Genomic DNA, 51273 nt, shown 5'->3' with positions numbered 1-51273 from the left:
CAGTATCCCCGTCCCCATCTCCGCTGTCCCCATCCCCCGCCGTCTCGGTCCCAGTCTCCATTCCGGTCTCCGAGTCCCCGTCGCCGGTCGTCGGCGGCGGCTCCTTGCACTCCTGCGTGATGCAGCGGCAGATGCCCTGCTGGCAGGTGAGCCCGGCGTCGCACTGGTCACCCGCCGCGCACTCACACTCGAGGTCACCGAGGATGCAGCCGTAGTCCTCGGCCGCGCTGTCGTTGTAGGTCTCGAGCGAGACCTCCGGGCCGCCGTTACAGGCGAGCCCGAAGCCCGAGCTGATCACCGCGCCGAAGAGAAGGAGCCGAGCGTAGTCCGCAGAAGCCATCGTGGGATTATATGCCAAGCGCGGCCGCTGGACGGCAGGTCGCTCACTCACCCGGTCGCCTGGGATGAGCTTCGCAGACGCCTGCGTGGCCCCCAAAAGGGGGCGTGGCGCTCGGTGTCTGGGGCCGGCTTGGGCCGGGGAGCGCTCGTGAGTCGCGCCCTCTACTCGTTCTCGACGGCGCCGTTGGTGATCCAGGTCAAGACGTCGGCGAGCTCCGCCTCGCCGAGGGTGCCCTCGCCGGTCAGCGGGTTGTAGGGCATCGGGTTGCCCGTGATCGAGTCGTCGCCGATCAGCTTGAGGTAGAGGTAGCTCTCCTCGGGGACGCCCGGTGTGATCAGCGGCAGCTCGGGGTTTTGGGTCGAGGGCTCGAGCAGGCGGGCGTAGACCTCGTCGCCGACGAGCGTGAGCCCGGCCTCGGGGTTCGCGCCTCCGTGGCACCCACCGCAGTTGAACTCGAGGATCTTCGAGATCCGCGCCGACCAGGTCACGCCCTCGCCGAGGAGGCCGAGCCCGGCCGGGTCTTCGCTGTAGGAGCAGTTGGCGTAGTCGATGCCGCGATCGAGGTCGGCCTCGGTCCCGTCCGCGGGGAAGCCCTCGACGAGGCAAAACAGCGCGAGCATCTCGGGGATCGTGAACGGCGCGTTGGCCAGCGGCATGCGCGAGCCGGGGATCTCCTCGCCGAGCATGGTCCCGCGCAGCCGCGCGATCAGGTAGCTGGTCTCGGGCGAGCCGGGCTCGAGCAGGTGGACGGGGTCGTCCTCGCGCGCGCCGAACACCTCGTTGCGGTTGGCGTCACCCTCGATGATGCCGACCGTGAACAGGTTCTGGACCTGGTCGACCTGGTACTCGCGGACCTCGCCGATCAGGTGCTTGCGCCCGGGCAGCACGTACCACAGCGTGGTGTACTCGGCGAAGGTGAAGTCCTCGACCTTGCCCTCGTTGATGAAGGTGCGCTCGAACTCGCCGGTCGTGTAGACCTCGGTCTGCTCGCCGGGGATCGGATCGGCGAGGTGGATGTGAAAGCCGGGCGAGTCCTCGGGCGGCAGGCCCTCGCCCTCGAAGATGTCGCCGGGGATGCTCTCGATCCAGCCGATCTCGATCTGGCCGCTGTTGAGGCCGCCGCCGGCGATGCGGAAGCGATCGCCGGGTCGCTCGCAGCGATCGTAGACCGACTCGAACTCACCGTACTGGACGTTGCAGTTGGCCCCGAACGCGTTGACGAAGTTCGAGGGCGTGCGCAGATCCGGGAATTCCTTGCTGTTGTGACAGACGCCGCCGTTGGGCGTGCAGGTCCGCCAGATGACCTTTTGATGGAGCTCGATCCCGGTCCGGAAATTCGACTGGGCCTCGAGCACGATCTCGTCGTCGCCGGTGTAGGGGTCGGGGTCGTCGGGCGTCGTGGTCTCGGGCCGCTCGGGCTCGAAATCAATCTCGCCGGGGTCGAAGCTGGTGCTGACAGTGCAGGCGCCGAGCGCCAGGGCGGCGCCGGCCAGGGACAAGGAGGACGGGCGAAACAGGGTCATGGCGGCTCCTTGGTTGCTCGTCAGGCGATGAACAGATCGTCGAAGGGCTCGTCGGCCGGGAAGAAGGGCTCGTGGTCGCAGCCGAGCGCGTCGAACATGGTCTTCATGGTCGAGCGATAGCTCAGGACCTTGCCGGTCGGCGAGAGGTCGCCCGCCGCCGTGCTCCCGATGCTGCGTCCGCCAGCCGCGATCGGGCCGCCGAAGAAGGGCATCGACATCCACCGCGTCGCGTAGTCGCCGCCGTGGTCGCTGCCGCGGGCGGAGTTGAACCGGCCGCCGCGAGTGGTCCGCGAGAACTCGCTGCCGAGGGTCACGATCGTGTGATCCCAGTAGCTGCCGCCCTCGGGGTGCTCCATGGTCTTGAGCGCCCAAAACAGCCCGGACATCAAGCGCGTGAGCTCTTGCAGCCGGCCCGGGAGGCCCTCTTCTTCGCCCGAGTGATAGTCGTAGCCGCCCTGATCGAGGTAGATCGCCGGGCAGCCATAGTGGAACAGGCGCAGGCCGAGGCGGAGGTTGCGAGACGCCCCGCTGTTGCCGAAGACCGCGGCGAGCTCGGCGTTGCTGACCCCGTCGAAGGGCTCGGTCGAGCCGTTCTCGATCTTGAGCGGGTCGCTCGAGAAGATCTCGGCGTAGGCCTTGGTCGCCTCGCGCGACTGAAGGTAGGCGTCGACGGTCGGGTAGTGCGGCAGCTGGACGCGATCGCGGTAGCGCAGATCGTAGTCGTTGGTCATCAGCCGGGCCCACTCGGGCAGCAGGTCGTCGGTGTTGAAGCCGAAGCGATCGAGGTCGTCGCCGCGCATCAGCGGCGGGCGGTAGGCGGCGTACTCACCGATGCCGCGGCCCATGCCCGACTGGCCCATGATGATCGCCGGGAGCAGCGTCACGCCCTCCATCGCGGCGAGGGCGTAGCGCTCGCGGAGGCCGTAGTTGATCATCGTGAACAGCCCCGTCTGGCCGTTGACGTGACCCGTCAGGTAGCGCTCGAGGCCGGTCTGGTGGTTGCCGTCGGCCGAGCCCGAGAGCGGCTCGTGGTCGACGCAGGGGATGACCGCGACCTCGTTGGCGACGTCGGTGAAGCGCTGGACCCCCATGTTCTGGAGCTCCTGCGAGTACCAGCTGCCCTCGCCGCCCGCGGTCTCGAGCAGCTTGCCGACGCCCCACTCGGTCCCGCTTGCGACGCCGTTGGCCGTGCCCCAGGGGCTGAACTCGTCGCTGACGTCCGAGTTGAAGGCGGTCGGGAACCGGAACCCGCCCGACAGCCGGATGCAGATCAGGTGCTTGGCGGTGCCAAAGCCGACCGTGTTCGCGTGGGCCTTGGGGATCCACAGGTGGGGCGCCCCGATCGCGGCGCCAGTCGCCACGCCGCCGAGCCCGACCGTCTTGAGGAAGCCGCGCCGAGTCGTCTTGAACTTCTTGTCTTGCGTAGTCATGAGTTGGGCCTCCTCGGAGCTAGTAAAACAACATCTCCGCCGACGAGAGCAGCGCGAAGCAGGTCGGGCGCGCGAAGCTCTCGGCCGTGCAGGGCTTGGGCGTGCACTGATCGGCGTAGCCCTCGACTTGCGCGATCTCGTACTCGCTCGGCTCGCGCCCGTAGAACAGCCGGGTCTGGCGCGCGACGATCTCTTGGGCGACGTCGGCGGTCAGGGCCGTGCTGGCGTCCATGCCCTCGGGCAGCAGGATCGAGGCGCTCACGCCCCCGCCTTGAAGGGCCGGGTCGCAGACCTCGGCCACGTAGGCCTCTTGGACCGCGGTGTTGAGGATCGAGACGGTCGTGAAGCGCCCGCCGATCTCGTTGGTCGGGCAGCCGCCCAGGGTCTGGGCGAGGCCGCGGTAGTCGGTGACCAGGTCGCGGTCCTCGTTGATGATCCAGCGCGAGTTGTTGATCAGCGCGAAGGTCCAGCCGTTGGCGCCCATGTCTTCGTCGAGGTAGTCCTCGGGGTGCGAGATCCGGTGGTCGCAGGTCGCGAGGTCGGCCCCGGTCGTGCGCTTGATCGAGTCGAGCCAGCCCTCGGGAGCGATCTGCTTGAGCGGCCCGAAGGTCCAGCGAAACTCGCTGTCGTCGTAGCCCTGCGAGCTCTGCAGGTAAGGGATCGAGGTTGCGACCGCGTAGTGGACCGAGCGGATGTCGGCCTCGTTCTCGAGCAGGTAGGTGACGAGCTCGTGGCGCACGGCCTGGACCTCGGTCCCGAGGTCGTAGCCGAGGTACTGCATCAGCACGTCGTCGACCGCGGCCTCCCAGAAGATCGTCTCTTGGGCCATGATCCGACCGGGGAGCTGGACGGCCTCCCACTCGTCGGCGGTCATGTAGCCGCTCCACATGATGCCCTCTTGCTCGCCGCTGTTCTCGCGCCGATCGTCGGGCTCGAGCGTGAGCTTGTTGTGGCCCCACAGGACGCTGGTGCAGGCCCCGGCGTCGGCGTCTTGGCCGTCGCTCCCGAGCACGCAGTTGTAGTTGACGTAGGCGTCGGGCACGGTCCCGAGGTGCGAGTGCTCGCGGTAGCCGTTGGTCCAGACCGCGTAGAGTCGGGCCATGTCGCTGCGCTCGCTCTCGTAGGGCGGGCGGTGGAGGAACAGGCGAAACGCAGCCTCGGCCCGGTCGCCCGCGGTGTCGTAGCGACGAACCAGGACCGGGTGCGAGGCCGTGACGGCCGCGAACAGATCCCAGGGCACGTAGCCTTGGTAGGCCTTGCGGACCAGATCGTCCTGGTCGAAGATACGCTCGACGTTGACGATCCGGTTGTTGTAGAGCATCAGGTCGGCCCAGCGGCGCTGCTGCACGAGCACGAACTCGTCGGTCGCCATCAGGGCCTTGACCGTCTCGCTCCAGTCTTCGTTGTTGCACACGCCGTTGAGCTCGGCCGGGGTCGGGTAGCGACCGACCATGTCGGCGTAGAGCTTGCGGCAGGCCTGACGGCGATCGACCGGCTGGGTGGCCAGGCCGACGCCCCACAGGTTCGTGCAGACCCCGCGGTTGACCGGGTTCGTCAGCGCCAGCGACTCGCAGTAGTCCTGGCAGACGACGTCGCACTCGATCGGAGCCTCGGTTGGCGGGACCGCGTCGTTTGGTGCCGGCGGCTCGTCGTAGCCGCCGGGGAAGTTGCCGTCGGTGATCGGTGCGCCGTTGCCAACCAGCTCACCGGGGCCGCGCTGGGGGCTGGCCGGATCCATGCCCTCGACGTCGACGCAGGCGCTCGAGCCGAAGCCGGCGAGCGCAATCGTGAGGGCCAGGCCGGTCGACGAGAGCCAGCGGGGTGACCGAAAATCTGAGGCTTCGTGCATGAGACTCCTAGTGGGCGGCCGACATCGAGCGGAGACGACGCGTCGGCACGCAACAATGATAGGCGGCGGCCAGCTCTGCGCCCAGCCTCCTGGCGGCCTCAATCGCCCGCTTTTGCCGTGGTCGCCAACCCCCAGCCCGACCCCCGGACATGGCCCCTTCGTCGAATTTCTCCTGCGCACTCCGCCCGGTCGAAGCTTTGGTGATCTCGCTCGCAAGGGGTACAGACTGCGTCCAGAATCACATGCGGGGCGGCTTGGGCTTTGGGGGCAGCGAGCACCGGGGTATCTTCCGGCCCATGAAGCTCGGCCACGTTCAGCGTTTCGTCGCGTCTGCGACCGCGATCGCCGTCCTCGCCCTCCCAGCTGCTGCCAGCGCGGCCCCGGCCAAGGGCAAGAAGGGCAAAGACAAAGACCAGGAGGCCGAGGCCGAGCCCGAGGTCGAGCCCGAGCCCGAGCCCGAGCCCGAGCCCGAGCCCGACGCGAGCTTCGACGCCGACGCCGCCGCCATCGACGACGCCGAAGACACCGCGGGCATGAAGGGCCGCGTCGGCCTCGGGGGCACCCGCTCGCTCTCGGGCGTCAACGCGATCTCGCTGCGCTACTACCCGGTGTCCAAGCTCAGCCTCGGCGCGCTGGTCGGTTTCTCGACCTTTTCGCACAAGGAGGCCGGCGACGACGGCGACTTCAGCGAGACTCGCACGGTCGGCCTGCTCGGCGCGGGCGTCCAGGCGTTCTACTGGCCGGTCCAGGGCAACCGCGCGAAGTACATCTCGGCCGACTTTGGCTTCGGCGGGCGCGGCGTCGTCTACGTCGGCTTCGAGCCCGGCGACGAGAACCCCGACACCCTCGACCGCCCGCTCGAGATCGACATCGAGATCCCGATCACGACCAACGTGTTCATCGGTGACTCGGTCGCGATCACGCCCGAATTCGGCTTCGTCGCCCGGATCATCCCCGGCAACCGCGAGCCCGACGAGCAGGACAACTCCGACACCAACCCCGGCTCCGGCGTCGGCGAGCGGCTCGGGACCACCAACGGGCCCGGGCTCGGCTTCGAGCTCGGCGAGCACGGCGGCGTGTTCTTCGGCCTGTCGATCACCTACTTCTTCGGTGGGGCCGACCAGAAGGCCAAGAAGGCCGCCCGGAAGAAAAAAAACAAGTAGGCCAAACTTTTTCTGCAATGCCTTCGGGACCGGGCCGACACCACGGCGAGGTCCCGAAATCATGTCGTGGTCAGCACCCAATTGTCCCCACTGTCCGTCCCCCTCCCCGCTCACCTTCGAACAGCCCGTCGACTACGGTCCGAGCTCGCATTTTTGCCTCGGCTGGGTCTGTGAGCGGTGCAAGAACAAGGTCCTGCAGCTCAACCCGATGGGCCCGAGCGAGCCGCGGCCCGGGGTCTGCCTGAGCTGCGATCGCGGCGAGCTCGACGACGCTGGCCGCTGCCGTCACTGCGCCCAGCTTCACGCGCAGCTCGTGACCCAGGTCGAGCGCGAGTGTGAGCTGCCCGCGCAGGCCGAGCAGATCCTCGCCCTGCGCGAGCGCGGCCTCTACCGGCTCGCCTTCCACGCCGTGGATCTGCGCCTCGTCGCCAACCCCGACGACCCCGAGGCCCTCGCGCTCAAGGGCAAGCTGCTCGTCGCCGTCGACCGCCCCGAGCCCGCCAAGCCGATCCTGCGCCGCGCGATCGAGCTCGGCGCCGACCCCGAAGCGCAGCTCAACCTCGGCATCGCCCTCGCCAACACCGGCCACCCGCGCGAGGCGATCGAGGTCTACGAGCGCCTGCTGGTCGAACACCCCGACGAAGAGGCCCGCAGCTTCGTGCTGACCAACATCGGCGGGTGCTACACCGCCCTCGGCGAGCGCGACCGGGCCGAGGCCTACCACCGCCGGGCGGTCGCCGCCGACCTCGAGAACCCCGGGCCGCGGTGGAACTTGTTTGCGAACTTGTTCGGCCGCGGCCGCGTCGAGGAGGCGCTCGCGGTGCTCGACGAGGCCGTCGAGTTCCCCTTCTTGGACCCGGACGAGCGGGCCAATGTGTGTCAATTTCGCTCGCAAATGCTGGCCGCGCTCGGGCGGCTCGACGAGGCCCTCGAGTCGATCGACGACAGCCTGCGCTGGGATCCAAACAGCGCCGAGCGGGTGTTTGCGCGGGCATGCACGCTGCGGCAGCTCGGGCGGCTCAACGAGGCGCGGGCGGCGTTGTTGCGGGCGCTGGAGCTCGCGCCAGAGTTCTCGGCCGCGCGGGATCTACTCGTGAAGATCAACCGGGCCAGCGGCGCGGCGTCGAACTGACCTCGGCAGCAAGCCTCGTAATCGTATTTTAAAATACCTCTTCGACAACGAACAAGAACTCGAATACCAGGAATGCCCGGCTAAGGCTCGCACCATGCCGGGCATTTCCGTATGTTCGACCTCATGTTCCTGCCGAAGCTCACCCGCGTCGTCCCTGGCTTCGCGCTCGCCTCGCTCGCGCTCTACGGCTGCGGCAGCGACATCACGGACCTGACGATCGACGACGCGGGCATGGGAGCGAGCGAGGGTGACGGCGACGAGGCCGCCACCGAAGACGCGGGCACCGAGGGCACCGAGGGCACCGAGGGCACCGAGCCCCTCGAGCAGTACCCGGCGACGGGCATCTCGATCACCCAGGTCGAGGCCAACCAGGGCACGGCGATCTTCGTCGGCGAGGAGGGCGAGTGGATCCCGGCACAAGAGCGCTTCGGGCCGCTGGTCAAGAACCGCAACACCCTGATCCGCGTCCACTACGAGCTCGACCCCAGCTTCGTCCCGCGCGAGATCGAGGCCCGGCTGATCCTCGGCTTCCCCGACGGCACGGGCAAGACGCTCAGGCAGGTCCGCGAGGTCTCGAGCGCGAGCGCCCCCAACACCCTCGACGAGATCTTCTTCTTCGGGCTCGTCGCCGAGTCGAACGAGGTCGTGCCGGGCATGACCTACAAGGTCGAGCTCCACGAGCTCGCCGCGGGCGCCGGAGGTGGCGAGCCCGAGGGCATCTGGCAGACCCCACGAGAGCCCGACGCGCTCGGCATCCAGCCCGAGCCGGTCGAGCTCAAGATCGTCTTCGTCCCCTACCACCACCTCTACGACAACATCGACCGCACGACCGACACCTCGGACGCGACGATGACCGCGATCACCGACTACCTCTACGAGCAGAACCCGGTCGAGCAGGTCGACTGGGAGCTGCACGAGCCGGTGCTCTTCGAGCTCCCGATGAACAACCTCGGCCAGCTCCTCGGCCCGCTCGCGGCCCTGCGCGACAACGAGCTCGCGTTCCCGAACGTCTACTATCACGCGCTGTTCCCGGTCCCCAACGGCGGCGTCGCCGGCGTCGCCGGCATCGCCTCGGTCCCCGGGCCCGGCAAGGGCGAGGGCGACTCGCGGGTCTCGGCCACCGCGGTGCCCAACAACGGCGCCAACGCCCGCGGCACCGTGGTCCACGAGGTCGGCCACAACGAGGGCCTCAACCACGTCTACTGCCCCTTCGCCAACGCCGCGAGCCCCGACCCGAGCTACCCCTACGAGAACGGGCTGCTCGGGACCTGGGGCTTCGGCATCGTCAGCCTCCAGCTCTACTCGCCCGACAACCACTACGACTACATGAGCTACTGCGGGCCCTCGTGGGTCTCGCGGTGGAGTTGGAACAAGACCTTCAGCCGCGCACGCACCCTGACCAGCTGGGACTACGAAGACGCCGACAACGGCGGCCTCGACCTCGCGCTCGGGCCCGCGGGCTACGCCGAGAAGGACCTGCTCACGGCCTCGATCAGCAACGACGGGACCGAATTTTGGTGGACCTCGCACGGGACCTTGCCGACCAACGCGGACCCCTACGGCGACGACTACGACCACTACGTCGAGCTCCGCGGCGACGGCGAGGTCCTCGCCCTCCTGCCCTCGGTCGTGCGCTACACCAACGACTACTCGACGGCCTGGCTGATCACCGAGCTGCCCCCAGAGCTCGCCAAGCTCGACGGCGTCGACGAGATCGTCCGCGTCGACGACGACAGCGAGCCCCACATCATCCCGCGGGCCCAAGTCCAGCTAAGCCGCCGCTAGCAGCCCGGGGTGCTAGCGCGGCGACCTCTCAGACAGTCTCCCAGAACCGAGGCCCCGAGCGCACCGAGGTTGTCGGCCCGCAGCCCCGAGTCTCGAAGACGAGAAAGACAGTCTCCCAGAACCGAGGCCCCGAGCGCACCGACGTTGTCGGCCCGCAGCCCCGAGTCTCGAAGACGAGAAAGACAGTCTCCCAGAACCGAGGCCCCGAGCGCACCGACGTTGTCGGCCCGCAGCCCCGAGTCTCGAAGACGAGAAAGACAGTCAGCCGAATGACGCTCGCCAGTCCGGAGCGGGGTCACCCCCTGCCAAGAGCAGAGCGCAAAAAGGCCGCAGGAGGTCCGAGTTCGGGGTATCGCCGTACGAAAAGCACCTTCGACGCCCAGCCAACCGACCTGGAGAAGCGGCACCAAGAGCCTTCTGCACTCCAGATGGAGAGGCGACGCCCCGAACTCGGACCTCCTGCGGCCCTGCGCGGACCCTCAACGGCACGCCCCAGCCTCATCAACAACCCCGAGCCCCCCGCCGAATCCCCCCCACGAAGAACGCAGCTCAACTCTCGAGCTTGTCGACGACCAGCGCCACAAACGCCTGCGCGTCGAGGTCCCCGTAGGCGTACTCGTCCTCGAACCATTCCACGACCGAGTCGGCCTGGCCCTCCTTGACCTGCGCCGTGACCGACGGGTAGCGCTTGCACAGCTCGACCATCCGCCCGATGACACCCTCGGCCGCCGGGTCCGATCGGTAGCGCACCCGCAGCCAGGTGAAGATCAGGTAGACCAAGGTAGGATCGGCCTCCTCGATCAGGTTGAACAACTCGGGGCTCGACAAGGAGCCCAGCTCGATCGACTGGAGGATTCTCAGCGCTGCGGCGCGTTGGTGCTCGAAGGCCACGCCGCACTCTAGCAGGTACTTTGTCCCCGGTAGGCTGGGATGAGCTCCGCCATCGTTTGCGTGAAAACGGGCGCCCTCGACGCGCGCCCTCAGTAGGCCTGAAAATAGATCCGCGAGCGACCCCGGCTGCTCGGCTGCCCGCCCGATGGCGCACATGGCTGGGTCAGGGCCTCACTCACGGCGCCCGAGAAGGCGGGCACCGTGCCAACTCGAGCGGCCTCGAGCGTCCGCGACCTGGCCATCCGAACGAGCACCTCCTTGATCGACTCGCTGGCATCGCGGGTCATGTCGAACTCGTCAAGCTCACCGTAGAGCTTGCGGCTGCGTCGGCTGACCAACCAGGCGATGGAGAAGACGACGACGGCCACACACGCTGCGATCCACGGCACCTTCGCATCCGCTGCAAGGTGGGTGCCGTGATCCGTCGGTCATGCGACGGTCGAAGACGGCCGCGCGACGGTCCGGTCTGTGTGGCGAGCACAGTCGCCACCCGGCGAAGCTAGCAGCCCGGGGTGCTATGCCTCGCGCCGCCTCGCTTGGCCTTTTCCCCGAGGGCTTTGTCGCCAAAACTTGCAGTACGCCCGGTACAGCGGCGTTTTGGCTTCGCGCCCTCGGCAAAAATTCCGGCGCGAGGCGACACGATGCATTGCACCCCGGGCTGCTAGCAGCCCGGGGTGCTAGCAGCCCGGGGTGCTAGCAGCCCGTGGTGATCTTGGGCTGCGCGAGGACCCCTACGGGATGTAGATGACCTCGGCCTTCATCCCGCCCATGTAGCCGTACCCGGCAGAGTTCTGCTCGGCGCCGACGTGCTCCGAGTAGCCGTACTGCACGATGCCGAACGAGCCGGCGCTGGTGATCTCGTGCGGGCCCTCCTCGATCAGCACCGTCGCGACCTCCCAGCCCGCGACCGCGGACCAGCCGGCGACCGCGGCGCCGTCGAGCATCACGTCGGGGGTCCCGGCCTCGCGGATGACCTGAACATAATTTTGGGAGTAGCCGGATCCGGTCACGAACACGTAGCGGTCCAGGAACTGCGCGGTCGGGACCATCTGGATCATCGCTGGCGAGCCGATGTTGTTGGCGTTGTCATGGTGGCCGGTCACGTACTGGACGGGCATGAACACGCCGTCACCCTCGAACAGCAGATCGGTCCCGGTTGGAACGATGAACTCGACCCAGTCGCCGCGCTGGGCCAGGTTGATCGGTGTGCCCGGCTGGGCCGGGGTCACGGTCACGTTCACGTTGTCCTCGCCCGCGAACACCCGCCAGTGGTGCTGCTCGCCGTCGCGGACCGGCGACGCGGGGCCGACGTACTCGCGGCCCCAGTAGTCGAGCGGCAAGTTCTGCTCCATCGCAAAGTCCGAGCCGTAGTCGCAGCTCATGTCGTCGACGTCGTTGCAGCCCGGGACGATCCCGCCGCACCACGGCAGCCGCAGCACGCGAACAGCCGAGACCAGCCAGATCGGCTTGTCGGCCGAGACCACCGTGCCCGACAGATCCTGCTCGCACTTGAGCCGGTCGTGCTTGATCGAGGTGTCGATCCGAATGTTGTCGAAGCGGTTGAGGAGCTGGCTGCCCATCTCGCCTTGCTCGACGAAGGGCAGCGGCAGCGAGTTGCCCGCGGTCTCGACGCTCGGCCGCCAGGTCACGGTTGTCTGGTCGTGGAGCGCGATGACGGTGAAGTAGTTGGGCATCTGCCAGGCCCCGTGGCTGTAGACCACGTAGTCGTTCTGCATCACGTGCTCGGGCAGCAGCAGGGTCGAGGCGTTGGTGTTTTGGGCCTCGTAGGGCGCGTGGAGGTAGGCGACGACGGGCAGATCACTCTCGGCGTGGTAGACGACGCCGCTGCGAAACAGCGAGGTCTCCTGCTCGTCCTGGTAGATCGTGATGGTGGGATCGAGCAAGAACACGTGGGACTCGCCGGGCGGGATCACGACCGGGTTCTCGATCGGCTCGCCGCCGATCTCCTCGACGAGCTCCTCTTTGTTGCTGCCGTAGGGCACATAGTAGAGCGACACGGTCGCTTCGCGATCGAGCTGCGGGTTGCCGACGACGATCGCGTCGGACGGCTCCTCGGTCACGTTGAAGGGCAGCGTGGCCTGGTACATGCTCGTCGTGTAGAACGAGCAGCCCTCGGACGAGGCCGAGTCTTGGAGCTCCTCGCACGGCCCCAAGCAGACAGCGGTCAGGCTGCCCTCTTCGTCCATGAAGTTCGGGTCGCACCGCTCGTAGCCCTCGCAGGGCACCTGCTCCCAGCTCAGCCCGGTCGGCGCGCAGACCTCGAGGGTCTCGGCGTCGAGGCACTGGGTCTCGCCGGGCTTGCAGATGAGCACCGGGCCCTCGTCCCCCGTGTCGCCGTCGCCGTCGCCGTCGCCGGTCGTGTCGCCGTCGCCGCTGCCATTCTCGGACGACGGCGGATCTGTGCAGGCAGACAGGCTCGCGATGAGAAGGAGCGGCGCGACGAGTCGCAGGGGCTTGAAGCTAGTCGAAGTTAGGCGCATGGCAGCGAACCAGCGATAGCACGACCGCGCCGCCCTGCGCAGGGTCTTGTCACCCCCTGCCCCACTTGCGCCAGGACCCCGGGCGCGTGCACGCTCGGGGGTGTCCGTCGCGCCCGTCAGCGTCCGCGCCTTCGTGCGCGAGCTCCTCGCGCGCGTGGCCGAGCACCCGCGCGCCTGGGCGGTGGGCTTGGCGCTGCTGTGCACCTTCGCCTACTTCGTGGGCCCGCCAGCCTGGAACCAAAACTCCCGCCTCGCGCTGACCCGGGCGCTGGTCGAGCACGGCGACGTGACGATCGACGACTGGCATGTCACGACCGGCGACAAGAGCCACCGCGACGGCCACTTCTACAGCGACAAGGCGCCGGGCGTGTCGCTCCTCGCGACCGTGCCCTACGCGGGCTTTTATCTGGTCCGGCGAGCGACCGGCGGCGAGCTCCCGAGCGTGCGGGTCGAGCCCCTCGACCCCGCGATCGAGGCAGCGGGGCTGACCCCGGCACCCGAAGATCGCGAGCCCGGCGACGTGCTCGTCTACAACCCGGCGACGCTGGTCGCGCTGTGGCTGTGCAGGATGTTCGTGGTCACGCTGCCCACGCTGCTTGCTGGCGCGCTGTTTTACCTGGTCATGCTGCGCGAGCTCGGGGGCGAGCGCCGACTCGCAACCTGGGCGACCCTCGCGTGGCTGCTCGCGACCCCGGCCCTCGGCTACGCCTGCGGCTTCTACGGCCACCAGCTCGTCGCGGATCTGCTCTTCGCCAGCTTCGCGCTGGTCGTGCTCAGCGACGTCCACGAGCGGGTCTCCCGGTCGCTCGCGCTGATCGTCGGCGGCCTGCTTGGCTGGGCCGTGCTGTGCGAGTACACGGCGGCGGTCCCGGTCGTGTTGATCGTCGCCTGGGCCAGCTGGCGTCGGGGGCTTGGCTTCGGCGCGTGGATCTGCCTCGGCGGCCTGCCCTGGGCGCTCGTCCTGGCCGGGTACCACAGCTGGGCGTTCGGAGGCCCGTTCGCGACCGGCTACGACTTCGTCTACCTCGACGAGTTCGCGGCTGGCATGGCGGTGAACTACGGCATCGGCGCCCCGAAGCTCGAGGTCCTCGGCCAGCTGCTCTTCGGCAGCTTCCGCGGCCTCTTCTATCTGTCCCCGGTGCTGCTGCTCGCGGCCTGGGGCCTGGCGCTGCGGATCTTCGAGGGCGGCCCTGCGCTCGGAGCCCAAAGCGCGCTATTGCGCAGCCGAGGCGGCCCGCTGCGGACCCCGGATCTCGTCCTCGGCCTCGCGATCATCGCCTGGTACCTGCTCCTCAACAGCGGATATTACATGTGGGACGGCGGGGCGGCCCTCGGCCCCCGCCACGCTGTCCCGATGTTGGCCTTTTTGGCAGTTGGGCTCGGCCCCGCGCTGCGGAGGGTCCCGTGGGCCACGGCCGCCCTCGCCGGGGTCGCCTGCGTTCAGATCACGCTGATCACGGCCGCGGGCCCCGAGGCCCCCGGCCACGGCAACCCAATCTGGGCGTACGCAGTTCCACAGCTGTTTTCGCCCAGTTCGCCGGGCACGGCGACGACCCTCGGCCGCCTCCTGGGTCTCCCCGGTCCGCTCAGCTTGGCGCCCCTGTTTGCGCTGTGGTGGCTGCTGTGGCCGACTGGAGCGGACGAGGGTCCGAATTCGGGCAGCGGCTGATCGGATCTTCGGCCCGTGGCACCCCCGAGAGACCCCCAATCCCGAGTGAGCCCCATGATGACCTTCCGATACGCTTCCCTGATCGCCGCGCCGGCCCTGGCCCTGGCCCTGCCACTCTTGACCCCGAGCACCGTCGACGCCTGCGGAGGCACCTTCTGCGACGCCGGTCCAACCGCGATGCCCGTCGACCAGACCGGCGAGAACATCCTGTTCAAGATCGGCGAGGACAGCGTCGAAGCCCACATCCAGATCCAGATCGACCCCAACACCTCGGCCGAGGCCTTCGCCTGGGTCATCCCGGTCACCTCGCTGCCGGAGTTCGAGGTCGGCTCGCAGATCTTGTTCGACAACATGCTCGCCGGCTCCGTGCCGACCTACGGCCGCAACTTCACGACCGACGACTGCGCCCCCGCCGACGACGACGCCAACAGCACCGCCGCCACCACCTTCAGCGACGAAGACGGCGGCCAAGGCGGCGAGACCGGCGGGGACACGGGCGACCCCGCCGGCCCCGACGTCGTGTTCAGCGGCAGCGTCGGCGCGTTCGAGATCGCCGTGCTCGACGGCGGCACCGTCGAGGGCGTCATGACCTGGCTCGGCGACCACGGCTACCAGCAAGATCCCAACGCCGAGCCGATCCTCGCCAGCTACCTCGAGGAGGAGTACCTGTTCGTCGCCCTCAAGCTCGGCGTCGAGGCCGGCGTCGAGGACGTCCACCCGATCGTCATCCGCTACAACGGCACCGCGCCCTGCGTCCCGCTCCGGCTCACGGCGATCGCCGCGGCCGACGACATGGACATCCGGACCTTCTTCTTGGGTGACGCCCGGGTGGTCCCGATCAACTACCGCCACGTGCTCGTCAACTCGCTCAAGATCGACTGGCTCAACGACGGCGACAACTACAAAGAGGTCATCTCCTTGGCCGTCGACGCCCAGGAGGCCGACGGCAACGCCTTTGTAACGGAGTACGCCGGCCCCAGCGACGTCATCTCGCTCAACAACGTCTACAACCAAAACTGGGATCCAGCCCCCTACGCCGCGCTCGCCGACAGCCCCGTCGGCGCGATCGACCAGCTCGAGAGTCACAACCTCTACTATTGCGACATCGAGTGGGAGGCCGCCTGCTACGGCCTCCACCCGCTGATCGAGCCGATCCTCGCCCAGTACATCCCGGTCCCCGACGGCCTCGACCCCCTCGAATTCTACGACTGCCTCGAGTGCTACGTCGACCAGATCGACCTGCTCGCCTGGGACGCAGAGGCCTTCGCCACGACCCTCGACGAGCGCATCTTCAAGCCCGGCCTGCGCGCGAGCCAGCTCGTCAACGAGAACCCCTACCTGACCCGGATGTACACCACGATCTCGCCGAGCGAGATGAACGCCGACCCGATGTTCCGCAGCAACGCCTCGCTGCCCGACGTCGACAACAACCGTCGAGCTACCCAGCGGACCCTGTGCGACGACAGCCGCATCATCACGCTGCCCGACGGCCGCGAGGTGTTCTTCCCCGCCAACGAGGATCTGGTCTGGCCCAAGTTCCAGGACGAGATGCCCTGGGACGAGGACATCGACCAGGACGGCATGGCTGACGACGCCCCGCTGATCAACCTCGTCGACAACACCCAGAAGATCAACGACCTGCTCGACGAGTACAACAAGAGCAAGGGCTACGGCGATCTCCCCCAGAGCTGCAACGCAGGCTGCACCCTCGGCGACAAGGCCCCCGCGGGCGGCGTGGCCTTTGGCTTCATGACCCTCGGGCTGTTTGGGCTCATTCGCCGTCGGCGCTCGCGCTGAGCCTGCCCCTCGTTGGCCTCGCGCTGCCGCTCGCTACGCCGAGCACGGCGCAGGCCTGCGGCGGGACCTTCTGCGACAAGGGCTCGCGGCGAGCTCGCTACGCCGAGCCCTCGCCGGCTCAGGTCGCAGCCTCGCTGAGCGCTGCAGCCGGGGGCGCGGAGCTGTCCGCTGGGGCGGCAAGCAGCGCTCGAGCTCGCTCGAGCGCGTCGTCGGAGCCAGACAGGGCGACGAGGTCGCCCGCTTGCAAGCGCTCGTGACCGGTGGGGAATGGGACCGAGGCGTCGCCGCGAGAAATCGCGACCACCGTCGCCCCCGTCTTGCAGCGCAGGTTTAGCTCGGCGAGGGTCGAGCCGCAGGCTCCGCTGCTGGCCTCGACGGGCAGCGGCTCGTAGTCGAGACCGCTGAGCGGATCAAAGTGCGGCGCTTGGCCGGTGTCGCCCGCGGCAGGGCCAAGCTGGTCGGCGAGCCGAAACGCCAGCTGCGCCACCTCGGAGGTGTAGCCCGGCTTGACGGCCCGAAACCGGAGACCGACGAGGACGAGAACGACCACGAGCGCAGCGACCACGAGCGCCTGCGCCCACGGCCCGGCGAGCAGGGGCTGCACGATCGCCACGGTCGGGACGCCGACCGAGAGCACAACCGTGAGCAAGGCGACCGCCTCTACCGCCCTCGCCCATGGCCCGTCGTTTGAACCGTCGCCCCGGGCGAGCTCTCGAGCTTGCGAGGCCATACGACGCCCGCTGCGGACCAGGCCGACGAGGAAGGGCGCAGCGAGGAGCACCGCGCCGACGCTCAGGATGATGAGATGGTTGGCGGCGAGTGAACGACCCAGCGCGTGGTGGGTCACGTAGATCAGCAGCAGGACGGTCCAGTCGAGGAGGACCGCGACCACGGAGCGCCGCAGGGGTCGTTCGTCGCTGTCGCCTCGACTTCGTCGCGCGAAGGTCTGGTACGCAGACAGGAAGTCCTGGACGCGGTCCGGAATGAGCCGGTCGAGCCCGTCGACCACCAACTGCGCCCGTCCCAACAAGAAGGGGGTCGTGAACGCCGTCACCGTTGCCACGGTGACGAGCGCGGGCAGGGTCTCCTCGGGCAGGACGCCGCCGCCGATGCCGATGGTCGCGAGGATGAACGAGAGCTCGCCGATCTGACCGAGCGCCAGCCCGGAGAACACAGAGCGCCGCAGCGAGCTGCCCGTCAACATGCTCGCCGACGTGACCGACACGAATTGGGCGGCGATGACCACGGCAGACAGCCCGAGGGCGAGCGGCATGCTCTGCCAGGCCATCGTCGGATCGACGGTCATCCCGATCGAGACGAAGAAGATCGCTGCGAACAGCGAGCGGAGCGACTCGATCGCGTGCTCGACCTGCTCGCCGCGGCCAGACTCCGCCACCGCCATGCCTGCGATGAACGCCCCCAGCGCGACGGAGTAGCCGAACAGCTCTGCCACGCTGGCCAACCCAAACGCGGCGCCGACGACGAGGACGACGAGGACCTCGGAGTCGAAACGGCGGATCGCGAGTCGCACGAGGCGAGGGAGGACGAGCAGGCCCAGCACGAGCATCCCGAGGACAACCACGCCGAGCTCGCCGACCAGTCGACCGATGGACTGCAGGCCCAGCTCTTGCCCTGACGCCAGCGTCGTGACGACCGCCATCAGCACGATGGCCACGAGATCCTGGACCACGAGGATGCCGAAGACGTGCGCCCGGACGTCAGCATCGACGGGCTGCGCGCGCAACACGGCGCTGACCACCATGGTGCTGGAGATCGCCAGCGTCGCCCCAAGCGAGATGCTCGCGGCGGACGACCAGCCCAGCACCGAACCAACCGTGTGGCCGGCCCAGGCCAGCGCGCCAATCTGTACGATCGCGGTGAGCCCGGAGACGGGGAGGATCTCGGCCAGTCGTCGAATGCGGAATTCGAGCCCAACCGCGAACATCACGAGCACGACGCCAACCTCGGCGAGCGCGGCCATGCGCTCGGGGTCGGCGAACAGCGGTATCGGGATGTAGGGGCCGACGATCAGCCCCGCGAGCAGGTAGCCGAGGATGCTCGGCTGGCCGAGACGGCGAGCGATCATCGCGGTCACCGCCGCGACGCCCGTGACCAGGGCGAGATCTATGATTAGGGTTCCTTCGTGTGCTTCCACCTTAGACCTAGAACACCAGGCTCAAGCTCGAATTCTTGGCGCGCTCGACGAAGGTCGCGACCCCGGCAAACTCGAGGTTCGGGTACGGGTACAGGTCGCGGGTCGTGATGCCCATGACCGACATGCTCATCGTGCACGCGGTGAAGCCGACGCCGAGATCCTGCGCGCTGCGCATGAGCTCGGGCAGCCCGAGGATGTTCTGCGAGCGCATGATCGACGAGAGCATACCCTTACCCACCCCCGCGAAGTGCATCTGTCCGAGTTTTTGTCGCGTCGGCCCCTTGGGCATCATCCACTTCATCAAGCGCTGCAAAAAGCTCACGCGCTCGCGCGGCTGGGTTGGATCGGGGTGGTCTCCGCGTAGCAGGTTGAGGCCCCAGAAGGTGAAAAATAGGCTCGTCTCCATGCCCTGGGCGGCGGCGCCGTTGGCAACGAGCAGGGCCGCGAGCAGGGCCTCGTGATCGTTGTGCAGGACCAGGAGCGTGCAGCGCTTCGGGGTCGCAGGCGTCGACGCTTCGGGGCTCGGCTGGGACGCGAGCGCGGTCATGGGCTGGGTCGTCGGTGACGCGCTCGGTCCCACGCTCGGTCCCGCGCTCACTGGTACGGTGGCCGGCATCGCGGTCGGCGCGGCCCCGGGCGCGACCGCGATCCGAAGCCGCGCCTCGATCTCGGGCTTCGAGTCGTCGAGGCTCAGGAGCTCGGCCCGACCCGACTGCACCCAACTGCGCAGGTCCAGCGCAAACGCCGGGTCATCCGCGATCACGCGCACTTCGGTCCCGGCCGGATGCCGCGCGGCGAGCTTGGCGAGGGCGATGACCGGACCCGGACACTGGGCACCGCGCAGATCCAAGAAGATCTCCGACGACCTGGCCGCGGGCGCCGAGCCCTGGCGCTCGACCTCGCCAACGCGCACGCAGGCCCGGACCACGCCGCCGCCCTCGTCCTCGAGCTCGAGCAGCTGGGCGCCGCTGCTGCGCACCCAGGCCTCGATGTCGGGGCGGAACGCGGGGTCGTCGGCGCGGATGACCAAAAAACCGCCCGAGCTGCGGAGCAGCGCGGCCTCTCGCGCGACGCGGATGACGGGCGCCGGGCACTTCATGCCGAGGCAGTCGAGTTCAATGGTAGGCGCGGGAGTGCTGGTCACGTTGTTGTTGTCTCCACGGGGCCGCTGTTCATCATCAGCTCGAACACCTCGGGAAAGACCTCGTGGTATTCGCGCTCGAGCGCGACCGCGAACGCAGCCGCGCCTTCGAAGTCGTTGCGCGAGAGGAACGCACAGGCTGCACGCGCGAGGCGGGCGAGGTCGCGCAACCCGAGGGACTCGGCGCTCGCGAGCAGCTGCCTGCACGGCGCCGACGCCCGCTCGGGCTCGGTCGCGAGGGCGACCTGCAGGTCGCCAATCCACTGGGGCATGTCGCCAATGAAGCCGTTGAGGCTGGCATGCAGCTGCCCCCGCGCGCGCAGACCTTCGACGACCGGGACCGAGAGGCGGCCCGAGCTCAACGCCCCGGTCGTCAGCCCGCGGCCGACCGCGCCATACACGACCCCGCGCAGCTGCTCGAGCTCCTCGGGCAGCTTGACGAAGGCCGTCGCGCCGTAGGCAGCCCAGTAGGTGTCGGCTTGCTCGGCGCTCCCGATCACGACGAGGGCCAGCTCCTCGTGACACTCGGACAGGACCTGGAGCAGCTCACGAATGTCGACGCCGGGCAGGTCGGCGTCGAGGACCGCCGCCGCGTAGGTCCCGGGGTTGGCCCGGGTCAGCTCGCGCGCGTCGCAGGTCACGATGTCGAGGTCGCCGCGCGAGTCGAGGTAGCTGGCCGTCAGCGTGCGCAAGATCGAGTTGCCGACGACGACCGCGACCGTCGGCGATCGCAAGGGCGTCGTGCGGCGATGCTCGTCCGAGCCCGACCACGACCCGGACCGCGGCACGAGCTGCGGGGCCGCCGTGGCCGCGAGCGCCGCTCGCCACTCGCCGAGGAACGCGTCGACGTCGAGGCGATGCTCGTGGGCGGGGACCAGCATGCGAGAGATGACCGCGGCCAGGCGCGGCGGCGCGTTGGGCCGCAAGCTCAGCGGATCCGGGCCCTGCGAGGCGCCGAGCTGGGCGCGCAAGGAGCCATCGGCGTAGTCGTCGGGCCGCTCGCGGCCCGTCAGCGCCCACCACAAGATCGCGCCGAGGCTGTAGACATCGGAGCGCGGCGTGACCTGGCCCTGGAGCTGCTCGGGGGCGAGGTAGCCCGGGGTCCCCATCGGGCCGAGGGTCCGCGTCGGGGCGTCGAGCAGCTTGGCCACGCCAAAGTCGAGCAGCTTGGCGACCAACCCGCTGGTGCCGTTGCGGACCATGACGTTGCCCGGCGCGAGATCGCGGTGAACGATCCCGGCCTGGTGCAGGGCCAGGAGCGCCTCGCCGAGCTGCTCCCCGAGCGCGCCGAGCTGGTCGATCGGCAGCGGCGCTTTTGCGTTCAGTCGGGTCGACAAGGGCTCGCCGTCGACGAACTCCATGGCGATCGCGGGGATGCCCTGCTCGGTCTCGCCGACGGTGTAGACGGTGACCAGGTTGGGATGCGAAACTCGCGTGGCGGCCCGGGCCTCGACCCCGAAGCGACGACGAATCTCGCGGCCGTGGGGCCCCGCGAGCAGGTGAGGGTGCGGGACCTTGACGACCGCGCGCCGATCCGTGCCTAGTTGCTGGGCGAGATAGGCGATAGCGTACGTTCCGGCGCCAAGCTGTCGCTCGAGACGAAAGGAGTCGAGGACAACCTGGCCCGCTTGGAGGGCCGCGGTTGGCATGAGAAGGCTCGGTCGCGCACAACGTGACACGAGTTGGACCCAACGCCCGGCCCCCCTCCGATCGGAAACTGCATGCGAAGCTCCAGTGTGCTCAAACAGTCACAGAACGTCGTTTTACTGGCGATTTGAGCGGCAGGTCGAGCGAAGCAGGCGAAACTTGGCGCTCGACCCATCAGCATGCGCAATTGGCGATGTGCGCGCAGTCCACACTGGATCTCGGATCGGGTCAGCGTCAGTCACGCCCCCCTGCCTCCAGGCCGCCCAAACCGCGTCGATCAACGTTCTCGGGGTCAGGGTCGTGCTCCCGCCGATGTCGGTGATCGGATCTGTCCGCCCGTGGCACAAGAGAAGCACCCCCCCCGACCGAGTACGACCCATGACCCACAAATTTCGCCTAGCTTCCATCGCTGCCTGCTCCGCGCTGGCCTTCGCAGTCCCCATGTTGCTCCCGACCGAGGCCGAGGCCTGTGGCGGGAGCTTCTGCGACTCGGGCCCCAACACCATGCCCGTCGACCAGACCGGCGAGAACATCCTGTTCAAGATCGGCGACGACTACGTCGAGGCCCACATCCAGATCCAGATCGATCCCAACACCGAGGCCGAGAAGTTCGCGTGGGTCATCCCCGTGACGGCGCTGCCCGAGTTCTCGGTCGGCTCGCAGATCTTGTTCGACAACATGCTCGCGTCCTCGGTGCCGAACTACGGGGTCAACAACCAGACCGACTTCTGCGGCGACGGCGGTGACGAAGGCTTCGGCGGCGACGACGGCCCCAACGGTGACACCGGTGCCTCGGGCGACGGTGACGGCGACGAGGGCGAGGGCGAGGGCCCGACGGTCGTGTTCTCCGGCAGCGTCGGCGCCTACGAGATCGCCGTGCTCGACGGCGGCACCGTCGAGGGCGTCATGACCTGGCTCGGCGACCACGGCTACCAGCAAGATCCCAACGCCGAGCCGATCCTCGAGACCTACATCGAGGAGGAGTACCTGTTCGTGGCGCTCAAGCTCGGCGTCGAGACCGACGTCTCCGATGTCCACCCGATCGTCATCCGCTACAACGGCACCGCGCCCTGCGTCCCGCTCCGGCTCACGGCGATCGCCGCGGCCGACGACATGGACATCCGCACCTTCTTCTTGGGCGACGCCCGGGTGGTCCCGATCAACTACCGCCACGTGCTCATCAACTCGCTCAAGATCGACTGGTTCAACCAGGCGGCCAACTACAAGGAGGTCATCTCGATGGCCGTCGACGCCCAGGAGGCCGACGGCAACGCGTTCGTGACCGAGTACGCCGGGGCCAACACGATCTCCCTCGCCGGGGTCTACGACGAGCTGTGGGACCCCGCGCCCTACGCCGCCCTGGGCGACAGCCCGGTCGGCGTGGTCGACACCCTGACCGAGCAAAACCTGTTGTTCTGCGACCTCGAATGGGACGCCAGCTGCACGACCTTCCACCCGCTGCTGCAGGGCATCCTCGACCGCTACGTCCCGGTGCCCGAGGGCGTCGACCAGGTCGAGTTCTACGACTGCATGGAGTGCTACGCCGACCAGATCGACCTCATGGCCTGGGACGCCGCCGGGTTCACGGCGGACCTCGACGAGCGCATCTTCAAGCCCGGCCAAAAGGCGCGGGACCTGGTCCTCGACAACCCCTACCTGACCCGCATGTACACGACGATCTCGCCGAGCGAGATGAACGCCGACCCGATGTTCCGGGCCAACTCCTCGCTGCCCGAGGTCGCCGCCCAGCGGGTCGCAACCCAGACCCTGCACTGCGACGGCAGCACGACCGTCGAGATCCCCGACGGCCGCCAGGTCTACTTCCCCGCGGGTGACCCGCTGGTCTGGCCCGACTTCCAGGACGAGATGCCCTGGGACGAAGACATCGACCAGGACGGCATGGCCGACAACGCCCCGCTGATCAGCCTGGTCGACAACACCCAGAAGATCAACGACCTGCTCGACGAGTACAACGAGGGCAAGCGCAACGGCGCTGACGGCGGCGACGGCAGCGGCGGAGGCGACGACGCTGGCTTCGACGACGACGGCAGCGGCAGCGGCTGCGGCTGCTCGGCCAACGACGAGCCCGTCGGCGGCGCGCTGCTCGGGTTCGCGGCCCTCGGCCTCATGGGCCTCGTCCGCCGCCGCCGCGGCCAAGACTAGACCCTGCGCGCAAATACGCAGCCCCCCGGGGGGCTGCGTAGCTCACAACCATCCCATCCAAGGACCGACCCCGCAGCGGCCCTGCGCGGCGAAGGGCGGGGCGCCTGCGGGGGGCCAAAGCAACCGTGTTAGAAGCAAGATCGGTGGCACCCCAACGCACACTCGATCATGGCCTCGATCATGACTACGTGATCATCGGCTCGGGCTTTGGCGGCAGCGTCTCGGCCCTGCGCCTGGTCGAGAAGGGCTACGACGTGCTCATGCTCGAAAAGGGCGACGAGCACAGCGCCAAGGACTTCCCCAAGACCAACTGGCAGGTGCGCAAGTGGATGTGGATGCCCGAGCTGGGCTTCCGCGGGATCTTTCAGATGCGCTTCTTCAAGCACGTCACGGTCCTCGCGGGTGCGGGCGTCGGCGGCGGCTCGCTGGTCTACGCCAACACCTTGCCGATCCCCAAGCGCGGGTTCTTCGAGAGCCCGGCGTGGGCCGAGCTCGCCGACTGGGAGCAGGAGCTGACCCCGCACTACGCCACCGCCCGGCGCATGCTCGGCGCCCGGCAGGTGCCCTTTTTGACCCCGCCCGACCGCATCTTGAAGCAGATAGCGACCGAGCGCGGGCAACCCGAGGCCTTCGAGCAGACCCACGTCGCGGTCTACTTCGGTGACGAGGGTGACGAGGGTGACGAGGGCGGCGGCGGCAAGCCTGGGGTGACCGCGCCCGATCCCTACTTCGAGGGCCACGGCCCCGAGCGCACCAGCTGCATCAAGTGCGGCGCGTGCATGACCGGCTGCCGCCACGGGGCCAAGAACACCCTCGACAAGAACTACCTGTACCTCGCGCGCAAGCTCGGCCTGACCCTGCGCGCCCAGGCCGAGGTCGTCGACGTCCGTCCGCTCGCGCCCGGCGACGGCAGCGGCGGCTACGAGGTCCTGACCAAAGAGGGCAAGGGTCTGTTCGGCGCCCTGCGCGAGCGCAAGCGCTACACGACCAAGCAGGTCATCTTCTCGGCCGGCGTGCTCGGAACCGTGGACCTGCTCCTGCAATTGCGCGAGCGCTCGCTCCCGCGGCTCTCGGCCCACGTCGGCCGCCAGGTCCGGACCAACTCCGAGTCGCTGATCGGCGTGATGACCGAGCGCCGCGATCAGGATCTGAGCAAGGGCGTGTCGATCGGCTCGATCTACCAGACCGACGACCACTCGCACCTCGAGGTCGTCCGCTACGGCTCGGGCTCGGGCTTCTTTCGCCTGCTCATGGCCCCGCACGTCGGCGGTCAGGCGCCCGGGGTCATCAAGCTGCTGCAGGCCATGGGCCAGTCGATCGCCCACCCGATCCAGTTCATCAAGAGCTACACCGTGCCCGACTGGGCCAAGTACACGATCATCTTGCTGTACATGCGCTCGGCCGACGGGACCCTGCGTTTTCGTCGCAAGGGCCTGCTCGGCAAGCACATGGGCAGCGATCTCGAGCGCGGCGAGAAGCCCACGGCGTCGATCCCCGAGGCCACCGAGCTCGCGGGCGCCGTCGCCGACAAGGTCCAGGGCTTCGCCGGCTCGCTGGTGACCGAGACCGCGCTCAACATCCCGACCACCGCCCACATCCTCGGCGGCGCGAGCATGGGCCGCGACGAGACCGAGGGCGTGATCGACGAGCGCCATCGGGTGTTCGGCTACGAGGGCATGTACGTGATCGACGGCTCCGCGATCTCGGCGAATCCGGGCGTGAACCCGAGCCTCACGATCACCGCGCTGGCCGAGCGGGCGATGAGCAAGATCCCGTCCAAGCGGGCCGGGCACAGCTCACCGCTGCCCAAGTCGGCCCGCGGGGCGCTGCCGCTGCTCGATCCCAGCTGAGGCTCAGCCCCGGAGCAGCGCGGCGTTGCGGTGGACCACCCGGCGGTCCATCAGCGGGATCGCGTGGGCCACCCCGGGCAAGACCTCGAGCCGCGCGCGGGGGATCTTCGCGGCCAGGATCTCGCTGTTGCGCGCGGGCACCAGGCGATCCTCGTCGCCGGTCACGACCTGCACCGGAACCGTGATGTGCTCGAGCCTGCGGCCCGTCGAGTGCGTACCGATCGCGCCAAACTGGCCGAGGAAGGTCCGCCGCGAGGGCGGCTGCTCGCGCATCAGACGAAACCAATCGCTGAGGAGCTCGCCGGCGTTGGCCAGCTCGCTGTCCGGCAAGATCAAGCGGGCCACCGACTCGACGTCGCCGCCGCCCATCATCGACGAACCGACCAGCCCCCCGATCGTGCGCAGGTTCGGCAGCTTGGCGTGGGGAAGCCCCGGCCAGGTGGCCATCAGGACCAGGCCCGTGACGCGCTCGGCGTGGCGCAGCGCGACCTGCTGGGCGATCATCCCGCCCATCGAGAGCCCGGCGACCACGGCCTTGCGCACCCCGACGGCGTCGAGCATCGCGGCGACGTCGTCTGCCATGTCGCCCATCGTCCACGGTCGCGTCGGCATGTCGCTGCGACCGACGCCGCGGTTGTCGGGCACGAGCACGTGCCACGGCGTCTCGGGATCGGCGGCGAGCCGCTCGGGCAGGTCGAACCAAAAGCGACCGTCGAGGATCAGGCCCTGGATTAACACCAGCGTCGGGTTGGCGCGAGAGCCGAGCTCTCGAAAGTGGATGCGGTGCTCGCGGGGACCTGTCGCGTAGGGCACCAACAGGGTTTAGCAGGCTGATGAAAAAGCCACCACGACCCAGACCACGCCCCTGACCTCCGATGCCTCTGTCGCCAAGAGCTCGCGGTATGCCCGACGCAGCCTCGTCTTGGCTTCAGAACTGCCCGACCACGCCAAAGCTGACGCCGCCACGCAGCGGTGTCAGCGTTGGCGCGGCGCTCAGGAAAGTCGACTGCCGCCAGGTCCGATAGCGACTGCGCCGCAGCAGCCCCCAGGTGAGCGCGCCGACACCGACCGCCACGCCGGCCCCGCCGACCGCGAACAAGGTCGGCGCGAGCAAGCTGTCGAAGGCGTCGGGCTCACGGGCCTGCGCGGCCGCGGCGACGAGGCTCACGCCGCCGATCACCGTGCTCATGGTCCCGCCGACGAGCAAGCCGTTGCCGGTCGGCCGCGACTTCGCGTTCGTGAACGCCCGCCACTCGTTGAAGTTGGCCCGGGCCTTGGCGCCGCGAACCAACAAGTAGGTGCCGACGCCGATGCTCGCGAGGCCGAGCGGGATGAAGGTCGAGGCCACGAAGCGCGGGTCGCCGTCGCCACCCGCGACCTCGCCGATGACAGCGGCGGACGCGGCGAGACCCAGACCGATCGCCAGGCTGCCCCCGACGAGCCGTCCGGCGCCATCGGGCGGCGGCGGCGGTGGCGGGAGAGCGGGCTGGACGAACACGGCGGCGTGGTCGAGCGCGGGCTCGGGGACCGGCGCCCCGGGGACCGGCGCCTCGGGGACCGGCGCCTCGGGGACTGGCGGCGGCGGCGTGATCTCGACCGGCTCGATGACCGAGTCCTCGACGGGCGGCTCGTAGAGCGCGCTCTCGTCGGTCGGGCCGAGCGTGGGGCTGCTCGGGGCCGCGTTGGCCAGCAGCGCGGCGAAGACCGGCGCGAACATGCCCGCGATCGTACTCGATCCTCAGCCGCGGATACCCGCGGCCTCGATCGCGGCCTCGATGTCACGCCAGAACTCGAGCGCCGTCGGCGTGCGCTCGGCCGCGCGGGGATTGAGCGCGCGGGCCAGGGCCGGGCCGTAGGCCGAGTCGAGCGAGAGCGCGAGCTTGTGCGGCTCGCCAGCGACGATCTGCTCGCTGGTGAAGCGCAAGATCCGGCCGTAGATCACGCACAGAAAGGTCAGCGAGGCGTGATAGATGTCGACGCGCCGATCCATGGGACCGAGCTCGGCGTCGATCGCCTCTGGCGGCAACATCCAGCGCGCGAGCTCCGATCCGTGCGGCCGGATGCTGCCCTCCATCCGCGAGATCCCGAAGTCGCCGAGCTTGAAGCCGATCACCGGCTCCCGCGCCTCGTCAAAGGGATCCTTGGTCGCGCTGACGAACACATTGCCGACATGAACGTCCTTGTGGACCCACCCGGCGCGGTGGATGTAGGCGATCGCCTGAAGCACGTCGCGCGCCATCTGCGGCAGCCACAGCTCGCTCGCGAGGTGAAGCTCAGCCGACAGCGGGTACAGACACTTCTCGATGATCAAGTAGAACAGGTTGCGGTAGACAAACGCGTCGTGGATGTAGGTGATGCTCGGGTGGCGCATCGTCGTGAGGACCTTGGCCTCGCGCGACCAGCGATCCGCGACCTGGCGAAACGAGCCCATCGGCTTGAGGACCTTGGCGACGAGCTCGTTGCCCCAGTCGTCGGTGCAGTCATAGACGATCCCGTAGTAGCCCTGACCGATCGGCTGTCCGATGTAGTAGTTGGCATGATCCCGCGTGACGGCCTCGCCCGCGTTCGGGAACGCGTAGTGGACCGGCTCGGGTTTGGATTTGGTCTCGCTCATGCGTGCACATGCCGACGGGACGCCAGCAGCGCCCGCAGGCCGCGATCTTAGCAGGCATTGGACGCGCAAGAATTGGGCCCGCGACTGACCACATTGGCCTCTCCCCTCACGCGCGAGCTGGCTAAGCTGAGATCGTCATCATGGAAGCCAACGTCACCAGCCATCCGCTCCCTCGGCCGCCCCCCGCGTCCGAGGCCCGCGTACGGCGCGGACACGAGCACGCTCGGGGCCCCAAGCTTCGGATGCCCCAGCAGCTCCACGGTCGAACGCGGGAACAGGTCGAGCTGAGCGGCGAATTCGACGAGCTGGTGGCCTCCGGGGCGCGAACGACCACGCTGCTCGTCGGGCCCCACGGTGTCGGCAAGTCGGCGCTACTCAGCGCCCTCGACGACGCCGCGGCCGCCCACGGCGCCCAGGTGCTCCGGGCCAAATTCGATCCGTATCGGGACCTGTGGGGCTCGGCCTTCGTCGAAGCCCTCACCCCCGCGGGGCTCGGCGCAGACCAACCCCGCGACGGCCTGCCGGTCGCCATCGAGCGCCTGCTGCTCACGCTGTGTGCGGACGGCCCGGTCTTGCTGATGCTCGACGACCTCCACCACGCCGATCCGCGCAGCGTCGCGCTGCTCGAGACCTTGGTCCGCGGGGCCGGCGGCCCGCTGTTCATCGCCGGGACCCTGCGGGAAGACGAGCTCACCGAAACGCATCCGATGCGCGGGCTACTCGACCCGATCAGGCAGCGCTCGGTCCCTCGCGCCCGGGTCCAAAGGGTCGAGCCGCTGGCGGTCGACGCGATCGAGGATCTCCTCGGTGAGCTCCTCGGCGCGCGGACACGGCTCGGCCGGCTCGCGCGCATCGTCGCCGACAAGACCGGCGGCGTCCCCCTCTTGGTCAGCCAACTGCTGCCGCTGCTCGTCTCGCGCGGGCTAATGCGCGCCGAGCCCGGCGGCTGGGCCTGGGACGACGCGGCGATCGAGGCCGCTCCGGTCCCCGATGATCCGGTTGCGATGCTACGCGCGCGGCTCGAGACCCTGTCCGCGGATGCGCGCCGACTGATCGCGCACGCGGCCTGCCTGGGCTCGCGCTTTGGGCTCGCGGAGGTCGAGGCCACAGAGCCCAGCGCGACGCGCGAGCGCCTCGCCGAGCTCGTCGAGGCCGGGCTGTTGCTCCGCGTCGGACGGGACCACAGCTTCAGCTTCACGCATGACTGCATGCGCTCCGCAGCGCGAGAGTTGCTCGCGCCCGTCGAGCAGCAGGGCCTGCACTGGAAGATCGGCCGACGGCTGCTCGCGACCCTCGACGGACCGGCGCTCGATGAGCACCTGTTCGAGATCGTCGAGCATCTCGCCGCCGGGCTTCCGGACGAGCTCGACGCCAGCGCGCGGATCGAGATCGCGGCGCTGAACCTCCGCGCGGGTCGACGCGCTGCAGACTCGGCGGCTCACAATCTCGCGCTGCGCTATCTGTGCAACGGCATGGAGGTGCTTGGCGACTTGGCCGGGTCGGAGCTTGGCTTTGATCTGGCGCGCGAGCACGCGCGGGCGCTGCAGCTGACCAAGCATGGGCTGCTGGCCGAGGCGGCGTTCGACGAGCTACTCGCGCGATCGGCCGCCTAGCAGCCCGGGGTGCAACCCGCCGCATCGCCTCGCGCCGGAATTTTTGTCGAGGGCGCGAAGCCAAAACGCCGCTGTACCACCACCCGAGTCGCCGTCGCACAAACGCAGCTGCGGCGTGCTCGCAAAGCTCGCGCGCGTCGTTGTGGTCCAGGTCGCTATACTGAGACGATGTCGGCCACCGCGAGCGCCCAAGGCTACGACAAGATTGGCCCCACCGCCCACGTCACCGCCTACGCCTGGTACCAGCTCGGCATGCCCTATGGCCATCTGTTTGCGACCCCCGAGGGCGCGGCGATGTACTGGACCTTCCGCGGCGCGACCGAGCCGGCGATCCGCCTGTTCAAGTTCCCCTCGCTCCTCGACTACCTCGAGTTCCGCCATCGCATGTTCGAGGCCCAGCTCGACCTCATGCTCCCCGACCGCGTCGTCGAGCTTGGGGCCGGGCTCTCGCGCCGCGGTCTGACCTGGGTCCTCGACCGGGGCGTGCGCTACACCGAGGTCGACCTCCCGCACATGAGCGCGGCCAAGCGGCGCATGCTCGAGGCCGCGCCCGGCCGCGTCCGCCGGGCCCTGAGCGCCAACGAGCTCGAGCTGCGCAGCACCGACATCCTCGCGCCCGAATTCGCCGCCGAGCTCGCCGAGCTCGTCGCGGGGGCCGAGCGCCCGGTCGTGATCAGCGAGGGCGTGCTCGACTACTTCGACCTCGACGACCGCGAGACCCTGCTGCGCAACGTTGCGACCGGCTTTCGCAAGGCCGGGGTCCACGGCCACTACCTGACGGATCTGCAGCGTGGGGACCGCGAGCGCAAGGTCGGCCCGGCGGCGAGGGTCCTGCGTCAGGCGATCAAGCTCGCAACCGGTGGCCAGAGTCCGGCCAAGCCCTTTCGCGACCTCGAGCACCTCGACCGGGTGTTCGCCCACGCCGGCTTCGACGAGGGCCGCGAGCTCGAGCCGAAGCGGCTCCGCGATCGTGAGCCGCGGCTCTTTCGTCTCCGCTCGCCAACCACGATCTGGCTGGCGAAGGTCGACGGCCGCTAGCAGCCCGTGGTGCTAGCCCTGAATCAAGCGCTGAAACCTCCGGCACGGCCCAGAGTGCGTCACTGGCCTTCGGGGCCGTGACGCCAAAACGAAGCTGTGTTGGGCTCGTACCGCGTGCTGCGAGCGCCGAGCGACAACGGCAGGTACACAGGATCGGTGACCAGGGTGATCTCAGGTAGCTCGGGCACCCCCGCGGCGACCGAACTCGACGGGCGCTCGAATACCACGAGAGCCACCTGCTGACCCGGCCACATATTCGTGACGCTGCATGAACATTTGCAGCATCGATCACCACAACGAATAAAGTGGCCCGTCTGCGGGCCACTCAGACCCAATTACAACCATGAACGACCGTTTTCGGCACATACCGACCCCACGTGCGCGAGGGCACACTTTTACGCACTGCAATCTATGCACACAATGCCCAGCCAAACCCACCAAAACCTCGTCCTCCTCTTTCGCCGCCACCCCCACCTGGCATTCGAACTCGCCCGAGAAGCCAATCTCCAGCTAAGCCCATCCCATGAGCAGATCTACGAGGTCTCCAGCGAAGCCGAAGACCCCTCGCGCATCGAAGCTCCGCTACGCTCTGACGTGGTCATCGCGGGCACGAACGCCGGAGAGCCCGTCGACGCGATCGTCGTCGAGATCCAGCTCGAACAGGACGAGGCGAAGGCCTGGGCCCTCTTGTTCTACATCGCCTCCGTCTGGCGTGAGCTCGGCTGCCACACCTGGGCAATGCTCTTCAGTCCTCGGCACGCCGTGCTGGTCTGGGCGCAGACTCGGCTCTATCCGCGCCGGCCGGAGCTCGCGCCGTTGGTCATTACGCCTGATCTGATCCCACCAATCACAACCCTGGAACATGCGCTTTCCAACATGGCCCGCGCAGTGCTGTCTGTCGTGCTCCACGGTCAAGGTCCAGACGCAGTCGCTTGTGCATGCGCAACGATCCAAGCAATTATTCAGCTCGCACCACCCGACATCGAGCGCTACCTTCAACTCGTGCAAACCAGCATCAGCCAAGACGACATGCAAGAGGTCCGCGACCAGGTCCCGACGCAGGTTCGGGAGCACCTGAGCGAGTGGGAGCTCGAGAGCTCGCTATACCGAAACGGTCTCGACAAGGGCCTCGAGCAAGGCCTCGAGCAAGGCCGCGAACAAGGCCTCGAGCAAGGCCTCGAGCAAGGCCGCCAGCAAGGCCTCGAGCAAGCTCGCGGTGTGCTCCACGAGACCTTGTTGCAGCTCCTCCAGGCCCGTGACATCGAGCCCGATGACTCGACCGTCGCACGCATTCGCGCGTGCACGCTGCTCGATCAGCTCCAGGCGTGGATCGTGCGCGCGGGCACGGTCTCGGCCCTCGACGACTTGTTCGAGTAACGAGGCCCAAGCACCGTCCCCGCAGGGCGCCCATTGGCGGCGAGTTCGCTGAGCTCGCGCATCGCGGTGAGGCGAAGCGCGACCTCGAACAGCTTCTCGCGCCCGTCGGTCCCGGTCATCCTGAACAGGGCGCGACACCGCCGCGCGACGCTGGCCCCGCAGACGCCGAGGCTCCGGGCGATCGCCCCAGCCGAGCGGCCAAACAGAAGCTGGACCGCCAGCTCGCGCTCGGACTCGTCGAGGTCGAAGGTCCACACCAGGCTGGTGACGAGCCGCGTGACGAAGGAGTCGGTCGGGGGGGCTGTCTCGGTCTGAGCGACGGGGGCCGGGAGGCGAAGGTCGTAGGTGCTGGCGGCGACGTTCATCACGACTCCACTTTGGCGCCGCCGGGGGCGAACCGTCAGGGACCGCAGTGCCACCGATAGGGGGCGAACCTAACCGCAGGGCCAGGGGCTACATGTCGCCGATCCAGCCGGCCTGAACCGACCGTCACCGAGCGTAACCAACCCGAACGCGGGGTCGACCCACTCTCGAGGTGGCGTCCAGACCTCGAAGCCCGCGCAGCTTGGGTCAATTCGTGCCGCGAGGGGTCCACGCCTTGACGATCAGTGCCCGCAGCCGCTCGTGGTCCGTCGCCGAGGTCTTGCACATGAACCCGCTCTTGTGCGCGAAGTGAACGTCCGGCTGGTCCTCGACCCGCGAGAAGTCGAGCTGCGGGTGATCTTCGTAGCGGCCGATGCCGTAGCCCTCGCCGCGGCGGTCGGGATAGACGATCGCCGCGATCGTGTCCCCGAGGCCCTCGGCCCGGATGTAGTTGCCGACCGCGTTGCTCGGCTCCTTGGCGGGCGGATCCGTGCGCGGCAGGAACACCGCCTCGATCACCTGGTCGCCGTGGGCGATGTGCCAGCGCGCCACGTGCTTGGCGGCGAAGTCGATGCGCTCGCGAGCGACGCGCAGGTACTCGAGCAGATCTTCACCGACGAAGCGCATGAACTCGTAGAGCGGATCGCCCGCGGCGAGCTCGGTCCGCTGGGCGAAGCGGCGCAGCACGGTGATGTCGATCGGCGAGTTGAGCTGCGAGATCGCCTTGCGAGGCACGCCGAGCCACTTGGCGGTCTTGGTCGGGCCGCGGGAGTCGAACCACTCGGCCGGCTCGAGCCAGTCACAAAAATGCAGCGCGTCCTCGTAGAGACCGAGATGTTCGAGGACCAGGCTCAGCGCGCAGGTCGGCGGGTGCTCCCGAGGAAAGTGGTGGTGATCGAAGTCCATCCGACTCGGATCGTGAACCCCACCGACGTCGATGATCGCCACCTTGGGGTCGTCGAGCTCCTCCGGGGTCGGCTCGCGCCGGACGACGGGAGCGCCGTACTTGGCGATGAGGACGCAGACAGCCAGGAGGTCGTCTTTGTGCGCGCCTCCCGGGTGCGTGAGGATCGTGTGGACCATCCCGCCCCATACCACAGGGCCCGAAGACCAAGCTCAACGCCGCTGGATCTCGATGGCGCCCCGCTCCACGCGCTGCTCCTGGTCGTGCGCGAGAGCAGCGAGCGACCCGAGCGAGGACGCGAACTCCGGACAGCCCGCGAGCACCACATGGTAGCGAGCCCCGTCCAGCCGACAAGGCGATCATCGGGTCCGAGGAGACTCACGCCCACCTGTGTTCGCGTGGAGTCGGGGCCGGCTGCGATTTGCCTCTCGCTCGGCCCATACACGACGGCGCTCATGCGGCACCAACGCGCTATGCTGCGGCCATGACCTTTCTGAACAAGACACTTCACGACTTGGTGTTCGCGCCGGCCCTGGCCCTGCTCTGCACGAGCGCGTGTACGGACGACGGCGGCAACGGGGACACCGCGGACGGCTCGGACACGAGCGGCACGGATGTCGGCACAGAGAGCGCCGAGGGCAACGACAGCTCGACGGAGGGCGACGGCGACGGCGACTCCGGCGATGGCGACGGCGACACCGGTGATGGCGATGGCGACACCGGTGATGGCGACGGCGACACCGGGGATGGCGATGGCGACACCGGCGATGGCGACGGCGACACCGGGGATGGCGACGGCGACACCGGCGACGGCGACGGCGACACCGGGGATGGCGACGGCGACACCGGGGGCGGCGACTGTGCCGCGATGGCCGCGGAGGCGATTGGCGACTGCGAGGCGATCCTCGGCGCGGCGTGGGACGGCGTGGCCTGCCATCAGCTCGTCGGCTGCGAGTGCGTGGGCGAGGACTGCGGGGAGCTGTTCAATAGCCTCGACCAGTGCGAGGCGGCCTACGCCGACTGCGGGAACAACGGCGACTGCGCGGAGCTCGGGTTCGAAGCCTGCGCCGCCGCGGAGAACTGCAACCCGATCGAGGGCGCGGAGCTCGAGCAAGCCGGCGACAACGATTGGTGCGCGCTCGCCCCCATCTACCTCGGGTGCAGCTCGGAGCAGATCTGCGGCGACGCGATCAGCTTCGCGTGCCCCAACGGTGACGACGTCCTCTATCAGACCCTCGACACCTGCCTGCCCGACGTCGGCTACTCGGCATGCCAGCCCCCGAACAACCAGGCCTTCTACGAGTTTTGCCCCTGAGCCCGGACGGCGTCAGTCGTCGCGCGCTTCGTTGAGCGTGCCCTCGCCAGCGGTGATGAACAGCGCCGTGGTCGGCTCGCCGACCTTGGCCGTGTGCCACACCCCTGGCGGGTTGATCGCCGCGTCGCCAGCGGCGAGCACCGTCGCTCGGCGCTCGCCGTCGATCTCCTGGATGAGGGTCAGCTCCCCGGACATCACGTAGACCAGCTCGGCGCCCTTGGGGTGCATCTCCCAGGTCGCCCAGTCGCTGTCGAAGGTGTACACGGCGACGAGCCGGCCCTCGGCGCCGTCGCTGGCATGCGCGGCGCCGTAGCGCTGGTACCACTGCATGCTCCCGTCGAAGCGAGGCAGGACCTCGGCGATGGCACCGAGGCCGAGGTGGACGGGGGTCTCGGACAGCTTGAACGCGCTCATCCCAGGAAGGTACTCGAACTCGCTCAGGACGCTGCACCCGAGCATCAGCGAGCAGCGCCGCGTCCGTACGGAGCGCCGACCTCGTCGAGCCAAGCAACGCTGCTCGTGTTGGGGTCGAGCGCTTCGTCGTTGCAAGCGCCGACGAGAGCAGGTTGTCGCGCCATCGGTCGGTGCTCGCGCATCGACCGCGATTGGTGTACATCTGCGTCATCATGACCAAGCGTACCTGGATCACCGTCACCGCGGCCCTCGCCATGCTGTGCACCGTGAGCTGCAAGAAGGAAGAGACGACCCCGCCCGAGGGCGACGTCGCGGTGGCCGAAGATGACGATGAGGTCAGCGAGCCCGAGGAGCCCGAGGACGACGCCGAGCCCGAGGCGTCGATCCTGACCAAGGGGAGCTTCGACGAGACGATCAACGACCACTTCGACGCGGTCAGCGATTGCTACCTGAGCGCGCTCGAGACCAAGGCCGACCTGGAGGGCAAGCTCAACGCCGAGTTCACGATCGGCGGCGACGGGGTCGTGACCTCGGTGACCGCGGTCGAGGGCAGCACCCTCGACGATGAGGCGCTCGTGCAGTGCATCAGCGACGCCGCCAAGAGCTGGGGCTTCGACAAGCCCAGCGGCGACGAGATGAAGCTGCGCTACGAGTTCAACCTCGCGCCAGGCTGACCCGGGTGTCGCCCTTCGCGGCCCTGGCTAGCAACCCGGGGTGCTAGGGGGACTTGTTGAAGGGATCGACGATCTCGGGTGAGAACCTGCGGTCGCTCGGGGGCTCCTCCTCGAGCGGCTCGTCCTCGATCGGTATCTCGTCCCGGGGCTTGGTCTTCGGCTTCGGCTCGGGCTTCGGCTTCGGCTCGGGCTCGGGCTCGGGCTCGGCCTGGCCTCCCGCGGGCTGAGCCTTCTCCCCCGCCAGCTTGGGCCCGAGCTCGTAGGCGACGCTCTGGTCCCGATCCGGCGTGACGACCACGTGGAGATCTTTGTACCCCTCGGCCCGCAGCACCAGCTGCAGCGACTGGTCCGAGCGCGGGACGGTGATCTCGTCGCTCGGGTCATCACCAAAGCGGGGCTGGGCGTCGCCGTCGAGGACCACGACCGGGACATTGGTCGAAAAGTGCAGCGCGACCGTCTTGGACTCGATCGCCGCGGGCTCGGCGGCGAGCCCAGGCTCGGGGCTCGGCGGCGACGGTGGCGCGACGCTCGCCGGGTCCTCGCCTTCGCTCGCGGGCTCCCCCGCGCCATCGAACACGCCCAACGCAAAGGCGCCCCCCCAGCCAGCGAGCGCGACAAGACCCAGGACGCCGAGGAGGACCAGCCCCAAGCGTGAGCCCTGCTGCGGACCGGGCTCGGGCCGCGCCTCGCTGCCCTCTTGGACCACGGTCTCGTCGGTCGCGATCGCGGCGACCGTCGCCGCGATCGGCCCAGCCACGTCACCCGAGCGCGCAGCCGGGTCGAGCACGGTGCGCTCGGCCAGCAGCGGCAGCGTGCGACGCTCGAGCAGCTCGAGCGACATTGACCTCCCGGTGCCGACGGCGGCGATCATCTCGCCCATCTCGGCCATCGACGCGAAGCGATGGTCGGGATCCTTGGCCAGCGCGCGCAAAACGATCGCGTCCATCTCGTCGCTGATGCCCGCGTCCGGGGCCCACTTCGACGGCGGCTCGGGCGGCTCGAGCAGGTGCTTTTGACGCATCGCCGGGAAGGTCTTGGCCTTGAACGGCACCCGCCCGCACAGCAGCTCGTACATCATCACGCCGGCCCCGTAGATGTCGGCGCGATGATCGGTCGGGCGACCCCGAGCCTGCTCGGGCGACATGTAGTCCGGGGTCCCGAGCACCATCCCGGCCTGGGTCAGGCGCAGGCCGCCGCTGACCTGCATCTTGGCCAGGCCGAAGTCGAGGACCTTGACGAAGTCGGGGTCGCCGTGGCGGCCGACCCGGAGCACGTTCTCGGGCTTGATGTCACGATGGACGATGCCGACGTCGTGCGCGGCCTGAAGCGCCCGGCACATCTGACTCATGATGTGCTGGACCCGCGGCCACCCGAGCGGGGCTTCGCGCTTGCACACAGCCAACAGCGACTCGCCGCGCAGGTGCTCCATGACCAGGAAGGTCGAGCCGTCGGCCTCGCTGCCGAAGTCGAGGACCTCGACGACGTTCTCGTGGTCGATCAGCGAGACCGCGCGGGCCTCTTGCAAGAAGCGCTCGGCGATGTCCTTGCGCTTGGCGTAGCGGCGGTTGAGGACCTTGACCGCGAAGGTCTTGGGCAGCGTGACATGGCGGGCGATGTAGACCGTGCCCATCCCCCCCTTGCCGAGCTGCCGCACCAGCTGGTAGCGCTCGTGGACCAGCTCTCCGCTGCGGTCGTCGGGCGCGCCGCTGTTGTGGACCTCGATCTGTTTGATCGAGTCGGACTCGCTGGCCGCAGCCACGCCGTGTCCGGTGACCGTCGCGCCCTCACTGAGGCTGGCGCCCTCCTCGTCGAGGGCCAGGGTCTGCGCCAGCGTGCGCGTCATCGCGTCGATGAGCTCATCGGGCGACCCGTTGCTGCTGATCGTCTCGGACTCGAGGACCTCGCGCTCGAGCGCGTCGCTCTGGCCCGGCGCGCAGGTTGCGCCAGATGCATCCGTCCGAGCCACAGCAATGGTTATATCTCGCCTGGGCGTGGCCGCCCATGCGCGGCCCCGGAAATCAGAACCGCCCGCTGAAGCCGACGCCCGCGTAGCCGGGGCCCGCCTCAGGCAGCAGCATCACGTTGCGCAAGCGGGCGTCCCGATTGCGCTTGAGGCCGACGACGAGCAGCGCGATGCCGGCCCCGAGGAACACCGGAGCCACAACCGCGCCGGTGATCGCCAGCGCGTTCATGGTTCCACCGCGCTTGCGAACGGCGTCGCGCTCGTCGGTGAACGGCTCGGTGGCCTCGAAGTCGGTCTGAGCCTTGAGCCCGCCGACGACACCACCAATGAGCAGGCCACCACCCGCCGCGCCGACCCCGATCATCACGGCCCCACCAATGACCAGGCCGCGACCGGGCTTCTCGTCGACATGGACCGGCCCGGGGTCGGGGCCGGGGTCGGGACCAGGCTCGGGCTCGGGCTCGGGCTCGGGCTCGGCCGCGGCTGCGAGCTCGGCGAGGATGTCTTCGATCTTGCCTTTTTCGCTGGCGATCTCGCTCGTCAGCGGCTCGCCCGAGGCCTCGAGCGAGGCCTCGTACTCATCGAGCAACGCCTTGGCGTTGTCGATGTGCACGCGGTCGTCGTCGGCTCGGTAAGCGCGCAGGTACGCGTCGAGCGAGAGGTTCATGATCGTCTGGCGCGTGGCCGAGTTGCTCTCGGTCTCTTCGAGCGAGCGAACGGCCTGGGCCCACAGATCCGCGGCCCCACCATAGTCACCGGCGTCGAACTTCTCCTGACCTTGCGTGTACAGATCTTCGACACTCGGCGCGGCGTAGACCACGTGAAGCGGCGCCGTGACCAGGGCGACGGTGAGGAGGCTGGCGAAAAGACGCGACTGCATGCTCGTGAAGCGGCGCATGACCGGGCGGACCATATCACGGCGGACGCCACGCCACGACTGCCCGTCTCGACCGTCTGAACAGATGGTCTGCGTGACTCACGCAAACCCCAGACTCTGCCCCGGGACGATCCCCGGTCGCGTGCTAGAACAGCCGCTCAAAATGCCCTACCAGGTCTCGCGTACCGACACCGGTCAGTTCGTGCTGATGGACCCGTCGACGGACACAGTCATCATCGACGACGATCTCTCTGCTGGCTTCGACAAACTCGACAGCACCGTCGCCAACAAGCCCGTGAAGGCCACGCCCCCTGGCCCCGAGGGCTCCGGCGCCGACCCGACGACTCAGGGCTCGTCCGCGTTCTCCTTCGAGGGTGGCCCTCGCTACACCCCTGTCCTCTTGGCCGTGGTCCTGCCCTTCGCGTGGCTGGCCGTCCTGTACTTCGCCCTGGCCAACCTGCTCTCGGAGCACGCCCTCGATCGCGGCGCGGCCAAAGAGACTCAGACCAAGATCGAGGAGCTCGAGCGCGAGCTTCAGTCCTTGCGCAGCGAGATCGCCGGGGCCCCGCGCACCGCCAAGAAGCCCCCCAAGTCGAAGCCCAAGTCCAAGCCCAAGCCCAAGCCCAAGCCCAAGCCTACGCCGGTCAAGACCGTCGGAACCGCTCGCGGGCCCGAAACCGCCGGCGAACAGGCGAACGACCCGAGCAAAGACCCCGCCAACAACAAGGGCGCCCGCTGAGCATCCCCCGCTAGGCCCAGGCTTGGCGTCGACCGAGGTCCACGGTGGAGTTCAATTCGCTCGAGTACGTGCTGCTGCTGGTCGTCGCCAGCTTGCTGTTCTTCGGCGCGGGCTACCGGGCCCGGCTGCTCGTGCTGATCGCCGCGAGCCTGATCTTCTACGCGGCCTGGAACGTGCCGCTGGTCAGCCTGATCGTCATCTCGGCGATCGTCGACTACAGCGCGGGCCGCCTGCTCGAGCGCTACGAGGACGACAGGCAGGCCAGGCGCAAGCTGGTCCTCGCCGTCAGCCTGATCGTCAACCTCGGGCTGCTCGGCTACTTCAAGTACGCCAATTTCTTCCTCGACAACCTCCACGCCGCCTTCGACCTCGGCCCCGGCGGCGACTTTCTGGACATCGTGCTGCCCCCGGGCATCAGCTTCTACACCTTCCAGACGATGTCCTACACGATCGACGTCTACCGGAAGAAGATCCGGCCGACGTCGTCTTTCCTGCGCTTTTTCCTCTACGTCTCGTTCTTCCCCCAGCTGATCGCTGGCCCGATCGAGCGCGCCGGTCACCTCCTGGTCCAGTTCGATCAGGCGGCCACCCGTCGCTTCCAGGTCGACAACCTCGTCAGCGGGGCCCAGCTGATCGTGTTCGGGATGTTCAAGAAGGTCGTGATCGCCGACCACTGCGGGCGGCTCGTCGACCAGGTCTACGCCAACCCCGGCATCTACGACGGCTGGAGCGCGCTGATCGCGACCTACGCCTTCACCCTCCAGATCTACTGCGACTTCTCGGCCTACTCGGAGATCGCCCGGGGCTCGGCGCGGATCTTTGGCGTCGACCTGATGCGCAACTTCGATCAGCCCTACCTGACCCGGAACATCTCCGAGTTTTGGCGGCGCTGGCACATCTCGCTGTCGAACTGGTTTCGGGACTACGTCTACATCCCACTCGGCGGGAGCAAGAAGGGCAAGTCCCGGACGCTGATCAACCTGACGATCACGATGTTCCTCTCGGGCCTGTGGCACGGGGCGGCCTGGACCTTCGTGATCTGGGGCCTGTTTCACGGGCTCTTGCTGCTGCTCAACGTCCAGGTCGGCCAGCGCGTGCGCGAGCGGCTGCCCGACAACCTCGCGGTCCGCTTCGGCTCGTGGTTTCTGTGCTTTCACCTGGTCGCGTTTGGGTGGATCTTGTTTCGGGCTAAGGGCATGGAGCAGTTCGTCGCCGTGGTCCGCTCGATCGGCCATGATCTCAGCCAGCTCTTCGTCGGCGGGCCCGGGCCGAGCGAGCAGCAGGCGCTGTTCTTGCTTGGAGTGGCCGGCTTCCTCGGCGTGTCGGCGATCGAGCGTCGCTACAAGCTGATCGATCGGATCTGGGCCTCATCGATCGCCTCGGTCGTGTTCGCCGCATCTTTGATCGTCGCGATGATGCTGCTCGGCCTCGCCGACGGGCCCCAGTTCATCTACTTCCAGTTCTGAGCGGAGCGGAGCGCAGCGCACAATGGACGAGGGCGCCCCCCACACGCACTGGATCGACGGCCGCCTCGTCGACGAGCACAGCGCGAGCGGGCGCAGCCGCGGCGAGTCGCACTGGGTCGTGATCATCGCGGTGCTCGTGATCCTGATCGGCGTGGATCTGGCCCTCGGCCTGGCTCCGGATCAGATCACCGCCGACGACCCCAACCCCAACACCAGCGCCGACATGCGCGCGAACCTGCGGGCCGCGGCCGAGGCTGCGCGCGAGGGCCGGCCCGCGCTCGTGCTCGTCGGCGACTCGGTCCTCGCTGGCGACGTCATGGCCGGCGAGGTCGAGGACTGGCGCTCGCAGCGGGTCGTCGATCACATGCGCGCCGAGCTCTCCTTCGACAGCGACGCCGAGATCCAGCAGATCGCGCTCGACGGGCTGCTGCCGATCGACGCCCTCCACGTGCTCGCAGAGCTCGACCGCGTCGATCCCAAGGGCGAGGTCCAGTTCGTCCTCGAGCTCAACCTCCGCTACTTCTCCAACAAATACCGCGAGCAAGACCACTGCACCCGCGAGGAGCTGTGCGAGCTCGGGCGCACCCTCCTGGTCGGGGGCTCACCCGAGGCGACCGACGCCGGGACCCTTCACCGCGCCGCCGTCGGTCTGGTCGAGGCGACCGGCCTGGCCCAGGACTGGCTGGTCGCGCGCACGCCGATCCACCGTCGCCGCGGGCGCCTGCGTCGGCTCGAGCTCGACGCCGTCGAGGGCCTCGCGGTCCGCAAGCACGGGCCCAACACCAACACCAACACAGACACCGACACCGAGCTCAGCGAGGATCAGCGCCGCGCCCAGGGCCTGGCCCGGGTCCAGGAGCACTACCGCAGCTCGACGCTGGCGACCGAGCACGCCCAGGTCCAGGCCCTGACCGAGCTGCTCGATCGCCTCGCCGCCCGGGGCCGGCCCGCGACCTTGTTCCTGACCCCGCTCGAAGACGAGTTCGTGCGCGGGACCCTGCCCCGCAACCACCTCGGCCGACGCCACGAACAGATCGCGCGGATCGTCAACGACCACGCCGAGGCCCGCGCTCAGGCGACCGCGCTCATCGATCTCGACCACCCCCTGTTCGAGTCGAACTACTTCCTCGATCACGTCCACCTCGGGCCCGAGGGCAACCGCCTGCTCGCGATCAACCTGCTCCACGAGCTCGGCCTGCCCCTGGCGTCGCGGCCCTTCGACTGGATGATGGTTCACGGCGAGGACCACGACCGCACGCTGGTCCACCGCCGCGGGACCGGCTACGCCGACGGCGGCCCGTGGGAGGCCCTCCTGCGCAAGCCCAGGGGCGTGGCCGTGAGCCGCGACGGCTCCTGGGTCGTCATCGCCGACACCGGCAACCATGTGCTTCGCCAGATGCGTGGGAACATGCAGTTCCTCGAGCGCCTCGCGGGCAAGCCGATGAAGGCCGGCGTCCAAGATGGCGAGGCGCTCGAGCGCGCGCGCCTGACCGAGCCCCACTCGCCCCAGATCGTCGGCCGCGGCGGCGCGGGCGAGCGCGTGTACTTCATCGACGGCAAGACCAGCAACCGCGTCCGCGAGCTCGCCGACGGCTTCGTCCGGACCCTGGTCTGGCTCGGCCCGGCCTGCCCCCGCTACGACGTGCTCGAGGCCGGCGTCCTCGACGAGCGCGAGCGCCTGTACCTGCTGTGTCACGACGACCGCATCCTCACCGTCGACCTCGAGTCGCGGCGCTCGACCCTGACCCTGGATCCGCGCGCACCGATGCTCGCTGAGCCCGAGACCGGCGCAGCCCGCGAGTACACGACGATCGAGCCGACCGACGACGGCCGCCTGCTGTTCGCCGACGGTGACTCGCAGATCTGGTCGATGGTCCTGCGCGCCAACGGCCGCGCCCGGGCCCCCGAGCGGATCTTCGCCAACGACGGCGCCGACCTGATCCCCAGCGAGCGCAAGTCTTACTACCCCTTCGGCTTCGACGAGATGCGCTTCGAGCAGATCGTCGACATGGAGTGGGTCGAGCGCTACGGCGGCCTCCTGATCCAAGATCAGCACGAGCTGTCGTGGGGCAACAAGCGCCTGCATCGCGAGGAGACCGAGCGTATCCACCTGCGCCTGATCGACTTCGAGACCGAGCAGATCCTGCCGTGGGTCAAGGCCATCCCCCACGCCGAGGCCTTCCACATGTGGAACGCCAAGACCAGCAACTTCGTCTCCTACTTCCACCTCGGGGCCATGGCGATCGCCCAAGATGACGCCGCGCTGGTCTGGGTCGAGCGCGAGCGCTCACGGGTGTTTCGGCTCGCCGACGGCCTGCTCGGGGTCCACAAGTACGGCAACCTCCACACGGACCACGGCATCGTTCAGCTGCTCCAGCCGATCGGGACCCAGACCTCGTGGTACGTCGGCGCCAACATGCGACCCGATCGCTTCATGGCCACGCGCCACGAGCCGATCCCCCGCCGCGGGCCCTACGTCGCGCTGCTGGTCGGATCTTCGCTGTCGACGATCTCGGATCGGCTCGGCAATTACTCCCTCGGTCGCCGGCTCGAGCTCGAGCTCCAGGCCGAGCTCGGCTACCGCGACAACATCCGCCTCGACCTGTTTCAGCGGTCCGCGAGCTCGTCCGCGTTCTACTACAGCGCCGGGATGTTCGAGCAATTCCTCGACGCCAACGGGCCGCCGCCCGACATCTTGTTCTTCGAGCTCCACGACTTCGGCGGCCGCTTCTTTCGCGGGACCGAGACCCACGCCGAGCGCGTCGCCGAGCTCGGCAAGCTCGAGCGCCTCGCCGCGCGCTACGGCACCTTGGTCATCTTCTATGACAACTCGGCGATCGAGGCCAACGGCCACGACGGCCTGCGCCGGACCCACCGCGAGCTGCGCGAGTTCATCGCCGACGCGCGCAAGCTCGGCTTCGTGGTCCTCGAGCCCTCGGATCGGCTGCTGCGCGAGCTCATGACCGAGAGCCCGTGGGGCAACCAGACCTGGACCGGCGGCGAGCACCACGGCGCGCCGTGGGCGATCGACCTGACCGCCCGGGCGCTCGCGAGCATGAGCTACCCGCTGATCCGCGAGTTCCTGCGCGGGCGCGAGCCGGCCCGGCTGTCCGAGCGCGACCCGACCAGCTTCGACGAGGGCGACGACAGCGAGCGCCTCAGCCTCGCCTTCGAGGCGACCGAGGGCCTCGTCAACCGTCAGGCCCTGCCCGAGGTCGACGGCGCCTACCTCCAGCGCGCCTACGGCGATCGCCAGGTCCGCATTCACGTCGACCTCGGCGGCTACGAGGCCCTCGGGCGGACCAAGCAGGAGCTCGAGGAGCTGGTCGTCGCGGTCCTCTACGCGGTCCTCGTCGACGAGGTCTACGGCGAGCTCGCAACCGACGCGAGCGTCGAGCTGGTCGAATTCTCGAACTACGACGAGTACGGCGAGGGCGTGCTCGAGTCGGCCAATTCGGTCTGGTCGCGCAGCTTCGAGCGCGCGTCGCTCGAGCGCTTCATCCGTGATCACCGCGCGCGCAAGCGCGGCCGGGGCGAGGGCGAGGCGGCGGGCGAATGACGGCCAAGCGCGATCGCGTGCCAACCCACTGGGTCCAGGGCCGGCTCGTCGACGGGCGGCCGGCTCCGGCGTCGCCGTGGTCGCGGGTCATCGGCGTGGTGTTCTTGCTCGTGATCTTCGATCTGGCCCTGTCGCTGATCCCGGCCGACGCCAAGCGCGAGGCCGCCGGGGCCGGCCCGGCGACGGGGGCCGAGCTGCGCCGCACGCTCGCGGCCGCGGCCGCGAGCGAGGGCCGCCCGATCCTGTTGATCGGCGACTCGGTCCTGGCCGGCGACGTGCTCACGCCCCGCCGCCCGCACGACTGGCAGCGCCACCGCGTGATCGAGTACATGCAGCGCGAAGTGGCGCCGCACAGCGACGCGCGCTTTCACCAGATCGCTCTCAACGGGCTCTTGCCCGTCGACGCCCTGCACCTGCTCGCCGAGCTCGACCGCGTCGATCCCTCGGGCCGCGTCGAGCTCGTGCTCGAGATCAACCTGCGCTACTTCTCGGCCCAGTACGCCGACCAGCGCGACTGCACGCGACCGGCCGTCTGCGAGCTGGCGGTCGCGGCCCTCGACGAGGGTGGTCGGCCCCTCCGGCGCGGCTGGCAGGGGCTCGTCGAGGCCGCGGCCGGGAGCCGCGACTGGCTCCACTCGCGGATCCCCGTCCACCGTCGACGGCCCCGAGTCGAGACCACCCGCCTCGACGAGATCGCGGGCCTCGCCGTCCTCCGGGAGCTCGACGGCGAGTCCAAGCTCGCCGACGAGGCCAAGGCGAGCGCAGCCTCGGGACAGACCGAGGCCCGCGCGCGGGTCCGCGAGCACTACCGCAGCTCGGCGATCAAGGCCCAGCACCAGCAGCGCCTCGCGCTCGACGAGCTCCTCGCGCGGCTCGCCGCTCGCGACCGCCGCGCGACCCTGTTTTTGACCCCGCTCGAAGATCGCTTCGCGGCCGAGGCCCTGGGCGAAAGCACCCTCGGTCGCCGCTACTCCGCGATCGCGCGGATGGTCAACGATCGCCGCGACCCCGACATCAAGCTCGTCGACCTCGACCACCCGCTGTTCGTCGACTCGCACTTCATCGACCACGTCCACCTCGGGCCCGACGGCGCCAAGCTGCTCGCGATCAACCTCATCCACGAGCTCGGCCTGGCCCTCGCGCAGCGGCCCTTCGAGTGGATGATGGTCCACCCCGAGGGCTTCGACCGCAGCCTCGTCCACGGCACCCGCAAGGGCTACAACGAGGGCGGGGCCCTGCTCGCGCGCTTCGATGAGCCCGAGGGCGTCGCCGTGACCCCCGACGGCGCGCGCGTGGTCGTGGCCGACACCCAAAACCACACCCTGCGCGAGCTCCGGGGCAACAAGCAGTTCGTCGAGACGATCGCCGGGCGGGCCAACCAAGCCGGGCACGTCGACGGCTGGGCTCGGGTCGACGCCCGGCTGACCGAGCCCCGCGACCCCGAGCTGCTCGACGACGCGCTGTGGTTCATCGACGGCAGCGCGCGCGAGCACCTGCGCGTGCTCGAGGATGACTGGGTCCGGACCGCGACCTGGACGGGGCCGAGCTGCGACGCCTACACGGGCCTGCGCGCCCGGGCTGGCGCGATCTGGCTGCTGTGCGACGACAGCCGCCTGCTCCACCTCGACGTCGAGCGCGGCGTCGCCGAGGCCGTGTCAGAGATCGCCATGCGCGACCTCGTGGCCTTCGACATCGGCGAGGTCGACGGCGTCGGGGCCGTGTACTTCGCCGACCTCGACGGCCGCGTCTGGCGACGCGCGCTCGAGCGCGGCGCGGGCCACCCGAGCCTGGGCAAGTGGGAGCTCGTGTTTCGCAACCTCGGCGAGGAGCTGATCCCCAACGGCCACCGCGTCGGCTTCCCCTTCAGCTACGACGACCTGCGCCTGGCCAAGGTCGTCGATCTGCGCTTCATCGATCGCTACGGCGGGCTGTTGATCGCCGACGAGTTCCCGGCCAACACCGAGCACGAGGGCCTCCGCCGCAGCGTGACCGAGCGAATCCACCTGCGCTACTTCGACCTCGACGCCGAGCGGATCCTGCCCTGGATCAAGGCCCTGCCCCACGGCGAGGCCCACGTGCTCTACAACGAGCGCGTCGACCAGCTCGTGTCCTACTGGCACCTCGGGAGCATGGCCGTGGCCCAGGACGACGCCTCGCTGTTCTGGGTCGAGCGCTCGCGCTCGCGGATCCTCCATGTCGCCGACGGCCTCCTCGGCCTGGCCAAGACCGGCAACCACCACACCAAGGCCGTGACCGTGCCGATCCTGATGACGATCGCCGGGGTCGCGGCCAAGGTCGAGGCCCAGCTTCGGCCCGACCGCTACCTCGATCGCCGGTTCGAGCCGCTCCCGCGCGAGGGGCCCTACGTCGCGCTGCTGCTCGGCTCGTCGCTGAGCTCGATGTCCGATCGCTTCTCGAACTACTCGCTCGGGCGGCGGCTCGAGCTCGAGCTCCAGCGCGAGCTCGGCTATCGCCACGGCCTCCGCCTCGACCTGTTCCAGATCTCGTGGCCAGCGTCTTCATTCGGCGAGAACGTCAACAACTTCGCCAACTGGATGGGGACCTCGGTCCCGCCCGACGTCTTGTTCTTCGAGGTCCACGACTTCGGCGGCGGCTACCTGCGCGACACCAAGGAGCCCCGCGAGGTCAACGAGGCCTTCGCCAAGCTCCAGCGCCTCGCCGAGCGCTACGACACCCTGGTCGTCTTCTATGACCTGTCCTCGGTCGAGTCCAACCGCCGCGACGGCATGCGCTCGACCAACAAGGACGTCCGCGAGCTGCTCGACAAGGCTCGGCAGCTCGGCTTCGTGGTCCTCGACCCCGGCGACCGGCTCCTGCCCCAGCTCTTGGTCCACTCGCCGTGGGGCAACCAGCCCTTCGACGACAACCAGCACCACGGATCGACCTGGGCGGTCGACATGACCGCGCAGACCCTGGCCGGAATCGCCGCGCCGATCTTGAGCGAGTTCTTGTCGGGGCGCGAGCCAGCCCGCCGCCGCGAGCGGCCGCCCGTCGAGTTCGACCAGCGCGAGGGCACCCGGGATCCGCTCCGGGCCGCGCTCGATGACTTCGAGCTGAACGAGGGCGCCCTGCCCGAGGTCGCCAGCACCCACGTCCAGACCGCCTACGTCAACCGGCAGCTGCAGGTCTACGTCGACCTCGCCGGGTTCCGCGACGAGATCGAGCAGCGCAACCTCGACCTCCTCGCGGTCGCCGTAATCGCCAAGGTCTTGCAAGATGATCTCTACGCCGACCTCGCCGAGTCGATGCGCCTGGAATTGGTCGCGTTCTCCAACTATGACGAATATGGCAACGGCGTGATCGCTTCGGCCGAGACCGTCTGGGCCCGGCAATTCGACCGCAAGACCCTGCGCAACTTCCTGATCAAGCACGCGCCCTAGCAGCCCGGGCTGCTAGGCCGAAGCCCAGGACGCGGCGGACGAGGAGCGCTCACTCGAGCTCGAACTCGGCCTCGTCCACCTGGCTGCGGAGGGCTTTGAGCAGATCTTCGCGCTCGCGCAGCCCACCCTCGTACCACGTCGGGTAGCGGGGAGCGCCGAGGCCCCGCAGCCAGCCAACCAAGAAGCTCTGATGGGCGTCCGCGACCCGCAGCAAGATCCAGCCCAGCGCGAGGAAGCTGTTGACGTCCGGCGTGGTGTTCCACTGGCGCAGGTCGAGGATCTCGCCGACATCGTGCAGAAGACTCGGCGGTGTGAAGGGCTCGGACACGGGGCAGCTCGGACACAGGCCGTCAACGAGGAGCTCCTCGCACACGCGACAACACCCTCGGCAGCTCCCGTCGCGCAGGAGATCCTCACATCGGGGACAGATCTCGTCGTCGAGCTGCAAACGCGCCATATGACATCCGTACGGCCACGATTCTTGGATGTCAACGAGCGCACGCAGACTGCGACGACTGGAACACCTTCTGCGCCGAGCTGGAGATGTCCGACAACTTCACGCACGTCTCGAGCTGGGGTGCCAACGATCCGATCGGCGTGAGCTGCGACAGCGCCGCGGTCAGCACGCCGGGCCAGGCCCTCGCCAACGGTCCGGCCGCGAACAGCATCCGTGCATTGGCGCCAACAACCCCAACGGGGGTGGAGTCAACACCGCGACCTGCAACGGGCCCTCACAGACGATCGAAGTGGTCTGCCAGTCGCTCCCTCGCGCGGCGCTTGACGCCGCCACCTCGGGCCGGCTACGCCTGTCGAGCCGCCGGTTCGTCCCGAGTCAACGCGCGAGGGACGTCGCAAGAGGGAATCTGGTGCGAATCCAGAGCTGCCCCCGCAGCGGTGAGCGGGAACGAGGTCCGCACAGAGGCACTGGGGATACCTGGGAAGCCGCGGGCCGAGGAAACCGAGCAGCCACGCAGCGCGCGTGACTACGAAGTGCCCGCGAGTCCGAAGACCTACCGGCGGTCCCGGACCCACGACCAACCACACCCCAACGCTCGAGGTCCGGGCGATTCCGCAGTCTCGTGGGGAGACGAAGGAGCCCCGTGATCCCAGCCCGCTCCCGCCGAAGTTTTCTCGTCACGCTCGTGTTCGCCCTCGCCGGCTGCCGCGGCTCGCCCGACACCGCAGCCAAGCCCCGAGGCCCGGCCAAGCGCGTCGCCTCGCGGACGGTGTTCGCCGACGAGGTCCTGTGGGCCCTCGGCGACGAGGTCCAGGGTCGGGTCGTGGGTTTGAGCCCGATGGCCGACGATCCACGCTACTCGACGGTCGCCGGTCGCTGGCCTCCGAGCGCGCCCCGGCTCGGCCGCAACCCCGAGGAGCTGCTCGCGCTCGCGCCCGATCTCGTGATCCTCGCCAGCTTCAGCGCGCCCGAGTATCGCGCGGCGATCGAGGACAAGGTCCCGGTCCTCGTGCTCGACGACTTCAGCGGCTTCGACGGCTACCTGAACAACCTCGAGCGCATCGGCGAGGCGACCGGCGCGGTCGACCAGGCCCACGCGCTGCGCGATCGCTTCAACGCTCGCCGCGCCGAGCTCGAGGCCCTGCGGCCGCCCCAAGGCGAGCGCCCGAGCGTGATCGCGTGGGACTACGGCTACGTCCCTGGAGCCCACACGAGCTTCGACGACGCCGCGACGACCGCCGGCTTCGTCAACCTGCCCGCGCGCGAGGGCCTCGACGGCCACCAGCGCCTCGACGCCGAGCAGCTCGTCGCCTGGGCCCCCGAGTGGATCGTGGTCGGCTGCGGCGAGCAACCCTGCGCCAAAGCGATCGCCAAGCTCGCCGACGAGCCGGGCCTCGGCAAGCTCGACGCCGTGACCAAGGGGCGCGTGATAGCGATCGAGGCGCCGTACCTGGCGACAGCCAGCGAGGGCATGCTCGAGCTCGCGGCGCGCATGCAGGCCGCGCTGCTGGAGGCGCGATGAAGTCGAGCGTGGCGCGAGGGCCCACGCACAAGCAATCGGCGCTGTGGCTCGCGGCCGGCCTCGCGCTGGTCCTCGCGGCCGGGCTCGCGCTCACCGTCGGGCCCGGCGAGTTCGGGCTCGCCGAGGTGCTCGCAACCTTCGGGGCCAAGCTGCGCGGGCTCGAGCTCGAGCCCCGGGCCGAGGCGATCTTGTGGGAGCTGCGCCTGCCCAGGGTCCTGCTCTCGCTGCTCATCGGCGCCGGGCTCGGGTCCGCGGGCGCGGTCACCCAGGGCTTGTTTCGCAACCCCCTCGCTAGCCCGGGCGTGCTCGGGATCTCGACCGGCGCGGCCGCGGCGGTGATCTTCGGGTTCGCGCTGGGCCTCGACGAGCAGGCCCTGTGGGTCACCCCCGCGCTCGCGGGCCTCGGCGCCCTCGCGACCTTGGGGCTGCTGTTCGGGCTGACCTCGCGCCGCCAGGACCTCGCTTATCTGCTCCTGACCGGGGTCGCGCTCAACGCCCTCGCGGGCGCGGTCGCGACCGTGATCCTGGCCCTGTTCCTCGATCGCTACGCCCTCGCACAAAAGGCGATGGCGTGGATGATGGGCAGCTTCGACGGGCGCGGGTTCACGCAGCTCGGCTGGGCGAGCGGGCCGATCCTCGTCGGCATGACCGCCGCGTGGGCCCTGCATCGGCCCCTCGATCTGCTGGTCCTCGGCGAGGAGACCGCAGCGACGCTGGGGGTCTCGCGCGGGCGCCTGCGCGCGCTCGCGGCCGTCGTCGTCGGCCTCCTGGTCGGGACCAGCACGGCCGCGGTCGGGGTCATCGGCTTCGTCGGCCTGGTCGTGCCTCACCTCGCGCGCTCGCTCCTGGGCATCGCCGGGCACGCCCACGCGCGGCTCCTGCCCGCGAGCATGATCATCGGCGCGACCTTGATGCTGGCGGTCGACACCCTCGGCCGCGCGCTGACCCCGACCTTCCTCGCCCCGGGCGCGCTGACCAGCCTGCTCGGCGGGGTGTTCTTCTTGGGGCTGCTGCGCCGCCAGACCCAGATCGGGGACCAACGATGAAGCTGCGCGCCGAACAACTCGGCCTCCGGGTCGCCGGACGGTGGCTGATCCGCGACTGCTCGCTGGAGCTCAGCCCCGGCAGCGTCACCGTCATCGTCGGGCCCAACGGCAGCGGCAAGACCACGCTGCTGCGCGCGCTGCTCGGGCTGGTCGAGCCCGACGAGGGCCGGGTGTTGCTCGATGATCGACCGCTGGCAAAGCACTCGCTGCGCGAGCGCGCGCGCGTGTGCGCCTGGCTGCCCCAGCGGACCGAGCTGCCCTGGGGCATGCCCGCCGAGCAGCTCGTGATGCTCGGTCGCGCGCCGCACCTGTCCGCGCTCGCGGGCCCCGGCCGCGCCGACGAGCACGCCGTAGCGGCCGCGCTCGCCCGCGTCAGCGCGACCGAGCTCGCCGCCCGCGACGTCCGGACCCTCAGCGGCGGCGAGCTCCAGCGGGTCCTGCTCGCGCGCTTGCTGGCCACGCAAGCGCCCCTGTTGCTCCTCGACGAGCCGACGACCGCCCTCGATGTCGGCCACGCCCTCTCGCTGCTCGAGCTCGCCCGCGAGCTCGCCGCGTCCGGACATGGCGTGTTGATGTCGCTGCACGAGCTCGAGCTCGCCCGGCGCTACGGCGATCGAGCGCTGCTCCTGCGCGGCGACGCTGACGGCGGCCACGTGTTCGGGGCCGTCGCCGAGGTGCTCACGCCCGCGCTGGTGTCCGAGGTGTTCGACGTCGCGGCCGAGCTCGCCGACGGTCAGCTGCGCTTCGCCGCGTCGGCGCGGGTCTAGCCTAGCAGCCCGCAACAGTGAGGCTGGCCGGGATCAACTCACCAAGCAAAAGCGACTATCTCTCGGAGGAGCCCAAGCTCCCCATCAAAGTCGCTCCCATGACCACCAAGCCTCACGACGCGCTGTTC

General features: G+C 69.1%; 38 protein-coding genes, 1 pseudogene and 1 riboswitch. Of the genes and pseudogenes, 19 read left to right on the top strand and 20 right to left on the bottom strand.

What is annotated here, in order from left to right; translation table 11 throughout:
• The 4 genes and pseudogenes from ENSA5_RS09365 to ENSA5_RS09350 all read right to left on the bottom strand — a co-directional run.
• A pseudogene (locus ENSA5_RS09365) lies at positions 1-340 on the bottom strand (hypothetical protein); the annotation flags it as partial.
• A gap of 161 nt (positions 341-501) precedes the next feature.
• Positions 502-1863, bottom strand: coding sequence for a hypothetical protein (locus ENSA5_RS09360; RefSeq protein ID WP_258182801.1), 1362 nt, complete (start codon positions 1861-1863; stop codon positions 502-504).
• 20 nt (positions 1864-1883) lie between these two features.
• Complete coding sequence (locus ENSA5_RS09355) at positions 1884-3293, bottom strand: DUF1501 domain-containing protein (protein WP_106391286.1); 1410 nt, start codon at positions 3291-3293, stop codon at positions 1884-1886.
• A gap of 19 nt (positions 3294-3312) precedes the next feature.
• Entirely contained in the window at positions 3313-5142 is a 1830-nt protein-coding gene (locus ENSA5_RS09350) for a DUF1549 domain-containing protein (protein WP_106391285.1), read from the bottom strand.
• A gap of 296 nt (positions 5143-5438) precedes the next feature.
• Here ENSA5_RS09350 and ENSA5_RS09345 point away from each other — a divergent pair, with 296 nt between their 5' ends.
• The 3 genes from ENSA5_RS09345 (at position 5439) to ENSA5_RS09335 (ending at position 9222) form a co-directional block, all read left to right on the top strand.
• Positions 5439-6305 (top strand): hypothetical protein, encoded by an 867-nt coding sequence (locus ENSA5_RS09345; RefSeq protein WP_146155505.1) that lies wholly within the window; start codon positions 5439-5441, stop codon positions 6303-6305.
• Between the two features lie 61 nt (positions 6306-6366).
• A complete protein-coding gene (locus ENSA5_RS09340; protein ID WP_106391283.1) occupies positions 6367-7437 on the top strand; it encodes a tetratricopeptide repeat protein in 1071 nt (356 codons plus the stop codon).
• Between the two features lie 123 nt (positions 7438-7560).
• Entirely contained in the window at positions 7561-9222 is a 1662-nt protein-coding gene (locus tag ENSA5_RS09335; protein ID WP_146155504.1) for a zinc-dependent metalloprotease family protein, read from the top strand.
• Between the two features lie 549 nt (positions 9223-9771).
• On the opposite strand, the gene ENSA5_RS09330 is transcribed toward ENSA5_RS09335, so the two are convergent.
• The 3 genes from ENSA5_RS09330 to ENSA5_RS09320 all read right to left on the bottom strand — a co-directional run bounded on the left by ENSA5_RS09330 (position 9772) and on the right by ENSA5_RS09320 (position 12614).
• Positions 9772-10113, bottom strand: coding sequence for a hypothetical protein (locus ENSA5_RS09330; RefSeq protein ID WP_106391281.1), 342 nt, complete (start codon positions 10111-10113; stop codon positions 9772-9774).
• An 89-nt stretch (positions 10114-10202) separates the two neighbouring features.
• Complete coding sequence (locus tag ENSA5_RS09325; protein ID WP_106391280.1) at positions 10203-10481, bottom strand: hypothetical protein; 279 nt, start codon at positions 10479-10481, stop codon at positions 10203-10205.
• 363 nt (positions 10482-10844) lie between these two features.
• Positions 10845-12614, bottom strand: a complete 1770-nt coding sequence (locus ENSA5_RS09320; protein WP_106391279.1) for an IgGFc-binding protein — start codon at positions 12612-12614, stop codon at positions 10845-10847.
• 100 nt (positions 12615-12714) lie between these two features.
• Here ENSA5_RS09320 and ENSA5_RS09315 point away from each other — a divergent pair, with 100 nt between their 5' ends.
• A complete protein-coding gene (locus ENSA5_RS09315) occupies positions 12715-14283 on the top strand; it encodes a hypothetical protein (RefSeq protein WP_106391278.1) in 1569 nt (522 codons plus the stop codon).
• Between the two features lie 54 nt (positions 14284-14337).
• Positions 14338-16080: a DUF2330 domain-containing protein gene (locus tag ENSA5_RS09310; RefSeq protein WP_258182800.1), complete on the top strand. Its 1743-nt coding sequence runs from the start codon at positions 14338-14340 to the stop codon at positions 16078-16080.
• A gap of 118 nt (positions 16081-16198) precedes the next feature.
• Here the strand turns inward: ENSA5_RS09310 and ENSA5_RS09305 are convergent, their stop codons facing one another.
• The 3 genes from ENSA5_RS09305 to ENSA5_RS09295 are packed head-to-tail and all read right to left on the bottom strand — an operon-like array spanning position 16199 to position 21025.
• Positions 16199-18235 (bottom strand): cation:proton antiporter, encoded by a 2037-nt coding sequence (locus tag ENSA5_RS09305; protein WP_146155502.1) that lies wholly within the window; start codon positions 18233-18235, stop codon positions 16199-16201.
• A gap of 7 nt (positions 18236-18242) precedes the next feature.
• Positions 18243-19379 carry a DsrE/DsrF/DrsH-like family protein gene (locus tag ENSA5_RS09300; protein WP_146155501.1) on the bottom strand — a complete coding sequence of 379 codons (1137 nt, stop codon included), beginning with the start codon at positions 19377-19379 and terminating at the stop codon, positions 18243-18245.
• A complete protein-coding gene (locus ENSA5_RS09295; RefSeq protein ID WP_106391275.1) occupies positions 19376-21025 on the bottom strand; it encodes a serine/threonine-protein kinase in 1650 nt (549 codons plus the stop codon). Before ENSA5_RS09295 ends, ENSA5_RS09300 begins: the two co-directional genes overlap by 4 nt.
• A 439-nt stretch (positions 21026-21464) precedes the next feature.
• On the opposite strand from ENSA5_RS09295, the gene ENSA5_RS09290 reads away from it, so the two are divergent.
• Both ENSA5_RS09290 and ENSA5_RS09285 read left to right on the top strand, forming a co-directional pair.
• Complete coding sequence (locus ENSA5_RS09290) at positions 21465-23186, top strand: DUF2330 domain-containing protein (RefSeq protein ID WP_258182799.1); 1722 nt, start codon at positions 21465-21467, stop codon at positions 23184-23186.
• 143 nt (positions 23187-23329) lie between these two features.
• Complete coding sequence (locus ENSA5_RS09285) at positions 23330-25036, top strand: GMC family oxidoreductase (RefSeq protein WP_258182798.1); 1707 nt, start codon at positions 23330-23332, stop codon at positions 25034-25036.
• A 3-nt stretch (positions 25037-25039) separates the two neighbouring features.
• On the opposite strand, the gene ENSA5_RS09280 is transcribed toward ENSA5_RS09285, so the two are convergent.
• The 3 genes from ENSA5_RS09280 to ENSA5_RS09270 form a co-directional block, all read right to left on the bottom strand.
• On the bottom strand, positions 25040-25849 hold the full coding sequence (locus ENSA5_RS09280) for an alpha/beta fold hydrolase (RefSeq protein ID WP_181197557.1): 810 nt from the start codon (positions 25847-25849) through the stop codon (positions 25040-25042).
• Positions 25850-25964: 115 nt separating this feature from the next.
• Positions 25965-26753 (bottom strand): hypothetical protein, encoded by a 789-nt coding sequence (locus ENSA5_RS09275; RefSeq protein WP_106391272.1) that lies wholly within the window; start codon positions 26751-26753, stop codon positions 25965-25967.
• A gap of 21 nt (positions 26754-26774) precedes the next feature.
• Positions 26775-27650, bottom strand: a complete 876-nt coding sequence (locus tag ENSA5_RS09270; RefSeq protein WP_106391271.1) for a serine/threonine protein kinase — start codon at positions 27648-27650, stop codon at positions 26775-26777.
• Positions 27651-27790: 140 nt separating this feature from the next.
• On the opposite strand from ENSA5_RS09270, the gene ENSA5_RS09265 reads away from it, so the two are divergent.
• From ENSA5_RS09265 to ENSA5_RS37320, 3 genes are all read left to right on the top strand, one after another.
• Positions 27791-29263 (top strand): ATP-binding protein, encoded by a 1473-nt coding sequence (locus ENSA5_RS09265; RefSeq protein WP_106391270.1) that lies wholly within the window; start codon positions 27791-27793, stop codon positions 29261-29263.
• A 168-nt stretch (positions 29264-29431) separates the two neighbouring features.
• Positions 29432-30301 (top strand): class I SAM-dependent methyltransferase, encoded by an 870-nt coding sequence (locus ENSA5_RS09260; protein WP_106391269.1) that lies wholly within the window; start codon positions 29432-29434, stop codon positions 30299-30301.
• A gap of 594 nt (positions 30302-30895) precedes the next feature.
• Positions 30896-31678 (top strand): RpnC/YadD family protein, encoded by a 783-nt coding sequence (locus ENSA5_RS37320; RefSeq protein ID WP_181197556.1) that lies wholly within the window; start codon positions 30896-30898, stop codon positions 31676-31678.
• Here ENSA5_RS37320 and ENSA5_RS09245 read toward each other — a convergent pair.
• Positions 31615-32043 carry a hypothetical protein gene (locus ENSA5_RS09245; RefSeq protein WP_181197555.1) on the bottom strand — a complete coding sequence of 143 codons (429 nt, stop codon included), beginning with the start codon at positions 32041-32043 and terminating at the stop codon, positions 31615-31617. The two genes, ENSA5_RS37320 and ENSA5_RS09245, sit on opposite strands and share 64 nt — an antisense overlap.
• Before the next feature lie 205 nt (positions 32044-32248).
• Complete coding sequence (locus ENSA5_RS09240; RefSeq protein ID WP_106391266.1) at positions 32249-33124, bottom strand: MYG1 family protein; 876 nt, start codon at positions 33122-33124, stop codon at positions 32249-32251.
• A 305-nt stretch (positions 33125-33429) separates the two neighbouring features.
• Between ENSA5_RS09240 and ENSA5_RS37315 the strand changes: the two genes are divergently transcribed.
• Positions 33430-34260 (top strand): hypothetical protein, encoded by an 831-nt coding sequence (locus ENSA5_RS37315; protein WP_181197554.1) that lies wholly within the window; start codon positions 33430-33432, stop codon positions 34258-34260.
• 12 nt (positions 34261-34272) lie between these two features.
• Here ENSA5_RS37315 and ENSA5_RS09230 read toward each other — a convergent pair whose 3' ends face one another.
• Complete coding sequence (locus tag ENSA5_RS09230; protein ID WP_106391287.1) at positions 34273-34674, bottom strand: cupin domain-containing protein; 402 nt, start codon at positions 34672-34674, stop codon at positions 34273-34275.
• A 212-nt stretch (positions 34675-34886) separates the two neighbouring features.
• Here ENSA5_RS09230 and ENSA5_RS09225 point away from each other — a divergent pair, with 212 nt between their 5' ends.
• A complete protein-coding gene (locus ENSA5_RS09225; protein ID WP_146155500.1) occupies positions 34887-35348 on the top strand; it encodes an AgmX/PglI C-terminal domain-containing protein in 462 nt (153 codons plus the stop codon).
• Positions 35349-35391: 43 nt separating this feature from the next.
• Here ENSA5_RS09225 and ENSA5_RS09220 read toward each other — a convergent pair whose 3' ends face one another.
• Together ENSA5_RS09220 and ENSA5_RS09215 are read right to left on the bottom strand one after the other, a co-directional pair.
• On the bottom strand, positions 35392-37314 hold the full coding sequence (locus tag ENSA5_RS09220) for a serine/threonine protein kinase (protein WP_106391264.1): 1923 nt from the start codon (positions 37312-37314) through the stop codon (positions 35392-35394).
• A 52-nt stretch (positions 37315-37366) separates the two neighbouring features.
• Positions 37367-38191 (bottom strand): outer membrane protein assembly factor BamD, encoded by an 825-nt coding sequence (locus ENSA5_RS09215; protein ID WP_146155499.1) that lies wholly within the window; start codon positions 38189-38191, stop codon positions 37367-37369.
• Between the two features lie 160 nt (positions 38192-38351).
• Here ENSA5_RS09215 and ENSA5_RS09210 point away from each other — a divergent pair, with 160 nt between their 5' ends.
• From ENSA5_RS09210 to ENSA5_RS09195, 4 genes are read left to right on the top strand one after another with little or no spacing between them, the layout of a single operon-like run.
• Positions 38352-38927 (top strand): hypothetical protein, encoded by a 576-nt coding sequence (locus tag ENSA5_RS09210; protein WP_106391262.1) that lies wholly within the window; start codon positions 38352-38354, stop codon positions 38925-38927.
• A gap of 44 nt (positions 38928-38971) precedes the next feature.
• A complete protein-coding gene (locus ENSA5_RS09205) occupies positions 38972-40393 on the top strand; it encodes an MBOAT family O-acyltransferase (protein ID WP_106391261.1) in 1422 nt (473 codons plus the stop codon).
• A 22-nt stretch (positions 40394-40415) separates the two neighbouring features.
• Positions 40416-43952 carry a hypothetical protein gene (locus tag ENSA5_RS09200; RefSeq protein ID WP_106391260.1) on the top strand — a complete coding sequence of 1179 codons (3537 nt, stop codon included), beginning with the start codon at positions 40416-40418 and terminating at the stop codon, positions 43950-43952.
• Positions 43949-47353 (top strand): hypothetical protein, encoded by a 3405-nt coding sequence (locus ENSA5_RS09195; RefSeq protein WP_106391259.1) that lies wholly within the window; start codon positions 43949-43951, stop codon positions 47351-47353. Before ENSA5_RS09200 ends, ENSA5_RS09195 begins: the two co-directional genes overlap by 4 nt.
• A 49-nt stretch (positions 47354-47402) precedes the next feature.
• Here the strand turns inward: ENSA5_RS09195 and ENSA5_RS09190 are convergent, their stop codons facing one another.
• Together ENSA5_RS09190 and ENSA5_RS09185 are read right to left on the bottom strand one after the other, a co-directional pair.
• Positions 47403-47810 (bottom strand): hypothetical protein, encoded by a 408-nt coding sequence (locus ENSA5_RS09190; RefSeq protein WP_106391258.1) that lies wholly within the window; start codon positions 47808-47810, stop codon positions 47403-47405.
• A gap of 31 nt (positions 47811-47841) precedes the next feature.
• Positions 47842-48021 carry a hypothetical protein gene (locus ENSA5_RS09185; RefSeq protein WP_106391257.1) on the bottom strand — a complete coding sequence of 60 codons (180 nt, stop codon included), beginning with the start codon at positions 48019-48021 and terminating at the stop codon, positions 47842-47844.
• 133 nt (positions 48022-48154) lie between these two features.
• A riboswitch (cobalamin riboswitch) is annotated at positions 48155-48385 on the top strand.
• A gap of 110 nt (positions 48386-48495) precedes the next feature.
• Between ENSA5_RS09185 and ENSA5_RS09180 the strand changes: the two genes are divergently transcribed.
• The 3 genes from ENSA5_RS09180 to ENSA5_RS09170 are packed head-to-tail and all read left to right on the top strand — an operon-like array spanning position 48496 to position 51145.
• The gene (locus ENSA5_RS09180; RefSeq protein ID WP_106391256.1) at positions 48496-49332 is read left to right on the top strand and encodes an ABC transporter substrate-binding protein; all 837 of its coding nucleotides are present in this window, start codon (positions 48496-48498) and stop codon (positions 49330-49332) included.
• 8 nt (positions 49333-49340) lie between these two features.
• The gene (locus tag ENSA5_RS09175) at positions 49341-50378 is read left to right on the top strand and encodes a FecCD family ABC transporter permease (RefSeq protein ID WP_181197553.1); all 1038 of its coding nucleotides are present in this window, start codon (positions 49341-49343) and stop codon (positions 50376-50378) included.
• A complete protein-coding gene (locus tag ENSA5_RS09170; RefSeq protein ID WP_106391254.1) occupies positions 50375-51145 on the top strand; it encodes an ABC transporter ATP-binding protein in 771 nt (256 codons plus the stop codon). The genes ENSA5_RS09175 and ENSA5_RS09170 overlap by 4 nt, the downstream gene beginning before the upstream one ends.
• The last annotated feature ends 128 nt before the right edge of the window (positions 51146-51273 follow it).

Source organism: Enhygromyxa salina (assembly GCF_002994615.1).
Classification (GTDB): domain Bacteria; phylum Myxococcota_A; class Polyangia; order Nannocystales; family Nannocystaceae; genus Plesiocystis; species Plesiocystis salina_A.
The sequence above is the reverse complement of the archived record's forward strand: the minus strand, read 5'-3'. Positions and strand labels throughout refer to the sequence as shown.

Bases quoted from the DNA above. Each gene is read 5' to 3' on its own strand.
- ENSA5_RS09295 (WP_106391275.1), bottom strand. From the start codon at position 21,025: ATGCCAACCGCGGCCCTCCAAGCGGGCCAGGTTGTCCTCGACTCCTTT.
- ENSA5_RS09210 (WP_106391262.1), top strand. From the start codon at position 38,352: ATGCCCTACCAGGTCTCGCGTACCGACACCGGTCAGTTCGTGCTGATG.
- ENSA5_RS09350 (WP_106391285.1), bottom strand. From the start codon at position 5,142: ATGCACGAAGCCTCAGATTTTCGGTCACCCCGCTGGCTCTCGTCGACC.
- ENSA5_RS09275 (WP_106391272.1), bottom strand. From the start codon at position 26,753: ATGTTCGCGCCGGTCTTCGCCGCGCTGCTGGCCAACGCGGCCCCGAGC.
- ENSA5_RS09345 (WP_146155505.1), top strand. From the start codon at position 5,439: ATGAAGCTCGGCCACGTTCAGCGTTTCGTCGCGTCTGCGACCGCGATC.
- ENSA5_RS09170 (WP_106391254.1), top strand. From the start codon at position 50,375: ATGAAGCTGCGCGCCGAACAACTCGGCCTCCGGGTCGCCGGACGGTGG.
- ENSA5_RS09335 (WP_146155504.1), top strand. From the start codon at position 7,561: ATGTTCCTGCCGAAGCTCACCCGCGTCGTCCCTGGCTTCGCGCTCGCC.
- ENSA5_RS37315 (WP_181197554.1), top strand. From the start codon at position 33,430: ATGACCTTTCTGAACAAGACACTTCACGACTTGGTGTTCGCGCCGGCC.
- ENSA5_RS09215 (WP_146155499.1), bottom strand. From the start codon at position 38,191: ATGCAGTCGCGTCTTTTCGCCAGCCTCCTCACCGTCGCCCTGGTCACG.
- ENSA5_RS09355 (WP_106391286.1), bottom strand. From the start codon at position 3,293: ATGACTACGCAAGACAAGAAGTTCAAGACGACTCGGCGCGGCTTCCTC.
- ENSA5_RS09320 (WP_106391279.1), bottom strand. From the start codon at position 12,614: ATGCGCCTAACTTCGACTAGCTTCAAGCCCCTGCGACTCGTCGCGCCG.
- ENSA5_RS09265 (WP_106391270.1), top strand. From the start codon at position 27,791: ATGGAAGCCAACGTCACCAGCCATCCGCTCCCTCGGCCGCCCCCCGCG.
- ENSA5_RS09190 (WP_106391258.1), bottom strand. From the start codon at position 47,810: ATGGCGCGTTTGCAGCTCGACGACGAGATCTGTCCCCGATGTGAGGAT.
- ENSA5_RS09240 (WP_106391266.1), bottom strand. From the start codon at position 33,124: ATGGTCCACACGATCCTCACGCACCCGGGAGGCGCGCACAAAGACGAC.
- ENSA5_RS09225 (WP_146155500.1), top strand. From the start codon at position 34,887: ATGACCAAGCGTACCTGGATCACCGTCACCGCGGCCCTCGCCATGCTG.
- ENSA5_RS09245 (WP_181197555.1), bottom strand. From the start codon at position 32,043: ATGAACGTCGCCGCCAGCACCTACGACCTTCGCCTCCCGGCCCCCGTC.
- ENSA5_RS09260 (WP_106391269.1), top strand. From the start codon at position 29,432: ATGTCGGCCACCGCGAGCGCCCAAGGCTACGACAAGATTGGCCCCACC.
- ENSA5_RS09230 (WP_106391287.1), bottom strand. From the start codon at position 34,674: ATGAGCGCGTTCAAGCTGTCCGAGACCCCCGTCCACCTCGGCCTCGGT.
- ENSA5_RS09340 (WP_106391283.1), top strand. From the start codon at position 6,367: ATGTCGTGGTCAGCACCCAATTGTCCCCACTGTCCGTCCCCCTCCCCG.
- ENSA5_RS09360 (WP_258182801.1), bottom strand. From the start codon at position 1,863: ATGACCCTGTTTCGCCCGTCCTCCTTGTCCCTGGCCGGCGCCGCCCTG.
- ENSA5_RS09270 (WP_106391271.1), bottom strand. From the start codon at position 27,650: ATGAGCGAGACCAAATCCAAACCCGAGCCGGTCCACTACGCGTTCCCG.
- ENSA5_RS09310 (WP_258182800.1), top strand. From the start codon at position 14,338: ATGATGACCTTCCGATACGCTTCCCTGATCGCCGCGCCGGCCCTGGCC.
- ENSA5_RS09195 (WP_106391259.1), top strand. From the start codon at position 43,949: ATGACGGCCAAGCGCGATCGCGTGCCAACCCACTGGGTCCAGGGCCGG.
- ENSA5_RS09290 (WP_258182799.1), top strand. From the start codon at position 21,465: ATGTTGCTCCCGACCGAGGCCGAGGCCTGTGGCGGGAGCTTCTGCGAC.
- ENSA5_RS09185 (WP_106391257.1), bottom strand. From the start codon at position 48,021: ATGCTGTTCGCGGCCGGACCGTTGGCGAGGGCCTGGCCCGGCGTGCTG.
- ENSA5_RS09200 (WP_106391260.1), top strand. From the start codon at position 40,416: ATGGACGAGGGCGCCCCCCACACGCACTGGATCGACGGCCGCCTCGTC.